General features: G+C 73.2%; 54 protein-coding genes and 3 pseudogenes (2 of these 57 running past the window's edge). 30 read left to right on the forward strand and 27 right to left on the reverse strand.

Translation table 11 applies throughout. The features are described from left to right. The 4 genes from V1633_RS22795 to V1633_RS22810 form a co-directional block, all read right to left on the reverse strand. Window positions 1-528: the 5' portion of an acyl-CoA dehydrogenase family protein gene (locus V1633_RS22795; RefSeq protein ID WP_331216427.1), read on the reverse strand. It extends 441 nt beyond the left edge of the window; the window shows 528 of its 969 coding nt (coding positions 1-528); it begins with the start codon at window positions 526-528; its stop codon lies off the left edge, out of view. Between the two features lie 48 nt (window positions 529-576). Next, window positions 577-795, reverse strand: a complete 219-nt coding sequence (locus V1633_RS22800; protein WP_331216428.1) for a hypothetical protein — start codon at window positions 793-795, stop codon at window positions 577-579. Between the two features lie 406 nt (window positions 796-1,201). After that, complete coding sequence (locus V1633_RS22805; protein ID WP_331216429.1) at window positions 1,202-1,738, reverse strand: alpha/beta fold hydrolase; 537 nt, start codon at window positions 1,736-1,738, stop codon at window positions 1,202-1,204. 40 nt (window positions 1,739-1,778) lie between these two features. Beyond that, the gene (locus V1633_RS22810; RefSeq protein ID WP_331216430.1) at window positions 1,779-4,598 is read right to left on the reverse strand and encodes an AfsR/SARP family transcriptional regulator; all 2,820 of its coding nucleotides are present in this window, start codon (window positions 4,596-4,598) and stop codon (window positions 1,779-1,781) included. Between the two features lie 360 nt (window positions 4,599-4,958). On the opposite strand from V1633_RS22810, the gene V1633_RS22815 reads away from it, so the two are divergent. The 8 genes from V1633_RS22815 (at window position 4,959) to V1633_RS22850 (ending at window position 11,941) form a co-directional block, all read left to right on the forward strand. Next, window positions 4,959-5,132, forward strand: coding sequence for a hypothetical protein (locus V1633_RS22815; protein ID WP_331216431.1), 174 nt, complete (start codon window positions 4,959-4,961; stop codon window positions 5,130-5,132). 138 nt (window positions 5,133-5,270) lie between these two features. Further along, a complete protein-coding gene (locus V1633_RS22820; protein WP_331216432.1) occupies window positions 5,271-5,828 on the forward strand; it encodes a MauE/DoxX family redox-associated membrane protein in 558 nt (185 codons plus the stop codon). A 52-nt stretch (window positions 5,829-5,880) separates the two neighbouring features. Then, a complete protein-coding gene (locus V1633_RS22825; RefSeq protein WP_331216433.1) occupies window positions 5,881-6,423 on the forward strand; it encodes a TlpA family protein disulfide reductase in 543 nt (180 codons plus the stop codon). Continuing rightward, a complete protein-coding gene (locus V1633_RS22830; protein WP_331216434.1) occupies window positions 6,420-8,330 on the forward strand; it encodes an ABC transporter ATP-binding protein in 1,911 nt (636 codons plus the stop codon). The genes V1633_RS22825 and V1633_RS22830 overlap by 4 nt, the downstream gene beginning before the upstream one ends. Next, window positions 8,327-8,968 (forward strand): S26 family signal peptidase, encoded by a 642-nt coding sequence (locus V1633_RS22835; protein ID WP_331216435.1) that lies wholly within the window; start codon window positions 8,327-8,329, stop codon window positions 8,966-8,968. The genes V1633_RS22830 and V1633_RS22835 overlap by 4 nt, the downstream gene beginning before the upstream one ends. Before the next feature lie 197 nt (window positions 8,969-9,165). Beyond that, window positions 9,166-10,233, forward strand: coding sequence for a suppressor of fused domain protein (locus V1633_RS22840; protein WP_331216436.1), 1,068 nt, complete (start codon window positions 9,166-9,168; stop codon window positions 10,231-10,233). 71 nt (window positions 10,234-10,304) lie between these two features. Next, a complete protein-coding gene (locus V1633_RS22845) occupies window positions 10,305-10,808 on the forward strand; it encodes an RNA polymerase sigma factor (RefSeq protein WP_331216437.1) in 504 nt (167 codons plus the stop codon). After that, window positions 10,808-11,941, forward strand: a complete 1,134-nt coding sequence (locus tag V1633_RS22850; RefSeq protein WP_331216438.1) for a sialidase family protein — start codon at window positions 10,808-10,810, stop codon at window positions 11,939-11,941. The genes V1633_RS22845 and V1633_RS22850 overlap by 1 nt, the downstream gene beginning before the upstream one ends. 46 nt (window positions 11,942-11,987) lie before the next feature. Here V1633_RS22850 and V1633_RS22855 read toward each other — a convergent pair whose 3' ends face one another. After that, window positions 11,988-12,320, reverse strand: a complete 333-nt coding sequence (locus tag V1633_RS22855; protein WP_331216439.1) for a hypothetical protein — start codon at window positions 12,318-12,320, stop codon at window positions 11,988-11,990. Between the two features lie 378 nt (window positions 12,321-12,698). Between V1633_RS22855 and V1633_RS22860 the strand changes: the two genes are divergently transcribed. The 3 genes from V1633_RS22860 to V1633_RS22870 are packed head-to-tail and all read left to right on the forward strand — an operon-like array spanning window position 12,699 to window position 14,993. Next, complete coding sequence (locus V1633_RS22860) at window positions 12,699-13,205, forward strand: DUF2231 domain-containing protein (RefSeq protein WP_331216532.1); 507 nt, start codon at window positions 12,699-12,701, stop codon at window positions 13,203-13,205. A 47-nt stretch (window positions 13,206-13,252) separates the two neighbouring features. After that, complete coding sequence (locus tag V1633_RS22865) at window positions 13,253-13,837, forward strand: Hsp20/alpha crystallin family protein (RefSeq protein ID WP_331216440.1); 585 nt, start codon at window positions 13,253-13,255, stop codon at window positions 13,835-13,837. 22 nt (window positions 13,838-13,859) lie between these two features. Then, the gene (locus V1633_RS22870) at window positions 13,860-14,993 is read left to right on the forward strand and encodes a glycosyltransferase family 9 protein (protein ID WP_331216441.1); all 1,134 of its coding nucleotides are present in this window, start codon (window positions 13,860-13,862) and stop codon (window positions 14,991-14,993) included. Here the strand turns inward: V1633_RS22870 and eccD are convergent. The 3 genes from eccD to V1633_RS22885 are packed head-to-tail and all read right to left on the reverse strand — an operon-like array spanning window position 14,963 to window position 17,315. After that, window positions 14,963-16,354, reverse strand: coding sequence for a type VII secretion integral membrane protein EccD (eccD, locus tag V1633_RS22875; protein WP_331216442.1), 1,392 nt, complete (start codon window positions 16,352-16,354; stop codon window positions 14,963-14,965). The genes V1633_RS22870 and eccD overlap by 31 nt on opposite strands. Further along, window positions 16,351-16,695 (reverse strand): YbaB/EbfC family nucleoid-associated protein, encoded by a 345-nt coding sequence (locus tag V1633_RS22880; protein WP_331216443.1) that lies wholly within the window; start codon window positions 16,693-16,695, stop codon window positions 16,351-16,353. The genes eccD and V1633_RS22880 overlap by 4 nt, the downstream gene beginning before the upstream one ends. A gap of 17 nt (window positions 16,696-16,712) precedes the next feature. After that, window positions 16,713-17,315 carry a hypothetical protein gene (locus tag V1633_RS22885; RefSeq protein WP_331216444.1) on the reverse strand — a complete coding sequence of 201 codons (603 nt, stop codon included), beginning with the start codon at window positions 17,313-17,315 and terminating at the stop codon, window positions 16,713-16,715. A gap of 102 nt (window positions 17,316-17,417) precedes the next feature. Here V1633_RS22885 and eccCa point away from each other — a divergent pair, with 102 nt between their 5' ends. From eccCa to V1633_RS22920, 7 genes are all read left to right on the forward strand, one after another. After that, the gene (gene eccCa / locus V1633_RS22890) at window positions 17,418-21,407 is read left to right on the forward strand and encodes a type VII secretion protein EccCa (protein ID WP_331216445.1); all 3,990 of its coding nucleotides are present in this window, start codon (window positions 17,418-17,420) and stop codon (window positions 21,405-21,407) included. Between the two features lie 89 nt (window positions 21,408-21,496). Next, window positions 21,497-21,850, forward strand: coding sequence for a WXG100 family type VII secretion target (locus V1633_RS22895; protein ID WP_331216446.1), 354 nt, complete (start codon window positions 21,497-21,499; stop codon window positions 21,848-21,850). 27 nt (window positions 21,851-21,877) lie between these two features. After that, window positions 21,878-22,228 (forward strand): hypothetical protein, encoded by a 351-nt coding sequence (locus V1633_RS22900; protein WP_331216447.1) that lies wholly within the window; start codon window positions 21,878-21,880, stop codon window positions 22,226-22,228. 54 nt (window positions 22,229-22,282) lie between these two features. Further along, window positions 22,283-22,666: a hypothetical protein gene (locus V1633_RS22905; RefSeq protein ID WP_331216448.1), complete on the forward strand. Its 384-nt coding sequence runs from the start codon at window positions 22,283-22,285 to the stop codon at window positions 22,664-22,666. Window positions 22,667-22,671: 5 nt separating this feature from the next. After that, window positions 22,672-23,859 carry a WXG100 family type VII secretion target gene (locus tag V1633_RS22910; RefSeq protein ID WP_331216449.1) on the forward strand — a complete coding sequence of 396 codons (1,188 nt, stop codon included), beginning with the start codon at window positions 22,672-22,674 and terminating at the stop codon, window positions 23,857-23,859. Window positions 23,860-24,018: 159 nt separating this feature from the next. Beyond that, a complete protein-coding gene (locus V1633_RS22915; protein WP_331216450.1) occupies window positions 24,019-24,144 on the forward strand; it encodes a hypothetical protein in 126 nt (41 codons plus the stop codon). A 77-nt stretch (window positions 24,145-24,221) separates the two neighbouring features. Then, window positions 24,222-24,965 (forward strand): hypothetical protein, encoded by a 744-nt coding sequence (locus V1633_RS22920; protein ID WP_331216451.1) that lies wholly within the window; start codon window positions 24,222-24,224, stop codon window positions 24,963-24,965. 64 nt (window positions 24,966-25,029) lie between these two features. On the opposite strand, the gene V1633_RS22925 is transcribed toward V1633_RS22920, so the two are convergent. The 6 genes from V1633_RS22925 to eccB all read right to left on the reverse strand — a co-directional run bounded on the left by V1633_RS22925 (window position 25,030) and on the right by eccB (window position 32,111). Then, window positions 25,030-26,184: a S8 family serine peptidase gene (locus V1633_RS22925; RefSeq protein ID WP_331216452.1), complete on the reverse strand. Its 1,155-nt coding sequence runs from the start codon at window positions 26,182-26,184 to the stop codon at window positions 25,030-25,032. Further along, entirely contained in the window at window positions 26,181-26,843 is a 663-nt protein-coding gene (locus V1633_RS22930) for a sensor histidine kinase (protein ID WP_331216453.1), read from the reverse strand. Before V1633_RS22930 ends, V1633_RS22925 begins: the two co-directional genes overlap by 4 nt. A gap of 13 nt (window positions 26,844-26,856) precedes the next feature. Further along, window positions 26,857-27,513 carry a response regulator transcription factor gene (locus V1633_RS22935; RefSeq protein WP_331216454.1) on the reverse strand — a complete coding sequence of 219 codons (657 nt, stop codon included), beginning with the start codon at window positions 27,511-27,513 and terminating at the stop codon, window positions 26,857-26,859. Window positions 27,514-27,674: 161 nt separating this feature from the next. Further along, window positions 27,675-28,316: a DNA-binding response regulator gene (locus V1633_RS22940; RefSeq protein WP_331216455.1), complete on the reverse strand. Its 642-nt coding sequence runs from the start codon at window positions 28,314-28,316 to the stop codon at window positions 27,675-27,677. Between the two features lie 73 nt (window positions 28,317-28,389). Continuing rightward, window positions 28,390-30,729, reverse strand: a complete 2,340-nt coding sequence (locus V1633_RS22945; RefSeq protein ID WP_331216456.1) for an ATP-binding protein — start codon at window positions 30,727-30,729, stop codon at window positions 28,390-28,392. Continuing rightward, window positions 30,729-32,111 carry a type VII secretion protein EccB gene (gene eccB, locus V1633_RS22950; RefSeq protein ID WP_331216457.1) on the reverse strand — a complete coding sequence of 461 codons (1,383 nt, stop codon included), beginning with the start codon at window positions 32,109-32,111 and terminating at the stop codon, window positions 30,729-30,731. The genes V1633_RS22945 and eccB overlap by 1 nt, the downstream gene beginning before the upstream one ends. Before the next feature lie 112 nt (window positions 32,112-32,223). Between eccB and V1633_RS22955 the strand changes: the two genes are divergently transcribed. Then, a complete protein-coding gene (locus V1633_RS22955) occupies window positions 32,224-33,354 on the forward strand; it encodes a type VII secretion protein EccE (protein WP_331216458.1) in 1,131 nt (376 codons plus the stop codon). 59 nt (window positions 33,355-33,413) lie between these two features. Here the strand turns inward: V1633_RS22955 and V1633_RS22960 are convergent, their stop codons facing one another. From V1633_RS22960 to V1633_RS22965, 3 genes and pseudogenes are all read right to left on the reverse strand, one after another. Beyond that, window positions 33,414-34,391 carry a glycosyltransferase family 2 protein gene (locus V1633_RS22960; protein ID WP_331216533.1) on the reverse strand — a complete coding sequence of 326 codons (978 nt, stop codon included), beginning with the start codon at window positions 34,389-34,391 and terminating at the stop codon, window positions 33,414-33,416. A gap of 14 nt (window positions 34,392-34,405) precedes the next feature. Next, window positions 34,406-34,897 (reverse strand): annotated as a pseudogene (gene rfaE2 / locus V1633_RS37050) (D-glycero-beta-D-manno-heptose 1-phosphate adenylyltransferase); the annotation flags it as partial. Between the two features lie 65 nt (window positions 34,898-34,962). Further along, window positions 34,963-36,304 (reverse strand): annotated as a pseudogene (locus V1633_RS22965) (bifunctional heptose 7-phosphate kinase/heptose 1-phosphate adenyltransferase); the annotation flags it as partial. A 246-nt stretch (window positions 36,305-36,550) separates the two neighbouring features. Between V1633_RS22965 and V1633_RS22970 the strand changes: the two are divergent. Continuing rightward, entirely contained in the window at window positions 36,551-37,099 is a 549-nt protein-coding gene (locus tag V1633_RS22970) for a type 1 glutamine amidotransferase domain-containing protein (RefSeq protein ID WP_331216460.1), read from the forward strand. A 242-nt stretch (window positions 37,100-37,341) separates the two neighbouring features. Here the strand turns inward: V1633_RS22970 and V1633_RS22975 are convergent, their stop codons facing one another. Next, complete coding sequence (locus tag V1633_RS22975; protein WP_331216461.1) at window positions 37,342-37,743, reverse strand: hypothetical protein; 402 nt, start codon at window positions 37,741-37,743, stop codon at window positions 37,342-37,344. A gap of 289 nt (window positions 37,744-38,032) precedes the next feature. Here V1633_RS22975 and V1633_RS22980 point away from each other — a divergent pair, with 289 nt between their 5' ends. Continuing rightward, the gene (locus V1633_RS22980) at window positions 38,033-39,661 is read left to right on the forward strand and encodes an MDR family MFS transporter (protein ID WP_331216462.1); all 1,629 of its coding nucleotides are present in this window, start codon (window positions 38,033-38,035) and stop codon (window positions 39,659-39,661) included. A 65-nt stretch (window positions 39,662-39,726) separates the two neighbouring features. On the opposite strand, the gene V1633_RS22985 is transcribed toward V1633_RS22980, so the two are convergent. Beyond that, window positions 39,727-40,224 (reverse strand): NUDIX domain-containing protein, encoded by a 498-nt coding sequence (locus V1633_RS22985; protein WP_331216463.1) that lies wholly within the window; start codon window positions 40,222-40,224, stop codon window positions 39,727-39,729. Between the two features lie 61 nt (window positions 40,225-40,285). Beyond that, window positions 40,286-41,218 (reverse strand): phosphotransferase family protein, encoded by a 933-nt coding sequence (locus V1633_RS22990; RefSeq protein ID WP_331216464.1) that lies wholly within the window; start codon window positions 41,216-41,218, stop codon window positions 40,286-40,288. A gap of 115 nt (window positions 41,219-41,333) precedes the next feature. Here V1633_RS22990 and V1633_RS22995 point away from each other — a divergent pair, with 115 nt between their 5' ends. From V1633_RS22995 to V1633_RS23010, 4 genes are all read left to right on the forward strand, one after another. Next, the gene (locus V1633_RS22995) at window positions 41,334-42,083 is read left to right on the forward strand and encodes a methyltransferase domain-containing protein (RefSeq protein ID WP_331216465.1); all 750 of its coding nucleotides are present in this window, start codon (window positions 41,334-41,336) and stop codon (window positions 42,081-42,083) included. 115 nt (window positions 42,084-42,198) lie between these two features. Continuing rightward, window positions 42,199-43,113 (forward strand): NADP-dependent oxidoreductase, encoded by a 915-nt coding sequence (locus tag V1633_RS23000; protein ID WP_331216466.1) that lies wholly within the window; start codon window positions 42,199-42,201, stop codon window positions 43,111-43,113. Window positions 43,114-43,206: 93 nt separating this feature from the next. Next, entirely contained in the window at window positions 43,207-43,797 is a 591-nt protein-coding gene (locus tag V1633_RS23005) for an RNA polymerase sigma factor (protein ID WP_331216467.1), read from the forward strand. Window positions 43,798-43,847: 50 nt separating this feature from the next. Continuing rightward, window positions 43,848-45,161: a sialidase family protein gene (locus V1633_RS23010; RefSeq protein WP_331216468.1), complete on the forward strand. Its 1,314-nt coding sequence runs from the start codon at window positions 43,848-43,850 to the stop codon at window positions 45,159-45,161. 47 nt (window positions 45,162-45,208) lie between these two features. On the opposite strand, the gene V1633_RS23015 is transcribed toward V1633_RS23010, so the two are convergent. Then, window positions 45,209-46,234 (reverse strand): NADPH:quinone reductase, encoded by a 1,026-nt coding sequence (locus V1633_RS23015; protein ID WP_331216469.1) that lies wholly within the window; start codon window positions 46,232-46,234, stop codon window positions 45,209-45,211. A 240-nt stretch (window positions 46,235-46,474) separates the two neighbouring features. Between V1633_RS23015 and V1633_RS23020 the strand changes: the two genes are divergently transcribed. Continuing rightward, window positions 46,475-48,391 (forward strand): acyltransferase family protein, encoded by a 1,917-nt coding sequence (locus V1633_RS23020; RefSeq protein WP_331216470.1) that lies wholly within the window; start codon window positions 46,475-46,477, stop codon window positions 48,389-48,391. A gap of 58 nt (window positions 48,392-48,449) precedes the next feature. On the opposite strand, the gene V1633_RS23025 is transcribed toward V1633_RS23020, so the two are convergent. Together V1633_RS23025 and V1633_RS23030 are read right to left on the reverse strand one after the other, a co-directional pair. Next, entirely contained in the window at window positions 48,450-49,277 is an 828-nt protein-coding gene (locus V1633_RS23025; protein WP_331216471.1) for an FkbM family methyltransferase, read from the reverse strand. A gap of 413 nt (window positions 49,278-49,690) precedes the next feature. Then, complete coding sequence (locus V1633_RS23030) at window positions 49,691-50,533, reverse strand: SDR family NAD(P)-dependent oxidoreductase (RefSeq protein WP_331216472.1); 843 nt, start codon at window positions 50,531-50,533, stop codon at window positions 49,691-49,693. 75 nt (window positions 50,534-50,608) lie between these two features. On the opposite strand from V1633_RS23030, the gene V1633_RS23035 reads away from it, so the two are divergent. Both V1633_RS23035 and V1633_RS23040 read left to right on the forward strand, forming a co-directional pair. Further along, a complete protein-coding gene (locus tag V1633_RS23035; protein WP_331216473.1) occupies window positions 50,609-51,037 on the forward strand; it encodes a winged helix-turn-helix transcriptional regulator in 429 nt (142 codons plus the stop codon). 58 nt (window positions 51,038-51,095) lie between these two features. Next, window positions 51,096-52,067, forward strand: coding sequence for a quinone oxidoreductase family protein (locus tag V1633_RS23040; RefSeq protein WP_331216474.1), 972 nt, complete (start codon window positions 51,096-51,098; stop codon window positions 52,065-52,067). A gap of 12 nt (window positions 52,068-52,079) precedes the next feature. Here V1633_RS23040 and V1633_RS23045 read toward each other — a convergent pair whose 3' ends face one another. From V1633_RS23045 to V1633_RS23055, 3 genes and pseudogenes are all read right to left on the reverse strand, one after another. Further along, window positions 52,080-52,454: an Mth938-like domain-containing protein gene (locus V1633_RS23045; protein WP_331216534.1), complete on the reverse strand. Its 375-nt coding sequence runs from the start codon at window positions 52,452-52,454 to the stop codon at window positions 52,080-52,082. Next, window positions 52,452-53,108, reverse strand: a pseudogene (locus tag V1633_RS23050) (HAD family hydrolase); the annotation flags it as partial. The gene V1633_RS23045 and the pseudogene V1633_RS23050, both read right to left, overlap by 3 nt. Window positions 53,109-53,164: 56 nt before the next feature. Continuing rightward, the gene (locus V1633_RS23055) at window positions 53,165-53,740 is read right to left on the reverse strand and encodes a TetR/AcrR family transcriptional regulator (RefSeq protein WP_331216475.1); all 576 of its coding nucleotides are present in this window, start codon (window positions 53,738-53,740) and stop codon (window positions 53,165-53,167) included. Window positions 53,741-53,849: 109 nt separating this feature from the next. On the opposite strand from V1633_RS23055, the gene V1633_RS23060 reads away from it, so the two are divergent. Together V1633_RS23060 and V1633_RS23065 are read left to right on the forward strand one after the other, a co-directional pair. After that, complete coding sequence (locus V1633_RS23060; protein WP_331216476.1) at window positions 53,850-54,419, forward strand: dihydrofolate reductase family protein; 570 nt, start codon at window positions 53,850-53,852, stop codon at window positions 54,417-54,419. A 124-nt stretch (window positions 54,420-54,543) separates the two neighbouring features. Continuing rightward, on the forward strand, window positions 54,544-55,476 hold the full coding sequence (locus V1633_RS23065) for a DUF5995 family protein (RefSeq protein ID WP_331216477.1): 933 nt from the start codon (window positions 54,544-54,546) through the stop codon (window positions 55,474-55,476). A 122-nt stretch (window positions 55,477-55,598) separates the two neighbouring features. Here V1633_RS23065 and ku read toward each other — a convergent pair whose 3' ends face one another. Further along, on the reverse strand, window positions 55,599-56,217 hold the 3' portion of the coding sequence (ku, locus tag V1633_RS23070) for a non-homologous end joining protein Ku (RefSeq protein WP_331216478.1). Its footprint extends 440 nt past the window's final position; 619 of the gene's 1,059 nt are visible here — the last part of the coding sequence; its start codon lies beyond the right edge, outside the window; its stop codon occupies window positions 55,599-55,601.

Consider the following 56,217-nt stretch of genomic DNA (forward strand, 5'->3'; position numbering starts at 1 on the left):
ATCAGCGTAGATACCGACCGGTCTACCGGCCGGGACGTCGGTCATGTCGACGATGTCCGGGGGCGACACGCGTACGCCGCTGGCCCGCAGAGTGTGGCTGGCGGTCGCGAGCAGCCCCGGCCCCTCCCACGGATGCACCACCTCCAGCCGGTCCCGGTCGACGAGGACGGTGGTGCGGCGCCCCGCCACGGGCTCGCACCCCATCGCCATGACCGCAGCCCGGTGAGACCCGGAGCCGAACCGCCAGGACCCGTCAAGCACCAGTCCGCCATCCGTGCCGGTGCGCAGCCGGCCGACCGGGGCGACCACGCCGTACAGCTCGTTGTCGCCGACGTACCACCTCGACAGCAGCTCTGACGACGCATAGGTGGACAGGTAGTGCGCGGTGCCGTTGGCAATCATGCACAGCCACGCGTGGCTGGCGTCCTTGTGGGCGGCGGTCCGAACGAGGTCCAGGCCCGCTGCCAGGCTCTGGACCTCCTCCGGACCGTCTCGCAGCCACAGCAACGGAGAGCTGAGCTGTTTCACCGGTTGTAAACCAACCTCACGGAACGTCGTGTACCAGGCTCACGGAATTCAGTAGCTGCCACCGGGCGGCGGCCCGCTGCAGTCGATCGAGCCGCAAACAGCCCTGGTGGCGATGGTGATCGTGCGGGTGACGCACGCGATGGTGGTGCCGCCCGCGGTCTTGTCCCAGGTGTCGACGTCAACCCCGGCCAGGTCGAGGTCGTCGAGGTCGACGAAGTACTCGGCCTGGTCAGCCACGGTGAAACCCGTGGCGATGTTCTCGGCCATACCAGTCCCTTCTCGGATCCGTTAGGGCTCGATGCCACGCGGAGGTTCCGCGCACGCCCTGATTGGCGGCCAGTGTGATCAAGGGATTTATGCGTCGGCTACGCGTTCGCTCTTCGGTTCAGCCGCCTCGCTGCTCATCCACGGCGCGGTGGCTGGTCAGGGCGACCCCGGCAGGTCCCGTCGGCCGGGCCGCCCGGCCACGCTTCCGGTTGGCAGGAGCCGAAGACGTCGGCGGCCGTCCAGGATCACGATCCGCCCGTTCGATCAGGTGGTGATCACCGGGTTGCCCGACTGCGCGGTCTCTACGGTTGCCCCGTCCCCGCCCGGGCGGGCCGGACGGTCCACGACCGCCCGCCGGGGGAGATCCGCCGCCAGGCACCAGCGGCGGCGGCGCGGAACGCGGTGACTAGCCCGGCCAGCCGATCGCGTCGAGGAACTCCTCCACGGCGACCACGACCCGGCTGAGCACCGCGATCGACTCGGTGAGCGGGCCGGGTACGTACATGCCGTGGTCCGCGCCTTCCACCTCCAGCACGTGGGGAGACAGCCGGCGGGCGACGTCGCCGTCCCACAGCCTGTCGGCGGTGCCACCCACGAGCAGGAACGGCGCGGTTGCGCGGCCCAGCGCGTCAGCCACCCACGGCAGGGTGAGCAGGGGCGTGAGCCACACGGCGGGCAAGGATCTCTCGGCGGCGATCGCTGCCGCGTTCGTACCGAGCGACTTGCCGATCAGCAGTGGGCGACCCTCGATGGTGTCGAGCAGTGGAACGATCTCACCGCCGACCCAGCTCTCGATCTCCGGCTGATCCGGCTTCGGAAACTCCGTGGACCACGAGTGTCGATGTACCGTCGCGCCCCGCTGCTCTGCCACGTCGCCGGCATACATCAGCAGGGGAGCGCCCGGCCCGAACCAGGCGCCGGGAATCACGACAGCGTCAGCCACGCGGACGACCCTACTCAGGACAGGTCCAGGTTCCGTACCGCTACGGCCCGGTACGTCGCTGCGGCTGGCCGAGCTTGGCGCGCATGTCGTCGGCGTCCGGATGACCCAGCTCCTGCAGGATGACCAGCGATTGCCGCCAGCTGACGCGGGCGGCGGCGTGGTCGCCGGCCGCCTGCTGGGTGTCACCGAGTTTGCCGAGGGTGGTGGCTTCGACGTACCGGGCGCCGAGGTCCCGGCGCAGCGTGAGGGCCCGCCGGTAACAGCCGGCGGCCTCGGCGTAGTCGCCGAGGTGGTGGTGGGCGTAGCCGAGGCTGTCCCAGGTGGCGGCCTCGCCCGACCGGTCACCGAGCCGCTGCAGGAGCGCGAGCGCCCGTTCGCAGTACACCCGGGCCTGGGTGTGGTCGCCGAGCAGGGCGTGGTGCCAGCCGAGCCCGTTGAGGGCGTACGCCTGGCCCCGGTCGTCACCGGCCGCCTGGTGCAGGGCGAGGGCCCGCTGGGCGTGGTCGAGGGCATCTTCGAGGTGGCCCTGTCGGTCCCGCAGGTAGGCGAGGTCGGCGTGGGTGTCGGCTCGACCGGCCACGTCGTCCACCTGGCCGTACAGGTGCAGGGCCCGGCGGAGGTGGATGTGCGCGTCGCCGTGGCGGCCGAGCCGGGCGTCACAACGACCGAGGATGCGGTGCGCGTCGCCCTGCGCGGCCGGGTCACCCAGCCGGCGGGCGGCGGACAACGCGACCCGCCAGGCGGCGTGCTGGTCGTGCCAGTGCCCCTGGCGGTACAGGAACGTGGTGAGCGCCCAGGCCAGCTGCCAGGCGTGGGTGTCGAGCCCGACCTCGGAGGCCTGCCGGAGGACGGCGATCAGTACGCGGTGTTCGCTGGTCAACCACGCCATCGCCGCGTGGTGGTCCGCCAGGGGTTCGGGGCGGCTGCCGGGCGGGAGCGGGGCGAGGGGCAGGCGGATCGGGTCCCGGTACGGGCTCAGCAGCCGGTCGGCGGCGTTGGCGGTGTGCACGTAGTGGTCGAACATCCGGTTCCCGGCAGCCGGGTGGTCGTCGCCGGCCCGGTGGCTGTGCGCGAGTTCGGTGGCGTAGGTCCGCAGCAGGTCGTGGAAGGTGTAACGGCCGGGTACGTGTTCGGCGAGCAGGTTGGCGCGGACCAGTTCGGTCAGCAGTTGACGGCACCGGGCCAGGGAGCGGCCGCTGAGGCTGGCCACCGCCGGTACCGAGATGTCCGGGCCGGGGTGCAGGCTCAGCAGCCGGAACAGCCAGGCGGCGGACGGGGTGAGGGACGTGTACGACCACGAGAAGACCGCCCGCACCTGACTGGCCGCGTCACCGCCGTCGAGCGCGTTCAGCCGCTGTCCGGCCTCGTCGAGTTCGGCCGCGTGGGCGGCGAGCGGGAAACTCGTCTGCTGGGCGTGGGCAGCCGCGACGGCAAGTGCGAGCGGTAGTCGTACGCAGGCGCCGATGATCTGCTCGACCGCCTCGGGTTCGGCCGCGATGCGGTCGGTGCCGAGCCGGTGGCCCAGCAGTTTCCGGGATTCCCCGACGGACAGGACGTCGAGCACGAGGGGATGGGCGCCGTCGACCGCGACCAGCGGTGTGAGCAGGTCGCGGCTGGTCACCACGACCACCGCGGTGGGCGTGCCGGGCAGCAACGGACGGACCTGTTCGGCGTCGCGGGCGTTGTCCAGCACGACCAACATCCGCCGGCCCGCCAGCAGGCTGCGGTACAGGGCGCCCTGGGCGTCGAGGGTCGGTGGGATCCGCCCGGGTGGCACGCCGAGGGTGTCGAGAAAGCCACGTACCGCCTCGGCCGGGGAGATCACCCGCTCACTGGGGCTGAACCCGCGCAGATCAACGTACAACTGTCCGTCGGGGAACCGTCCGGCGACGCGGTGGGCCCAGTGCACGGCCAGGGCGGTCTTGCCCACGCCCGCCGTCCCGGACAGCGCGCAGACCAGCGCCGCCGGCGTCCCGCCGGCGGTGACCGTGGCCGTGAGCAGGCTGTCGAGGCGGGCGAGCTGTTCGGTGCGGCCGACGAACCCGGGCACCTCGCGCGGTAGTTGCGCCGGGATCGCCACCACGTCCGACACACGCGGGCCGGGACTGGTCCCGGTCGGCCTCGGCGGAACCGACCCGGCGGGTTCCTCACGCAGGATCCGCTCGTGCAACAGACGTAGGTCCGCGCCGGGATCGATGCCGAGCTCATCAGCCAACTGCTGGCGGATCCTGGCGTAACATTCCAGCGCCTCGGCGGTCCGCCCGGTGGCGTGCAGGGCGCGGATCAGGGCCAGCGCGAGCGGCTCCGACAGCGGGTACTCGGCGAGCGCCTCGTACGTGTGGGTGATGACTTCCTCGTGGTTGCCCAGCCGCAACTCGGCCTGCGCCCAGGCCACGCTGGCGTCCAGCCGCTGCTGGTGGCAGCCGTCGCGGATCCGTGCCGCCCACGAGCCCGACAGGCCCGCCAACGGTAGGCCCTGCCACCGGTCGAGCGCCCGCCGCAGGAATGCGGCCCGCTCGCGGTCGCCGATGCCCGGAGCGCGGGCCTGTTCGATGAAACCACGGAAGCGGTGCAGGTCGATCAGATTCCGGTCGACGTCGAGCAGGTATCCGCCGGCGCGGCGGACCAGCCCGAACGGGCGGTTGTCCAACCGCGCGGCCTCGGCCAGCGTGCGCCGGATCCGCATGATGTGCGCGTAGAGCGCGTTGCGCGCCTCCGCCGGAGGCGCCTCGTCCCACACCCTGTCCACCAGGGTGCCGACCGGGACCGGCCGACCGGCGTCGACCGCCAGTGCCGCCAACACCGCTCGCTGCTTGGGCGGTCCGAGGGCGAGCACTCGCCCGCCCGCGAGCAGCTCCACTGGTCCGAGCAGCCGAAAGTCCGTGGTGCCTCCCCGTGAACGACCCAACCTACGGCTCGAACCGCTCCATTGTTACATGCAGAAGATTCGATCGCCCTGAGTGGCGATGATCATCTGGCGGGCTCCGGCCGGCCGTCACCGGACGGAACACCGTGTCGGCGTCTTACGCCCCGGCGCCCCGCCGCTAGGGAATTCGTAAGGCTGCCGACCAGGCCGCACCCAGATGCTGACAGGACGTCCGGCAATGGCCTGACCCCGGGATCACCTGCGGAACCCGGCCTGGTCGCGCCGTCGCACCCACGGGCGAGGTGAGCGCTGACGCCCGGCCGGGCGTCAGCCGGATCGAGAGAGAGGTGAACCATGCAGGCAAAGCTCGAAGGGCTCGGCGTCAGGCTGCTCGGCCTGTTCGTGCCCAAGGTCGACGCGTCGGCGGTCTGTCGTAGCCACAGCTACTGCACCCAGTGCGGCTGCGGCTGCTACGCCTGCTGCTCCGGAGCGCCGGGTGAGTGCCAGCTCATCATCTGCGACTGCTGAGTAGCGGCCACGTGTAGTCGGTTGGGGGACGCCACGGCCCGTACGCCGCCACTGTCGGCCGGCTCGGGTCAGGCGTTCCTCAGCCGGCTCCCGACACCGTGCGGGATCCGGTCGTCCCGCGGCATGGAGGGAATGTCAGTGGAGTATCTCGAGATCGCGATCCGCTGCCTGCTGGGGGTGGTGTTCCTCGCGTCGTCGCTGACCAAGGTGGCGGGCAGGGACGCGTTCGACGCCTTCGTCGGGTCGGTGCGCGAGCTACGGCTGCTGCCGCCCGGGCTGGGCCGGCCGGTCGCCCGGCTCGTCGTGGTCGCCGAGTTCGGTGTGTGGGTACTGCTCGCGTTGCCGACCTTCTGGACCTACCTGGTGGGCCTGGTGGTCGCCGAGGCCCTGCTCGTGGCGTTCGCCGTCGGCGTCGGCGTCTCGGTGCGCCGGGGAGTGCGCGCGCCCTGCCGGTGCTTCGGCGCCTCCGCGACCCCGCTCGGCCGCCGGCAGGTCATCCGCAACGTCGTACTCGCGGTCGTCCCGGCCGTCGGCGTGGTGGCCGGTCTCGGTGCCGGTCCGACGCGGGCCGGCGGGGTGGTCGCGGCACTGCTCGGCGGCCTGCTGTCGGGCGGTCTGGTGGTGGTGCTCGACGACATCCTCGATCTCTTCCAATCGGTCACGCCGGGCCCGGACCCGGTCCGTGGCCCCCGATGACCACAGGACGCGAGCCGCCGACACGGTGGCAGGACGAGAAGAGGTGGACCAAATGGCTGTACTGGCCGCGATCGTGGTGTTCGTGGGCGTGCTCTGCGTACTGGACCTGATCCTCACGGTCGGTGTGATCAAGCGGCTGCGGGAACACACCGAGATCCTCTCCAGGCAGAACACGATGGACAGTGCCGGCATCGCCGTCGGTGAGCAGGTCGGTGAGTTCGCCGTGCCCACCGTCGAAGGTGATCTCGTCGGTCGTGACTCGCTGACCGGCGAAACGCTTGTCGGGTTCTTCTCGCCCGGCTGCAAACCGTGTCAGGAGCGGCTGCCGAAGTTCGTGGAGTACGCCAGGGCGATGCCCGGCGGACGGGACCGGGTGCTGGCCACCGCTGTCGGTAGTGCCGAGTCGACCGCCGAGTTCGTCGCCGCCCTGACCCCGGTGGCCCGGGTCGTGGTCGAGACCGCGGACGGCCCGGTGGGTGCCGCCTTCCGGATCCAGGCCCTGCCGTCGGTGCTGATGGTCGCGCCGGACGGCGACGGGCGGCCGGTCGTGACCGACAACCGGGTGGATCTGAACCGGCCGGCCGTCGCCGTATGAGCCCGCCCGTCGCGACGCCGGACGACGCCGCGGCAGCGCCCGGGACGCGTACCGGTGGCCTCCCGGCGGCGGTACGGCGGATCATGCTCGCGGGCTCCCTCGTCGTCAGGGGAGCACCGTGGACGGCGCTGCCGTACGCGGTACTGACGCTGGCGGCGGGGGCGCTGCCTGTGGTGATCGCCTGGCTGACCAAGCTGGTCGTCGACGGCCTGGTGGCCGGGGTCGCACTGGGCACACTGCTCACCCACGCCGCGGGGCTGGCCCTGGCCGGTCTGCTCGTCGCGGTGACCGCACACGTCACGCAGTACCTGTCCACGGAGGTGGACCGGGCGGTGGGGCTGGCCGCCCAGGAGCGTCTGTTCACCGCCGTGGACCGGTTCATCGGGTTGGTGCGATTCGAGAATCCGCACTTCCTGGACCGGCTACGGCTGGCGCAGCAACCGGGCGGGATGTCCCCGTACCCGTGCCGGGCGGTGGACGGCGTGCTGGGTATCGGACGGACCGGGTTCACCATCATCGGATTCCTGGGCTCCCTGTTCCTGCTCAGCCCGGTGATGACCGGGCTGGTGGTGCTGGCCGGGCTGCCCACGCTGGCCGCGCAGCTGGCGCTCTCCCGCAGGCGGGCACGGATGATCTGGGAGATCGGCCCGGCCGAGCGACGGGAGTTCTTCTACAGCGGGCTGCTGTCGACGGTCGAGGCGGCCAAGGAGGTCCGGCTGTTCGGCATCGGGGCGTTCCTCCGAGACCGGATGCTGGCCAACCGCCGGGTCGCCGACGTCGCCAAGCGGGCGATGGACCGGCAACAGGTCAGGGTGCAGGCCGGCCTGGGTCTGCTGGCCGCCACGGTCTCCGGCGGCGGGCTGCTCTGGGCGGTCAGCTCCGCACACCAGGGCCGGCTCGCGGTCGGCGACATCATGATGTTCGCCGCCGCCGTCGCCGGGGTGCAGGGAGCCCTGACCACGCTCGCCGGCGACATCGCCCGTACCCACCAGGCGCTGTCGATGTTCGACCACTATGTCGCCGTCACCGCGGCCGGGCCGGACCTGCCGCTGGCGGCCGCGCCGCGGAAGGTTCCGCCGCTGCGGACCGGGATCGAGGTACGGGACGTCTGGTTCCGCTACTCCACCAGGCACGAGTGGGCGCTGCGGGGAGTCGACCTGCACATCCCACACGGTCAGGCGCTCGCCCTCGTCGGCCGCAACGGCGCGGGCAAGTCGACCCTGGTGAAGCTGTTGTGCCGGCTCTACGACCCGACCCGGGGCGCGATCCTGTGGGACGGGGTGGACATCCGGGAGTTCGACGTCGCCGAACTGCGCGTACGGATCGGCGCGGTGTTCCAGGACTACATGGAGTACGACATGACGGCGGCGGAGAACATCGCGTTGGGTGACCTGGAGTCGCTCGACGACCGGCGGCGGATCCGGGCGGCCGCTGAACAGGCCGGGATCGACGACACGTTGTCCGGGCTGCCCCACGGGTACGACACGCTGCTGTCCCGGCTGTTCTTCTCCGAAGACGACAGGCAGAACCCGGAAACCGGTGTGGTGCTCTCCGGCGGGCAGTGGCAGCGGCTGGCGCTGGCCCGGGCGTTCCTGCGGGACCGGCGCGACCTGATGATCCTCGACGAGCCCTCCTCGGGCATGGACGCCGAGGCCGAACACCGGATCCACGCCTCGCTCACCGCACACCGGGGTGGGCAGACCAGCCTGCTGATCTCGCACCGGCTCGGCGCGGTCCGCGACGCCGACCAGATCGTCGTACTCGCCGGCGGGCGGGTGGTCGAGCAGGGCGACCACCGTACGCTGGTCGCCGCCGGCGGCGACTACGCACACCTGTTCGCCCTGCAGGCCGCCGGCTACCAGCCCGAGACGGACCGGTCGCCGGCATTGACCGAGGGTGTGCGGTGACCGGCCGGTCCACGCCCGCCGGGTCAGCCCGCACCGTGGTCGTGTCGGCGCCGGCCGCGGCCCGGAGTCGGCGCCACCGGGCGCTGCTCGGTCGGGCCGCCGTGCTGGCCGTCGGCGCGGCGCTCGGCGTCGGAACGTTCGCCTTCCTGGGTGCCGGAGCGGCCGGCTGGGCGGCGATCTGCGGCGGGTTGGCGCTGCTGTGCGGAGTCGGCCTGTCCGGCTCCGCCCTCCTCGGTCGCCGGGTGGTCGCGGTGACCGTGCGCGGGGCCAGCATGCAACCCACCTACCAGCACGGCGACCGGGTGCTGGTCCGCCGCCGGGTCCGGCTCGCCCGGGGGCAGGTGGTGGTGGCGGAGCAGATTCCGGTGTCGGGGCAGTGGACCACCGCACCGCTGGACCCCACCGCCGGCGCGCTCGCGGTCTCCGGCCGGAGGTGGCTGATCAAGCGCGTCGTCGCCGTACCCGGGGACCCGGTCCCACGCGACCGGGCCGCGGCCCTGGCGGACGTTCCCGAGGATCGCGTGCCTCCCGGCAAGGTGGTCCTGCTCGGGGACAACGCCGAGGTGAGCTACGACTCCCGGCAGCTCGGGTACTTCCCGGCCGAACGCGTGCTGGGCGCGGTGCTGAACGGACGGTGACGCCCCGGGCGGGACGACGTCGACGCCCCGATCGTGGTCGACGGGGCCGGAGTGGGCCGGTGTCGAGGCGTCGCGACAACCGGCGACCTCCGAGATCGCCCACCCGACCGACCGGGATCCTGGCCGGGTGGAGGCCCGGTCGGTGGCCGGTTGTCGAGGGCGGACGACGTCGTAACCGTGGCCTACAGTCACCGGTCATGACCGATGATGACGACGACAACGCTGCCGGCTGGGACGCCATCGACGCCGCGCTGGAGCGGCTCTACCCCGGCGTCGAACCGCAGCACTACGGGACGGTCCACAAGTGGATGCTGGGTGGTCCCGACCCGCTCGACGGCATCAGCTTCTACCCGCGTCCCGACCACTGGCATCTCGTCAGCTACGGGATGTCGGAGCTGTACTCCAAGGAAACCGACAACCCGGAAGAGTCGGGCTGGGGCTTCGAGTTCACCTTCCGGATCGCCCGGACGGCCGACGAGAACGAGCCGCCGCTCTGGGCGGCGAACTTCCTGCAGAACCTCGGCCGGTACGTCTTCAACTCCGGCAACCCGTTCGGGCCCGGGCACCACCTCAACCTGAACGGGCCCATCTCGACCGAGCGGCTGGACACCCTGATCCGCGCGGCGGCCTTCGACACCGACCCCGAGCTCGGCGTCATCGACACCCCGCACGGGCAGTTGCGGTTCCTCCAGGTGGTCGGGCTCACCCTCGACGAGTACGCGGCGATCGAACGCTGGGACGCCCAGAAGCTGCTCGCCGCGATGACCCCGGACCTGCCGCTGCTCGTCACCGACCTCGCCCGGGGCGACCTCACTGACCGGCCCGGTGTCGCCGCCGCGATCGCCGAAGGCGTACGTCGGGACGGCTCCTCCACCGGCTCGCTCTTTGTCGAGGAGGCCGGCTGGCGTACGGAGCCGGGCGACCGGCCAGGGGAACCGGCGACCACCACGGTGAAGGTCGGGGCGAACGCGGCGGACCGGATCAGTCGGGTGCTGGCCGCCCGGTTGCCGTTCGACCGTGGGGTGATCCTCCAGTCGCGGGACAGTGCCGTCAGCTTCCGCCCCGGGGACCGGTTCGCCGTCACCGACACCGGGGACGGGCTCGTCGCGCTCGACGTTCCGCCGGCGGTGCTCGCCGAGCTGACCGACGTGCTGCGGCCGGTGGCCGGGACGTACCGGTTGGCGAGCGCCCCGGAACTGGTCGTCGAGATCGTCATGTCCCGGATCCGTGACCAGGAGGGCAACGTCGTCGCCGAGATCGGCTGAATTCGTCGCGGCGGCCCGGGGAACCTTCGACGGCCCTCGATAGTGGAAGAGGGCGAGGAGAGGGGCAGTGGGTGGGGGAGCCGAACACGATTGCCGAGGTGTACGCCGCGAGCTTCCGGCGGCTGATCGTCCATCTGTACGCCGTCACCGGGGATCTGAACGAGGCGCAGGAGGTGGTGCAGGAGGCGTTCGTCCGGGCGTTGAGCGCGCCCGGGCGCTTCGACCAGCTGGAGAACCCGGAGTCGTGGCTGCGCCGGGTCGCCCTCAACCTCGCCCACACCCGCTACCGACGGCGACGGACCTTGGACCGGTTGTTACGTCGGGTCGGTCCGCCTCCGGTGGTACCGGAATTCTCCTCCGAACACGTCGCGCTGATGGCCGCGCTCCGGCAACTGCCCGCCGGGCAACGCCACGCGATCGCCCTGCACTACCTGGTGGACCTGCCTGTCGAGGAGGTCGCCCGGACCCTGGAGGTCTCGGTGGGCACCGTCAAGTCGCGGCTGTCCCGTGGGCGTACCGCGCTCGCCGCTCTCCTCGCCGAACCAGCCGAACTCGTGGGCGCCGGGAGGAAGTGATGCCGAGGTACCCGTTCGACGCGGCCACGGTCGCCGAGACTGTCGTCCAGCCACCGCTGGCCGACCTGGCCGAACGGGCGGGCCGTCGGGTACGCCGCCGTCGGGCCGCCGTCTCCGTCACCGCGCTCGGCGTCGCGATGTTCATGACCCTGACCGCCGTGCCGCTGGTCCGGACCTGGTGGAACCTCCCGTCCCACTCGCCGGCCGCCGGTGCGGGGCCACTCGTCGCCAGCGCCGTACTGGCCCGGAAGACCGTGGTCACCGTGCGGTACAACCAGTGCGCGGTCCAGTTCAGCATCACCCGGAACTCGGGTGACACCTGGTCGTCGTACCGGGGGCCGGTCCGGTGGCGGACCTGCGGCACCCCGACGACCACCTCCTACGAACTGCTCGGCCCCGACCTGTACGTCGCGGTGGTCCAGGGGGTGCGGTACCTGACCCGGGACGCCGGCGAGAACTGGGAGAAGCAGGCCGAGAAGATCGCCGACGTGGCGGTGCTGCCGCTGGGCGCCATCCCCCGCGGCGACCAGGCCGGCCAGTTCGTCGATCCGGTCACCGGGGCGATCTACCGGATCGGCCCGCCGCTCCCGCTGCTCGGGTTCTGGTCGATCCGGCGGGCACCGGACGGCGTGCTGTGGGGGTGGGCGCCGCACGGCGCCCCGGAGGCGGTCCATCCGACCGCCCAGGCGGCGGTGGTCCGCAGCGACGACGGCGGTCGCAGTTGGCTGCCGACCGCCAGACTGCCGGTGCTCGACAACAATCCGATCCTGGTTCCGGCCAGCGGGCGGGAGGCGTACCTGCTGGGCAGCCGCGCCGGGCGGTCGCTGCTCTACCGGACGGACGACGGCGGCCAAAGCTGGACCAGCAACGACGCGCCATGGGCGGACGTGGTCGTCGGCACCGTGACCTACGGCGGTTATCTGCTGCTCTGCGAGTGGCGAACCGAAGACCGCGACTTCGTGCTGTGGCGCAGCAACGACGGCGGCCGGACGTTCCAGCAGGGGGAGGCGATCTCCGTCTCCGGGACGCCGGACTTCGGCGAACTCGACGGTCTGCTCTGGGTGGCGGGCGAGGGCCGTACGGCGACGAGTGTCGACGGCAACTGGACCGTGGCGAGGCCCCGCCAGGGCTGACCGGCGATCCGCGTCGACGACCGCCGGTCCGACCCCCGGCGCGGCGTCACCTCCGGCGGCGGACGGAGCGGACCACCCGCCGGGTGGTGCCGCGTCGGCTCCGGGCGCCACGTCGGCCCCGGAGGTTGAGCCAGACGCCGATGCCGAGGACCAGCAGTCCGAGCGGTACGCCGAGCAGTGTGATCAGTGCCGCCTCGTACAACTCCGCATCCCACTCGGCGGACATCTGCTCGGTGGCGGCGGGTACCGGCATCGCCGCACCGGCGAGCCGACCGTACGTCAGCACCAGCAGGGCGGCACCGGAGAGGATCAGTAACCAACCCAGCTCGCGGCGCCAGCCTGTCCAGCCGAGCCGCGCCCGCCACCGTCGAGCCGCCACCGAGCAATGATCAGCAACCCGGCGATCGCCGTCAAGGACGTGCGGGACGCCCGCTTGTCGGGCAACGTCGCGGTGACCTGGACCTCCGGCTGGGAGGCTGGACACCGGGGGCGGTCGAGGCGGTCCACCCGAGGGGCAGCGAACTCTGCTCCGCTCGCCGGCTGAGCGACACGCCGACCGGTGACCGACACGCCGACCGGGCTGGGGCCCGACACGCCCACCTGGCGGGCAACCTGTGGGCGCGTCGGCCCGTCGACCGGTGGTGGAGGTTTGCCGGCGGACAAATCGGGTACCGCCTCCCACAGTGTCAGAGCGCGGACGCCGACCGGACGAGAAGTCGGGCGGTGGGGCATCCGCCGAACCTGGGAGACGACCATGATGGAGAGCCGAGCCAAGGTGCTGGGGCACCCGGTGCATCCGATGTTGGTGATGTTCCCGATCGCGCTCTTCGTGGCTGCGGTGATCTTCGACGTGATCGACGTGGCCGGTGGACCGGGTTTCCTCGGTGAGCTGGCGTACTGGAACATCCTGGTCGGGCTGATCGGCGGCGTCCTCGCCGCGGTTGCCGGCGCGGTGGACCTGCTGGCGGTGCCCACCGGTACCCGGGCCAAGCGGGTCGGCGTCGCGCACGCCTCCATCAACCTGGCCGTGCTGCTGCTGTTCGCGGCGATCTGGGCGGTACGGATGGCCGCCGACAACCGGGCCGCCGGCGGAGCCCTGGTCGCCATCGAGGTGGTGGCGATCGCCGGTGCCGCGCTCGGCGCCTGGTTCGGCGGGGAACTCGTCGACCGGCTCGGCGTCGGGGTGGACCCGGACGCCGACCTGAACGCCTCCAGCTCGCTGCGACCCCACCCGGCCGACGGACACCTCGGCGACATCCGCTGAACGACCCGGCCGACCGACGACGACCGGACGAGGAGGTAACACGGCGCATGGCTGAGCCAGGACGTGAATCGGTGCGGGGTGGAACGGACCGGGGCTGGGATCCGATGGACCGGCTGCAGACGCTCCGGACGGAGCTGAGCCGTCTGATCGACTCCGCGCTGGCCGGCCGGGGCGGCGGTTCCGACATCGAACTGCGCTCCGCCGACGACGGCTGGACGGTGATCGCCCGACTGCCCGGGGTGGCCCCGGAGGAGGTGGCGCTGGAACTCGACGACCGGGAACTCTGCGTCCGGGCCCGCTCCGAGGCCGAGGTCAACGCCGACCTCGGGATCGACGCCGAGGGCTCGCGTACCCGCTCCTTCGAGCACCGGGTGCGGCTGCCGGAGCCGGTCGACGCCGACCAGATCGACGCGGTCATGGACCACGGGCTGCTCACCGTCACCCTGCCCCGGGCGCCCCGGCCGGGACGCCGGACGATCACCATCGGCAGTCGGAGCTACGACCCGGGCCGGCGCGGCCGGGGTACGACCGGTCCCGGCACCCCGTCCACCGTGGTCGACCCGGCCGCCGACCGGGAACTGCACCACCCGAACACCGCCGCCGGCACCCCCGCGCCCCGGTTCACCGGTTGACCGGCCGACGGGTGCCCGCCCGATGATCGGCAAGGTACGTGACCTCGTCGGCGACGTCGAGCGGATCGCCGTACTCCGGGCCAACGCGCTCGGCGACTTCATCTTCGCGTTGCCGGCCCTGGACGCGCTGCGGGCCTGCTACCCGGCCGCCGAACTGGTGCTGCTCGGCGCGCCCTGGCACGAACGGCTGCTCCGGGACCGGCCCGGACCGGTCGACCGGGTGCTGGTGGTGCCGCCGGCACCCGGCATCCGGACCGCCGGCCCGGACGAGGAACCGGACTCGATGGACCGGTTCCTCGCCGACGCCCGGCGGGAACGGTTCGACCTGGCCATCCAGATGCACGGCGGCGGGGCCAACTCGAACCCGCTGGTCACCGGGCTCGGCGCCCGGGTCACCGCAGGTCTGCGGGCCGAGGACGCCCCACCGCTGGACCGCTGGCTGCGGTACGTCTACTACCAGCCGGAGATCACCCGCTACCTGGAGGTGGTCAGCCTCGTCGGCGCCAGCCCGACCGGGCTGGTCCCCCGGCTCGCGGTCACCGACACGGACCTGGCCGAGGCCCGGGCGGTGCTCGGCGAACCGGACCGGCCCCGGGCCGCCCTGCACCCGGGCGCCAGCGACCCGCGACGGCGCTGGCCGCCGGAACGTTTCGCCGAGGTCGCCGACCACCTGACCGACCAGGGATACGAGGTGCTGGTCACCGGCACCCCCGAGGAGCGGGACGTGGTCGAGCGGGTGGTGGCGGCGGCCCGGCTGCCGCTGCGGCCGGTGGTCGGCGAGCTGTCGCTGGGCGGACTGATCGGCTGCTACCGCGACTGCCAGGTCGTGGTCGCCAACGACACCGGGCCGGTGCACGTGGCCGCCGCGATCGACACCCCGACCGTCGGCGTCTTCTGGGTCGGCAACCTGATCAACTGCGCGGTGCCGCTGCGTGCCCGGCACCGCCCGATCGCCTCGTGGACCATCCACTGCCCGGAGTGCGGGATCGACTGCTCCCGGGACATCTACCCGGCCCGCTCCGGCGGCGGGACCTGCCCGCACCGCAGCTCGTTCGTCACCGACGTACCGGTGGTGGAGGTGGTGGAGGCGGTGACGGACCTGATCCGGGACACCGGGCGGACCCGTCAGCCGACCGCGTCCCGTACCGCGTCGTAGACCCCGGTCGCCGCGCCCGCCACCGGGAGCAGCGAGACCAGTACGACGTACTCGAGGACGTCCAGCCAGCGGGCGTGGAACGGGGAGTTCAGGCGCCGAACCACCCGGTCGGCGTAGACCAGGCAGAGCGCCCCGGCCGAGGCGACCACCGCCGCGCCGGCGAACAGCCAGGCGCCGTCCAGCAGTGACGGCAGCCGCCAGCCGAGCCCGGCCAGCACGACCAGCCCGACGACCACCATGCAGACCCGCTGCGCGGCGCCCGCGTACGCCCGGGAGCGGAGCAGCCAGGCGACGCCGACCAGCCCGACCAGCAGCGCCGACCAGCCCGGTCCGGCACCCAGCAGCACCACGGCGCAGCCGGCCACCGCCACCCCCAGGCCGCCGACCAGGGCGGTCAGCAGGCCGGCCGCCGCCGAGGTGGCGTCGAGCACCTCCGAGCCGAGCGCCGGGCGCTCGTCGGCGCGGAACGAGTCCATGTCCTCCGGCACGTTCGGCAGCGGCAGCCGGGCCAGCCGCAGCGCGACCATCGGCGCGGCGGCGGTGAGCGCGGTCAGCAGGGTGACCGCGACCGCCGCGACGTCCGGCGGAGGTACGTCGAGCAGCAGCACCGTGGTGCAGACCAGGGCACCCGCCCCGGTGGCGACGAGCATGCCGACGAACCACGGCTGCCGGTGCACCACCGCCACCGTCAGCGCCGCGTAGCAGGTCACCGCCGCCAGCCCGAGCGCGAGCGTACCGGGGCCGGGCGGCCACCCCGCGTGTGGCGGCAACGCGGTCGCCCCGACGGCGAACGCGGTGACGGTGCCGGCGGCGGCACACGCGCCCGCCGCCCCGACGTCCCCGTACGCCCGGGCGAGCGCGCCGCCGGCGAGCAACAGCGCCACCGCCACCACCCCGGCGGCGATCGGGGTCTGCGGCGTTCCGGCGAGCCCGGCGAGGAGCAGCGCCGTCGCGCCGGTGAAGAGCACCGCGGCGGTGGCCAGGCCGAGCCGGCGGCCGACCCGGGGCCGCCAGGCGCCGCGCCGGGTCCGGGCGGCGCTGGCGATCGCGTCCACCACGTCGTCAAAGAGCAGCGGCGTCTGGTACGCCGGCCGGGTGCTCAGCTGCAGGACCTCGCCGTCGCTGAGGGAGGCGGCGGCGACGGTCAGCCCGGGGGAGAGCGGCGGCCCGCCGATCCGGGACAACGCCCAACCGGTGCCGTCCGGCCCCGGCTGCGCGCCGGCCCCGGCCAGCCGGACGAGCTGCGGGATCAGTTCGGCGAGTGTGCAGTGCACCGGCAGCCCGACGTCCATCCGGGCCCGGGGGGCGACCACGGTGACCCGGCGCAACCCGGAGACCGGCGCGGTCGGTGAGCCGGTCACACCGACGAGACCAGCCGGTCGGCGGCGGCGATCAGCGGCGCGAACCGTTCCTCGGTCGCCTTGGCCAGCCGGTCCTGGGCGTTGTTGACCGCCTCGGCGACCAGCGCCCCGACCTCGTGCGCGCCGTACCGACGCAGCGTCGCCGGGTCGATCGAGACCTCGGTGACCCGGCCGGTGCCGCGTACCGTCACCACCACCTCGTTGCCCCGGGAACTGCCCCGGACCGACAGTTGGTCCACCGCCTGCCGGATCCGCTCGGCCTCCTGCCGCTGCCGCTCCAACTGCGCCAGGCTCGCCGCGATCTCGGCCGGCAGGCCGTCGTCGGCCGGTGTTCCGTTCATCCGTGCACCTCCGGAACTCAGCGGCCGGCCGTGGTCAACTGGCCGGACGACGTCGCACTGGTCGCGAAGAGCGTGGCCAGGGTGTTGCTGAGCTGGTTGCGGGTCGCGTCCGACGCGGACTGGGCGGACTGCTTCGCGGAGAGGGCCGCCTGGACCGCCTTCAGGATCGCCAGCACCATCATGATCTTGTTCCACGGTGACGGCATGGCCCGGGCCCGGGCCAGCTCCTGGGCCATCGTCTGGATGACGCTGTTGGCCTGCTGGGCGAAACTCTGCCGTTGCTGTTCGACCGTGTTGGTGGCCTGGGTCAACGCGGTCGCCGCGCTGTCCAACCGTCGGCTCTCCTGTTCCAGCGCCACCCTCAGGACGTTGACCAGCAGGTTGTTCAGGTTCGTGGTGTCCTGGTCGGTCCGCTCGTACGCCTGCCCGAGCCAGGTCTGTCCCAACTGCCGCACGGTCCGGCGGGTGTCGCCGGCCGCGGTGTCCAGCTGGCCGGCGCACCGGGCGCACTCGGCCGCCCGGGCCCGCAGCGCGCCGGGGTCGCCCGTCACGTCCCTGGTCGCCTCGGCCAGCAACAGGAACCCGGCCTGGATAATCGCCGTCACCTGACCTGTGTCCATCGCCCCGCCTCCGTTTCCGGCGAGCGTAGCGACGATCCGGGGGTACGGCCGACGGCAAAATTACCCACCACGAGCCGCCCGGCTCGCCAGCAGACTGCGAGGGTGAGTTACCCGTCCCCACCGGCCGTCCGCCGGGTGGCCGCCCCGGAACCGCCGGGCGGCGAGATCGTCCTGGAGTCCCCGCCCGGCCTGGTCAGGGGCAGTCCGCAGGCGATGATGCAGCTGCTGTTCATGGTGCCGATGATGCTGGGCATGGGCGCCATGTCGTTCGTCTACATAGGACGGGCCGGCGGTCCGATGACGTTCCTGTTCGGCGGGCTGTTCGCGGTGGTGATGGTCGGCATGATCGTGATGGCGCTGGCCGGCGGCCGGCAGGCCACCAAGGCGAAGATCAACGAGGAACGCCGGGACTACCAGCGCTATCTCACCGGGCTCCGCCGCAAGGTGCACGACGTGGCCGAGCGGCAGCGCGCCGCGCTCGGCTTCGGCCACCTGGACCCCACCGACCTCTGGACCCTCGTCGACACGCCCCGGCTGTGGGAACGGCGCCGCTCCGACCCGGACTTCGGTCAGGTACGGCTCGGTGTCGGGCCGCAACGGCTGGCCACCCCGCTGCGCTCCCCGCAGACCGTACCGCTGGAGGACCTCGACCCGGTCTCCTCCACCGCGCTGCGGCACTTCATCCGCGCCTACTCGACCGTGCCCGAACTGCCGGTGGCGATCTCGCTGCGCGGCTTCGCCCGGCTCGGCGTCAGCGGCCCCCGGGCCCGGACCCTCGACCTGGTCCGGGCGCTGCTCGCCCAGGCGACGACGCTGCACTCCCCGGCCGACCTCCGGATCGGGCTCTGCCTCGCGGCGGACCGGCTCGTCGACTGGGACTGGGTCAAGTGGCTGCCGCACGCGCAGCACGGCACCGACAGCGACGCGGTCGGGCCCATCCGGCTGATCGCCGCCGACCTCGACGAACTCGCCGAACGGTTCGGCGCCGACCTCGGCACCCGGGCACCCTTCACCCGGCAGCCGGGAATGGGCTCCGACCTGCCGCACCTGCTGGTCGTCATCGACGCCGGGCGGACCGCCGGCACCATCCGGCTCGCCCCGGACACCGGCCTGCACGGCGTCACCCTCGTCGAGATCGTCGACGCGCCACCGGCCGAGCCGACCCCGGACGCGCTCCTGCTGCACCTGGCCGGCGAGAAGCTCGGCAGGCTGGTCGAGTCCGCCGCCGGGCCGCGACTGAGCTTCCTCGGTCGGCCGGACCGACTCGACCAGGCCGGCGCCGAGGCCCTGGCCAGGGCGCAGGCACCCCGCTACCACAGCGCCGCCCCGGCCCCGGAAACCCCGCTGAGCAGCACCTTCGGGCTGGCCGTACTGCTCGGGCTCGGCGACCCGCGCGACACCGACCCGGCGTTCACCTGGCGCCCCCGGCCACCCCGGGACCGACTGCGGGTGCCGCTCGGCCTCGACCCGTACGGCCGGCCCGTCGAACTCGACCTGAAGGAGTCGGCCGAGGGCGGGATGGGGCCGCACGGGCTGGTCATCGGGGCCACCGGCTCGGGCAAGAGCGAACTGCTGCGCACCCTGGTCACCGGGCTGGCGGTGACCCACTCCTCGGAGACCCTGAACCTCGCGCTGATCGACTTCAAGGGCGGCGCGACCTTCGCCGGGATGACCGAACTGCCACACACCTGCGCGGTGATCACCAACCTCTCCGACGACCTGGCCCTGGTCGACCGGATGGCCGACGCGATCAACGGGGAACTGGTCCGCCGGCAGGAACTGCTCCGCTCCGCCGGCAACTTCGCCTCGGTCCGGGACTACCAGCGGGCCCGGGAGACCGGTACCGACCTGCCGCCACTGCCGGTGCTGTTGGTGATCATCGACGAATTCAGCGAACTGCTCACCAGCCGGCCCGAGTTCATCGACCTGTTCGTGCAGATCGGCCGGCTCGGCCGCAGCCTCGCCGTACACCTGCTGCTCGCCTCGCAACGCCTGGAGGAGGGCCGGCTGCGCGGGCTGGAGGCACACCTGTCGTACCGGATCGGGCTGCGTACCTTCTCCGCCTCGGAGAGCCGGGCGGTGCTCGGCGCACCCGACGCGTACCACCTGCCGGCGGTGCCCGGCTCGGCGTACCTGAAGACCGACACCGACACGTTGCAGCGGTTCAAGAGCGCGTACGTCTCCGGCGAACTGCCGCCCCGGGTCAGCGGCCCGGTGCCGACCGCCGTACCCGGTCGCCAGGTGCTGCCGTTCACCCTGGTCCGGGTCGCGTCGGTGGCACCGCCCGTACCGCCGGTACCGGTCGGGGCGCCGGTCTCACCGACCCCGGTCGGCACCGGCGAGACCGCGATGGCGGCGATGCTGTCCCGGCTCGGCGGGGCCGGCCCGGCCGCACACCAGATCTGGCTGCCGCCGCTGGACGAACCGCCGACCCTCGACCGGTTGCTGCCGCCGCTGGGCGTCGACCCGCGGCGGGGGTTCTGCCCGGTCGGCTGGGCCGGCAACGGCGGGCTGGTGGTGCCGGTCGGGATCGTCGACAAGCCGTTCGAGCAGCGCCGCGATCCACTCTGGATCGACCTGGCCGGGGCGGGCGGCAACGTCCTGCTGATCGGTGCCCCGCAGAGCGGCAAGAGCACCCTGCTGCGCGGCCTGGTCGGCGCGCTGGCGCTCACCCACACCCCGGCTGAGGTGCAGTTCTTCCTACTGGATCTGGGTGGCGGCGCGCTCGGCCCGGTGGCCGGCCTGCCGCACGTCAGCGGCCACGCGGTACGCCGGGACGCCGAACGGTGCCGCCGGATGGTCGCCGAGGTCGGCACCCTGCTCAGCCAGCGGGAGCAGTTCTTCGCCGAACACAACGTCGACTCGGCCGCCACCTTCCGGCAGCGGCGTGCCGAGTTCACCGAGAGCACCGACGGCCGCGAGTTCGGCGACGTCTTCCTGGTCATCGACGACTGGGCCACGGTGCGTCAGGAGTACGAACACCTCGAAAGCCAGATCGTCCGGCTGGCCACCCGGGGACTCGGGTTCGGCATCCACGTGGTGGTGGCCACCACCTGGTGGCTGAACCTGCCCGCACCGCTGCGCGACAGCCTCGGTACCCGGGTGGAGCTGCGGCTCGGCGAGCCGGGCGACTCGATGCTGCACCGGCGTGCCGCGCAGAACGTGCCGGCCGACCGGCCGGGGCGTGGCATCACCCCGGAGGGGCTGCACCTGCTCTCCGCGCTGCCTCGGATCGACGGCGACCCGAGGGCCGGCACGCTCGGCGCCGGCACCCGGGAACTGGTCGGCCGGGTCATCGAGGCCTGGCCCCACCCGCCGGCCCCACCGGTACGACTGCTGCCCCGCCTGGTGCCGGTCGGACACCTCGAACCGGCGTACGCGGCACCGGGGCGGGCGGTCCCGCTCGGTCTCGCCGAGGCGGACCTGGCCCCGGTCAGCCTCGACTTCGACACCGAACCGCACTTCCTGGCCTTCGCCGACGTCGAGAGCGGCAAGACGGCCCTGCTCCGGGCGATCGCGTACGGCGTCACCCGGCGCTACACCCCGGCCGAGGCCCGGATCATCCTGGTCGACTACCGGCGCGGGCTGCTCGACGTCGTCGGCCCGGACCACCTGCTCGGCTACGCCGGCTCGGAACCGGTCCTGGAGGAGATGGTCCGGGACGTCGCCACCGCGATGGGGCAGCGAATGCCGGGCCCGGACGTCACGCCGGAGCGGCTGCGCCGCCGGGACTGGTGGACGGGGCGGGAACTGTTCCTGATCGTCGACGACTACGAACTGGTCGCGGTGCCGGGACGGCTCAACCACCCGCTGGGCCCGCTGCTGGAGTACCTGCCGCACGCCCGCGACATCGGCCTGCACCTGGTCGTCGCCCGGGGCAGCGGCGGCGCGTCCCGGGCGATGTTCGACCCGGTCGTGCAACGGATGCGGGAACTCGGCTCGCCGGGACTGGTGATGTCCGGCAGCCGCGACGAGGGCCCGCTGCTCGGTGACGTACGGCCCGGACCGCAGCCGCCCGGCCGGGGAGTGCTGGTCCGGCGCCGGTCCGGGCCGATGACCGTCCAGGTCGGCTGGGCGCCACCGGCCGAGTAGCCCGGCCGGGTCACCCAGGTGTGGGTAAAAGTGCCGTGGGGCGGCGCTCCGGTTGTCCCTAGCCTGGCGTACGACGAGGAGGAGCATCGATGGCTAACCAGGGTTTCCATCTCGACCAGGCGGTGATCACGACCACCGCCGCCAGGTTCGACGAGACGGCGACGAACATCCGGGGCCTGATGGGCCGGCTCAGCGCCGACCTGACCGGCCTGGTCGGGTCCGCGCAGAATTTCAACGGTGCCGCCCGGCTCGCCTTCGACACGAGCTACCAGGCGCTGAACGAGCGGATCATGCGGGCCCAGACGCAGCTCACCGCGATCGGCGAGGCGTTCAACAAGGTCATGAACGAGCACGACGCGCTCTCCAACACCCAGCAGGGCGACATCATGCGGGTGGCGCAGCTCTCGGTGCAGAGCCCGATCATCAGCGGGCTCAACAACTGACCCGCCGGTTCGAAAGGACGGAACGAGATGACGACGCAGGGCGGGGTGCCGTCGGCCGGCACCGTGGCGATGCGCTTCGAGGCGGTCAACGCCGCAGGCGGCAGCATGTTCACCTACTCGAAGGCGATCGACGAGGCACTTCAGGCGCTGCACACCGCGTTGCAGCCGGTCCGGGAGACCTGGTACCTCTCGGGCAGCGCGTCGGGACTGGAGGCGCAGATGGCCGAGGAGGCCCTGCGCGGCACGCTCGCCGAGATGAGCGAGATCATCGCGAGCCTCGGCGGCGTACTGCAGAACGCGGCCGCCCAGGCGGCGGTGCTGGACCGCGCCCTCGGCCAGCGGATACCCGGGGTGGCCGCCGGTGGGACGGGTCGCTGAGCCACGCCACGTGACCCGGTTCGGGTGTGGGCGCCTACGACACGAGGGGAAGAGATGGCCGCCGACTCCTTCGCGGTGGACCTGCGCTCGCTGACGGAATTCGCCGAGGAACTGGCCACCCAGCTCGCCGGCATGGTGCAGCCGCTCGGTCAGCTCGACGCGCTGACCGAGCGGGAACTGCGGCTCGGCGCCTTCGGCGAGGCACAGTCCCTCGGCCAGCACCACGGCGTCGCGGTCGCCGACCTGCACCACCTGGTCAGCCAGGCGCGGGACGCGATCGACTTCGCCAAAGAGGTGACCGTGATGGTCAACGACGCCTACCAGCGGTACGACGCCGGGGTGTCCGGCGCCGTGCACGCCGTCGGCGGCGTGATCCCGGGGGTGGGCGGGATCATCGCCGGCCTCACCGGACCGCCCGCCGGGCACGGACAGGTCTGACCGGCATGCGCCCCCGGACCGACTTCACGCCGTACAGCCACGGGCAGCTCTACCAGATGCTGCACCACGGTGACGAGGCGACCGCGCGTGCCGTGGCGGACTCCTGGGACGGGGTCGGCGCCCGGCTGCACGAGCAGGCGAACAACCTCGAACACAGACTCGCCCGGTTCCGCCGGCAGTGGCAGGGCGGTGCCGCCGAGCAGTACCAGACGATGATTGCCGACCTGAGCGCCGGACTGCGGCGGATCGGCGACGCCGCGTTCGCCATGCGCGACGTCGCGTACGACGTCGGCGACGCGCTGAAGCGGGCCAAGGCCCAGATGCCGCCGCCGGTCGAGGTGCCGGCGGTCTCCGCCGTGACGGTGGTACTGGCCACCACCCCGTTGCGCCCGGACTCGTTCGCCTCCGTGCGGGAGGTCGCCGAACTGCGCCAGCGCCAGACCGACGCGGCCACCGAACTGCACCGGTACGAGCAGGCGGCCCGGGCCGCCGACACCGCGCACGCCAAGGCGGTGGCGGTGATGAACGCCCTCGCCGTCGAGTACGTGGCCGCCGGCGACCGGATCCCGGTGCCGCCGGAGGGCGGCGCGGAGTCCTCCGAGGACGAGCCGGTGCCGGGCGGCCCGGCAGAGGCGGCCGGCGAACCGGGCGGCGGCAGGCCCGTCTTCGGGGCGATGTTCACCGCCGGGGTCGCGGCCGCGGCGGCGGCCGCCGCCGGACGGCTCGGTGCCCGGGCCACGCCGACCGTACCGGGCTGGGCGAAGAAGAAGGAGGGCGGCGGCCAGACGGACACCGCCGCGCCGCCGTCCGGGGCCGGTTCGGCCGGACCGGTTCGGGGCCTCGGCGGCGTCGGAGGCGGGGGCGGGGTTCCGGGCGGCGGGGGTGGCGGCGCGTCGGCACCGGTGCCGGCCGCACACGGCGGGTTCGCCGGTGCCGGTACGGCGGCAGCGGCGGCCGGGCTGCGTACGGCCGCGACCGGCGCCGCCGGGGTGGCCGGGCTGGGCGCCGGAATGATGCCGATGATGCCGATGATGCCGTTCGCCCCGACCGGCGGGGACGCGGGCGCCCGACGGGTGCCACCGTGGCTGACCGAGACCGAGGACGTCTGGGGCGAGTCGGCGGTGATCACCCCACCGGTGCTCGGCGAGGACCCGCCGGAGGAGACGTACCGGCCGGTGGACTTCCCGTACTAGCCGGACACCGGCAGCAGATCGAGGAACCGGTTCGAACCGGAGGTGGGCGATGAGTATCGAGGGTGCGGGCGGGCAGGTCTTCCAGGTGCGGTCCGCCGAACTGGGGCTGGCGGCGAGGGAGTCATCCAGATACCGAGTGGCCGGAACGCCGCCGGCGAGGTGCTGACCGGGCAGCTCGCGCACACCGGCCTGCTCGAGGCGTACTCGGACTCGTGGCTGAGCATCTACAACATCAACACCGGGGACGGGCCGGTGCCGGCGACCCCGATCCGCCCGGGCCGCTGATCGTGGTTAACAAGGGGCCCCACTACGACAGAAAACGATAGGACGGGGCCCTTCCTTACACACACGGAGGTAGCGCAATGGCTGTCGACGCGTCCGGTGGGCAGGTTGTCCAGGTGGAGTTCGCCGTCCTGCGGGCGGCGGCCGCGCAGGCACTGCCGCCGCAGGCCGCGGCGCTGCGCGAGGTGCACAGGGTGCTGCTCGCCACCCAGGTGCCCGCGGAGTGGCTCGGGCGGCTGGCGGGTTCCGGCCAGGCGGCCACGGCGCACGCCGGCACCATCGCCGAGAGTGCCCGCCAGCTCCAGTTGGCCGCGACCGAACTGGACCGGATCACCGGGCACGTCACCGCGACCGCGGACCGCAACCAGCAGCTCGACGACAACCACGCCCGGCAGCAGCAGGAACAGGGTCAGCAGGTCGTTGAGGCGGGGCAGCGGTGGCCGGAGGGCCAGCGGGACAAGGCGATGGCGGTGCTGAACGAGATCGAGGCGAAGAATCCGATCAGCAGCGCGGCGGTCGCCCGCAACATGCTCGACAAGGTGATGTGGGCGGTGGGCAACGTGGCGGCCGGCCAGATCGGCGACCACTACGACCAGGAGGTCCGGGAGCTGCTGAGCCAGCCGCCGACCAACGAGAACCTCCGGGCGCTGGCCGAGCGGGAGACGGAGTTCTGGAACTCGCCCCGGGGCAGCGACGCCGGCGCGATGATGGGCGCCGACACGCGGTACCAGCTACTGCTGCTGTCCCGGGCCGAGTGGGTCCGGGAACTTCCCTACGAGCTGCGTCAGCAGGGCATCGAGACGATCTTCCCGCGCCGGCCCTGACGGGGGCGGCGCCGACCTCGATTTCGTCGGACCTGCGGGACGCCGCCGGAGGCGGTGTCCCGGGTCAGCGCCGCCAGCCCCGGGCCCGGCCCCGCCCGACCACGGTCGCGGTCAGTCCGGCCAGGACCGCGCCGGCCAGGCCGAGCAGGGCGAGCACCCCGGGCAGCCGGGGGCGGGCCGGCGGCCGTTCCGGTCCGGCGGCGGGCGTCACCGAGCCCGGGACAGCGGCGGCCTGACCGACCGCCGCCGGCGGCAGTTCGGCGGTCACCGCCGCCGCCACGTCCAGCACACCCCAGCCCAGCCGGGGATCCCGGCCGTTCGGTGGCCGGTTCGCGGTGGCGGTGAGCCGGTCCCGCACCTGAGCCGGGGAGAGGCCCGGCCGGTACGCCCGGACCAGCGCCACCGTCCCGGCGACGTACGCGGCGGCGTACGCCGGATCGCTGACCCCCCAACGTTGGCCGACCCGGCCCTTCCCGCCGGCCGCGGTGCTGACCAGGTCCCCGCCCGGCGCCGCGAGGGTGACGTGCTCGCCGGCCTCGTCCTGCACCGCCGCGCCGGCCTGGTCGTGCGCGCCGACCCCGAGCACCCCGGGCAGGGCGGTCGGGTACGACCGCAGCCCCGGCCGGTCGGCGACCGCCGGGGCGACGACCACGATGTCGTCGGCGAGCGCGTCCCGGACCGCGTCCGCCAGCGCCCGACTGCTCCGGGCCGCCGGTACGACCACCAGGATCACCCCGGCGCCGGCCTCCGTCGCCCGACGGACCGCGTCGGCGAGTACGTCCGGGTCCGGCCCGTCGGCGGCACCGGCGCCCCCGTCGGTCGTCCCGGTGTAGCGCAGCGCCAGGAGCCGGGCCCCCGGAGCCACCCCGGCGAAGGTGGTGGCCGGATCGGGTCGGGCACCGACGATGCCGGCGGCGAAGGTGCCCCGCCCGTCGCAGTCGGTACGGTCCGAGCCGGCGACCACCTGTTCCGACCCGAACTGCGGATTGTCCACGTCGATTCCGGTGCCGAGCACCGCGACGAGTTGCCCGGCGCCGTCGGTCAACGGCCAGACCCGGCTCGGGTCGGTGAGCCGTTGTGCCCAACCGACGGCGTCCTGGTAGACCCCGGCCGGAGTGGCACACCGCGCCGCCGCGTCGACCGGTACGGCGGGTGCGGCCAGCGGCGCCAGCAGCCCGAGTACGGTCGCCGAGGCGAGCGGGAACCGGTCCGTCCTCATCGGGGCACCCAGACCGCGACCCGGGTACCCCAGCCGGCCCGGGACTCGATGTCGGCCCGCCCGCCGACCTCCGCCATCCGGGCCACGATCGACTCGCTGATCCCGAAGCCGCGCCGGGCCAGCGGGTCGAAGCCGACACCCTCGTCCCGGGTCACCACCGCGATCCCGCCGTCCCGTCGCTCCACCCGGACCGTCGCCCGCCGACTGCCACTGTGTCGCACCGTGTTCCGCAGCGCCTCCCGGGTGGCGTCCCGGAGCGCGGCGCGCCGCCGGGCCGGAAGTGACGCGGGACGGTCCACGATCACCAACTCGGTACGCAGTCCGGTCCGGGCCAGTTCGTCGACGAGCGCCCGGAGTTCCCGGTCCAGCGGGCCGGCGGCTCTCCAGCCGCCCGGGTCGGCGAGGCCACGACGCAGCGCGGCGGCCTCGGCCCGGGCCGCCCGGCGCAGCGCGGCGAGCCGGTCCGTGGCGGTGGCCGGGTCGGCCGCACCGGCCAACGCGAACGAGTCCAGGGCCGGCAGCACGGTGTCGTGCAGGTGCCGGCGGAGCGCCGCGCGTTCGCGGCGTACCCCGGCGCGGTGGCCGAGGCCGGCGGCGACCAGGGCCAGGCCGACGACGGCAGCGGCAGCCAACCCGATGCCGCCCGCCCCGAGGGTCATCGCCGGCCGCCGGTCAGGCGGAGAGCCGGTCGTCGGGCCGGCCGCAGGCGGTCACCCCGTGCTCGATGGCGTACCGGGTCAGGGCGGACCGGCGGCGCAGCCCGGTCTTGTCCCGGATCCGGTCCAGGTAGGACCGCACGGTCCGGACACTGATCCGCAAAGTCCGGGCGATGTCCTCGTCCCGCTCGCCGGCGGCCAGCCAGGACAGCACGTCCATCTCCCGGTCGGACAGGTCGGGGTGCCCGCCGGCACCGCCCCGGCTGTCGAGCCCGAGCGGCGCCACGGCCGGCGAGGCGTACCGGTGTCCGGCGGCGACCTGCCGGACGGCCCGGAGGATCTCCTCGGCGTCGGCGCTCTTGCACAGGTAGCCCGCCGCTCCGGCGGCCATCGTCGCCCGTACCTCGGTCCGGTCCACCTCGGCGGAGAGCACCAGGACCCGGTGGCCGAGGCCGGCCACCGTCCGGACCGCCGCCGCGCCCCGCACCCCGGGCAGGCCCGGATCCAGCAGGACGACGCAGTCCGGGCACCGCCGGGTGGTGACGAACTCCGCGACCGAGCCGGCCACCACACAGAGCCGGAGATCCGCCGCCTCGGTGATCAGCCCGGCGACCGCCGCCCGGTAGAGCGGATGGTCCTCGACGATCCCGACCGTGATGTCTGCTGCCGCCACCCCCGTGCTCCTCCCCGATCAGGACCGGCACAGTGTCGGGCGGCCACGCCCGGTCGCCCGGAAGATGCGTGGCGTCGGCCCGACAGACCGACGGTAGCGACCGTTCGATCCCGGTGGTGATGGTCGTTCGTCCACCACACGTCCGGTGCACGGGACCGGGGTCAGAGTTCGTCGGCCCGGACCAGGCCGTCCTGGATGGCCCGGGCGACCAACGCCGCCTTGGTCGGCGCCGACCGGCCGACGTTCGCGTACTTCACCCGGGCCCGTTCCAGGCAGGCGTTGACCCGGCGTACGGTCAGGCCGAGCCGTTTGGCGACCATCTCCTTGGACTCGCAGCGGAACCACTCCAACAGCACCTCGGTCTCCCGGGGCGACAGTCGCGGCCGGTCGGGCCGGGTGTCGGTGCCGAACGCGCCGGAGAGCATCGGCGGCAGGTACGGCGTGTGGGTCGCCGCCGCCTGTACCGCGGTGACCAGGTGGTCCTCGCCCTCGGCCTTGGTCAGGTAGGTGAACGCGCCGATGTCGAGGCAGTTCAACACGGTGTCCCGGTCGGCCCGCATGCTGTAGACGACCACCTGGCGCCCGGCGTCGACCAGCCGCTTGAGGTCGCCGTACGCCGGACCGGTGAGATCGAGTTGCAGGTCGAAGACCACCACGTCGGCGTCGCTGCCCGGCGGCAGCCAGGCGGCGGCCACCGTCGGCCCGGCGTCGAGCACCTCGATCGGCGGCTCGGCCAGGGCGCACCAGGCCCGGACCCCGGCGATCACCACGGGATGGTCGTCGACGACCACAACAGAGGTCACGTCTCCTCCTCGCTGCGCTCGTCGTCGTCGTGACCCGGGCTGCTGAGTTGGCTGGTGACCTCGCTGCGCTCGGTCACGTCTCCTCCTCGCTGCGCTCGTCGTCGTCGTGACCCGGGCTGCTGAGTTGGCTGGTGACCTCGCTGCGCTCGGTCACGTCTGCCCCCTGCCAGCTCGACTGGATCCACAGCCGGCCACCGTCCATGGTGGTCGACGTGTGCACCCCGTCCCCGTCGGCGAACGGTACGACCTCCGACCCGGCGGCGGCGACCACGCTGACCGTCACCGTGCCGTCCGCGCCCACCACGGTGAGGCGTACCTTGCCCTGGGCGGTGGCCAGCGCCCAGACCGACGCCTCGGTCAGCCGGCGCCGGACCTGGGTGGGCAGCGGCGGACGCTCGCCGAACTCGGCGAAGGCCACCGGGATCCCGTTGCGTTCGGCCAGTTCGATGCAGGCCCGCAGTTCGTGCAGGAGCGGGTCGGGCACCGTCTCGTCCTCGGCGAAGAGGCGGCGCATCCTGGCCGCCTCGACCGCGCAGGACCGGCGTACCGCCTGGTCGCCGGGGTCGAGCGTGCCGTCGGCCAGCCCGGACAGCAGCGGCACGATGGTCTCGGCGAGTGCCGCGTACCGGTCGACGCGGTCCTGGGCGAGTTGGACGGCGACCGCCTCGGCGGTCCGTACCTCCTCCTCGGCCCGGGCCACCCCGGCGGTGGAGACGGCGAGCTGGCGCAACAGGATCGCGATCATGCCGACCGCGAGCTGGAAGGCGAGCACGATCACGGTGGCGTTCACCGCAGCCGGGAAGGAGAGCGCCGCGTCGCCGCCGAGCGCGGTCTGGGCGAACGTCAGCAGGTAACTGGTGCCGAGCACCCCGACGAAGACCAGCGGCCGGGCGTCGAGTAGCAGCAGCACGACGGTCCAGCCGACGTTCCCCTCCGACCAGTGCGGGTACCCGAGCCGGTTCTGCGGCGGTACGCCGGCGGTGGCGAGCGCGGACAACCCGAGCACCAGTGTCACCAGCGGCCACCGCCACCGGCCGACGGCGCGGCCGCGCAGCGTGGTCACCGCGACGAAAGCGGTGACCAGGACGAAGCCGCCCATCGCCGCGTACTGTGCGGCGGGTGGGCGGTAGATCTCGTGGCTCGCCAGCAACTTCGGCAGGTCGAGCAGGCCGAGGATGACCAGGTTCATCACCACGGCCGCCCAGGCCAGACCCTGGTGGAACCGGGTCGCGATGATCGCCACGTTGTCGTCGGTCGGCGGCGGGACGTCCCGGGGGCACTCCATCCGGACCGTGGTGCCGTGCCCGGGGCTGCTCCGCACGGTGGCCCGCCCGCCGATCCGGGCCATCCGGCCGACCAGCGAGCCCGCCACGCCGTACCGGTGGGCGGAGACCTCCGCCGGGTCGAAGCCGCGACCCCGGTCGGTCACCTCCACCACCACGGTCCGGTCGTCGTCGCCGGCGAGCGAGACGGTCACCTCGGCGCGGTCGGTGCCCGCGTGCCGGACCACGTTGGTCAGCGCCTCCCGGGTCCCGTGACCCAGCATCACCGCGTCCACGGCCCGCATCCGCAGCGCCGGCGACCCGGACAGGTGTACCCGCAGCGGAGTGTGCCCGACGACCTCGCGCAGCAGCGCGACCAGGTCGGCCTCGCGGTCGGTGACCGCCGTCGGGCCGCCGAGCACCGTCAGGTCGCGTGCCGCCTGGTCGGCCAGCCACGACTCGGGCCGGCTCACCACCCCGGCGCCGACCATCATCAGGGTGGCCGAGGCGGTGTCGTGCAGGGCGGCGAGGTACTCCCGCTCGTCGGCCCGGCGGGCGGCGGCGATCGCGGCGTCGCGGCGGACCTGCGCGCCCCGCGCCACCAGTTGGTCGGCCCGTCGGGCGCTGCGCCGCACCAGCCGGTAGAGGCCCCAGGAGAGGGCGACCTCCGCCATCATCCACAGCCGGATCGGAATCGCCGCCGGCAGGTCGACCGCGGCCAGCCAGCCCTCCGGGCTGGCCACCGCCGTGCCGGCAATGTCGGCGAGGATCACCGCCAGGGTCAGCGCCACCAGACCGCAGGGGCCGACCAGCCAGGGGTACGTCACCACGATGATCGCCGCGGCGAGTGGTACCCAGCCGGTGTTCTCGATGCTCTGGTCGGCCGGAGCCGTCCAGACCTGGAGCAGGCTGAGCGCGCAGACCAGGGCCACGTCCACCGGCACCAGCCAGCGGGGTGCGCCGCGCAGGGTACGGAGGGCGAAGTAGCCGTTCCAGGCGAGGAAGAGCAGCACCAGTACGGTGGCCGGGCCCGGCTCCCGGGCGGTGCCGAGCAGCAGCGAGACGAGGCTGACCGTGGCGACCACCACGAGCCGCAGTACGAGGGAGTAGCGCAGGCCCTGCCGCAGCAGCCCCCGCTCGACCGGTCCCATCAGCCGGGTACGGTCTGTCGCGCCCCGGCCGGGTCCAGGGTCGCGCCGGTCGGGAACAGGGCGAGCACCGACGCCGGTACGCCGTACGGGCGGACCCGGCCGAACCCCAGCGAGCCGACCGTACCCTCGCCGGCGAGCGGGTACTTCCGACCGGTGTCCGTGATCAGGTACACCGTTCCGGACGGCGCGCCGGGCGCGGGTTCCTCGGCGACCAGGGCGCCCGCCCCGCCCGGCACGTACACCTCGGTGGCGGTGCCGACGGCGGCGGTCGCCCCGGTCATGATCGGTTGTCCGCCGGTCGGCGGCGGGGCGTCGCCGACGGTGACCCGGTCCGCCTCGACGCAGACGGTGGCGGCCGGCCCGATCGGCACCGGCACGGGCCGCAGCCGTGGATACCCGTCGGACCGGGTCGGGGAGCGGGGCGCGGCGGCGACGTCGGCGGCGGCGACCGGCAGCGGGCGGGGCAGCGCACCCGGGTACGCGGCGGCGCTGCCCGGTGAGCCGAGCGCGAGCCGGGCCTCGGTGTCGGTGACCACGGCGAGACCGTCGGCGCGGACCAGGTAGAACTCCTCCCCGCCGGTGGTCAGCACCTGACCGATCCGGGTGTCGGAGCCGCCGACCCGCGGGCCGGAACCACCGGCGCCGTCGACGTCGAAGGTGGCCAGGTCACGCCCGGCCGGAACGCTGTTCAACCAGGCCGGGGCGACCCGGACGGCGTCGGCCGAGGCGAGGCCGAGGGCGACCACCGCCGGCCCGTCCGGCACCCGGTGCCGGCGTCCGTCGACGATCAGGAACCGCTCCCCGGTCGGCAGCAGCGCCGACACGGCCTGGCCGGGACGCAGCAGTGCCCCGACCGGTTCCTGACCGAGCAGGACGGAGGAGATCGGCGCCTCGCCCGTCGGCCGGTCCGGGGAGTGCCGGGTGCAGCGGGTCCACGGACCGGTGAGGATCCGGGCGGCCGTCGGTAGCGAGTCGGGTGCGCCGACGATGCCGACGCCGGCACCCCGGGCGACGCCGCTGAGCGTCTTCGCCGGCACGGTCACCGTCCGGGTGCCGTCGCCACCGGCGAGCAGCCGGGCCGACGCGTAGTTGAGCACCGGATGCAGCGCGCCGTCGGCGCCGAGGACGAACCTCGCCCCGGTCTCCTTCTCGACGATCACCTGTCCGCCCTGCCGCCATGCCTGCTGGCGGGCCGGCGTGAGCAGGCCGACGACCCCGAACACCGCGGCGACCAGTACGGTGACCGCCAGCCCGATCGCGGTGCCGAGCAGGAGCCGTTTCGACGGCGGGACCGGATCGTCCGCGTCGGCGGAGACCAGTGCGGAGACCAGTCGACGGCGGAGGAACTGGTACGCCTGGATCCGGTCCTTCTGCGTCCACACTCGACGGCCCCCGCGCGGTGTTGGCTAAACGTCAGGCAGCGGCGATAATACCGAGAGTGTTGATCGTGTTGTCCATCGATCGACCACATCGTGCGTCTGGTGGTATTCGTCGATGAGTGTCGCGGCCGGTCCGACCCCTGGTGGGGTGTCGCGTCGGTTGGCCGGGTTCCGGTCACCCGCCGCCGGTTCCGGGCGGCCGTCACCGTTCCACCAGGAACCGGGGGCCGGCGGCCTGCCGGGTGTCGGCCGGATCCTGACGTGGCAGCTCGCCCTGCTTGTCGTGGTCACCGTCGGGGTGCCGGCCGGTGCGCCGACCGTCGCGTTGCTGCTGACCGCCGGGCTGCTGGTGGCCGTGAGCACGGTCCGGGTCGGCGGACGGTACCCGCACCGGTGGGCGGCGACCCTGCTACGGCACCGACGGCGGCGAGGGACCCCGGCCGAGCCGGCCCCGACCGCCGTACACGGACTGCTGCCCCGACTGCTGGTGCAGACCCAGGTGGACCGCGCCGGAAACCGGGTCGGGGTCGCGGCGGTGGGCGCGGACGCCGGCCACGTCGCCGTGGTCCAGCTCGCGCCGGCCGGTGAGGCCGATCCGGCCACCCTGGTGGCGGCGCTGCACCGGGCGTTCGATGATCCCGACCATCCGATCAGCGAGGCCCGGCTGGTGGTCTGGGTCGCGCCCGGCGGCCCGGTACCGATCCGCGTGCACTGGCTGGCCCTGCGCTACCGGTACGCCGACGCGCCCTGGGCGGCGCTCGCCAGGGGCGGTGGCGCGACGGGTGCCCGGCGGGCGGCGGCGAGCGCGGCGCAACGGCTGGCCGGTGACCTGACCGGGGCCGGCCATCCGGGTACGGTGCTGGACACGCCGGACCTGTACCACGCCCTGTCCCTCGCCATCGGTGCCGACGCCACTCCGGGACACGGCGGCGGCTACCACGCGGTGGAGCACTGGCGGGACTGGACGATCGGCGGCTCGCGTCAGGTCTGCTTCGTCCCGCGATCGGCCGCCGACCGGATCCCGCTGCTCGGCCGGTACGTCCCAGAGGCGTCGTTCACCTGCACGTCGTACGCGCTGCGGCGGGGCTGGGACGGCCGGACCACCGCGACGGCGACGGCGCGGGCCGTGCTGTCGCCCGGCGGCTCCCTCAGTGCCCGGCAGGCGTCGGCCGCGCTCGGGGTACGGCTGTCGGCCGCCGACGGCCGGCACGGTGACGGGGTGCTGGCCACCCTCCCGCTCGCCTGACCGTTCCCCCTGGCGGTCGGTCACATCGTCGGCCGGTGGGCTGCCGCCACGCCGGTCGGTCAACTGTGCGGCTGGTCGGTCAGCTGTCCGGTTCGTCGGTCGGTTGCTTCGGCCGGCGCCGGGTCGGGATGGTCGGCGAGCACCACCTCCCAGGCCTCCACGGTGCGCTCGGTGACCGTGGTCGGCGCCTCCAGGTGGTAGGCCCCGCTGGGCAGCACGCCGGCACCGGCGTACCGGCTCATCACCGCGAGTTGCGCGGCCACGTCCTCGCCCTGGTGTCCGGGATCCAACTGGCGCCAGAAGTCGAAGCCGCCGACCGCGCGCAGCCGTTCCCGGTGGTAGAGCACGCAACCGCCGATCCAGGAGATCTTGTACGCCCGCCACTGCCCCGGCGACAGCCGGCGGGCCGCCGTGACGTGCAGCAGGTTGGCGGCGGAATGGATCTGTGCCCGGTCCCATTCCGGGGTGCCCGGCCGGGGCCGCTCCGGCACCGGTCGCCCGCCCCACTCCTGGTAGTGCCGATGGGTCTCCGGCCGCACGTCCTCCAGATAGGACAGTCCGTGCACGGCATTGCCGACGAAGCCGCAGTCGAGTTCCTGGACGGCGGTGAGCAGCCGGTCGACGGTGCCCGGTTCGAGCCAGACGTCGTCGTCGAGGAAGAGGACATAGCGTGCGGCCGAGGCGTCGAGCAGGTAGGCGCGGTGTTCGGCCAACCCGCGTCGGGGCAGGCGCCGGGTGAGCAGCACCGGATGGTCCCGGTGCCGGAGCACCCGCACCATGGCCGCGGCGGCCGGCTCCGCCCAGGCCGGTTCCGGACCGTCCGACTGGTCACTGACCACCACCCCGAAGCCGCCCTGGCCCTCGTCCGCGCCGGGGCGGCTCCGGTCCGCCCCGCCGGCCGGTCCGGGCCGCTGGGCGGCCAGGCCGGCCAGGGTCACCGCGAGTTCGGCCGGGCGGTTGCGGGTCGGGACCAGTACGTCCAACAGCCGGGCCCGGCGGAACACCGACGGGTCGCCCGGCTCGATCGGCCGGGTGATCCGGGCCGGCCGGTTCACGCCCGGTGGCTCCGGGCGGCAACGGTCTCGGTGGCCGTCTCGGCCGCTGCCGGCTGCCGGTTGTCGCCGTACGACCGGATCCGTTCGATCACCGCCGAGGTGGACCGGTCCGGTACGTAGCCGAGGGTGCGCACCTGCCCGCCGAGTCGACGTACCAGGGGTGCCTCGGGGACCATCTCCGGCGGGTAGTCGCCGCCCTTGACGTACACGTCGGGGCGGATCGCCTCGATCAACGCGGTCGGCGAGTCCTCCGCGAAGACCACCACGTGGTCCACACAGGAGAGCGCGGCGAGCACGGCGACCCGGTCGTCCACCGGGTTCACCGGCCGGTCCTCGCCCTTGAGCCGTCGTACGCTGTCGTCGGAGTTGACCGCCACCACCAGCAGGTCGCCGAGGCCGCGCGCCTGGTCCAGGTAGCGGACGTGCCCGTGGTGCAGGACGTCGAAGCAGCCGTTGGTGAAGACCACGCTGCGACCCTCCGCCCGGTGCCGCTCGACGACCGCCACCAGGGCGTCGTGGTCGAGCACGGTCCGGGCCGGCGCCTGCTCCGCCGCGCCGAGCGCGGTGAGCAGGTCGTCCCGGTGGCAGACGCAGGTGCCGGTGTCCGCGACGGTGGTCGTCGCGGCGAGTTGGGCGAGCTGCGCCGCGGTCGGCAACGGGGCGTCGGCGGCCAGCGCCAACGTCATCGCCGCCAGGTACGCGTCACCGGCCCCGACCGCGTAGCTGGCCGGCACCGGCGTGGCGTGGCTGCGCCGGGACCGCCCGTCGGCGCCACCGACCACCGCGCCCTCGGCGTCCAGGGTGATCGCGACGACGTCGGCGCCGGTACGTTCCCGCAGCTCGGCGAGGCGGGCCTGGGCGACCACCGCCCGACTCGCCCCACCGGCGGCGACCGGACGGCCACCGGCGGCGCTCGCCGTCTCGTCGCCGGCCACCACGATGTCGTCCCCGGCGACCCCGATCTCGTCACTGGTCACGGTGATGCCGTCCCCGCCGGCCGGGCCGCCCCGGTCGTCGGCCGGCGCGCCGCCGTCCCCCTCGGCCGGCGGCGTACCCTCCCCGCCGCTGTTCCCGCTGCCGTTGGCGGTGATCGTCGTGGTCGGCGCGCTGTCGCCACGCCGGGTGCCGGTGGCCGTGGTGGTGCCGTCCGCAGCGACACTCACCCGGGTACCGGCGACCGCCGTCGACCTCGGATCCGTACCGGCCGACGACGGGGCACTGAGCAGCCGGGTCGCCTCGGCGAAGCTCGGGGTCACCACGGTCGGCGCCAGACCGCGCCAGTACGCCAGATCGTGGGCGTCCAGGGCCACCGTCGCGTACCGGTCGCGGTTCTCCACCAGCCAGCGGCGTACCGGCTCGGGCAGCGCGCCGAGACCGTAGTCGCAGACCACCAGGGTCGGCGCCTGACCGTCGCGGTCGGCGCGCAACTCCTCGGTCGCGTGCGAGAGCGCCTGCAGCATCCGTTGTACGCCGTCGTCCGGCAGCGTCTCGTCCGCGTCGCCCTCGTCCTCCCGGAGCAGGATCTGGTCGGCGGCGAGCAGCCGGCGCTTGACCGGGGTCGGCCGGCCCGGCTGGCTGATCGTCCGGTCCCACACCCCGGCCCGGTCCAGGCAGTCGTGCAGTTCGTCACCGGCGACGTCGGCACCGACCGGGGCGACCAGCGCGGCCACACCGCCGAGCGCGGTCAGGTTGACGGCGGTGTTGGCGGCGCCACCGGCCGCACAGAGTCGACGACGCAAGGTGAGCACGGGTGCCGGTGCCTCCCGGCAGAGCCGGTCGGATTCAGCGAACCGCCACTCGTCGAGCATCGCGTCACCGACCACCAGCACGCCACGTCCGAGCCAGCTCTCCACCACCGAGGCCAGGCGGCGCCGTTCCGCTGCGTCTCTCACCATGCAGCGCGGGTCCCCGGTGCCGACCAGGCCAAACCTGACGCGACCGCCGGCCGGACCCGGGCGTACGGCGGTGGTGTCGAACCTCACCTGGTCGGTCCGGCGCCGGCGTCTTCCGGGGGCGGACCGACCCTTCGGGCGGGCCGGGGTGTTTCGGCGGGACCGTACCGGGAACGACTTTTCTCGGGAGGCGGTGAATCGGAACGCCGCCACACAGCCCACATCCACCCCTCGGAAAGGAGACACGAGATGGCATCCGAGTTGCAGGGCAAGCGGATCGCGTTCCTGGCCACCGATGGCGTGGAGGAGGTCGAGTATGTCCGACCCCGGGAGGCCGTCGAGGCGGCCGGCGGCCGGGCCGAACTGGTCTCGCTGAAGCCTGGTGCGATCCAGGCCTTCAACCACCTGGACAAGTCCGACCGGTACGACGTCGACGTCACCGTCGCCGAGGCCGACCCGTCGGCGTACGACGGTCTGGTGCTGCCCGGCGGGGTGGCCAACCCGGACGCGCTGCGGGCCGATCCGGACGCGGTCCGGTTCGTCCGGGCGTTCTTCGACGCGGGTAAGCCGGTCGCGGCGATCTGCCACGCGCCGTGGACGATGATCGACGCGGACGTGGTGAAGGGACGGACGCTGACCTCCTGGCCGAGCCTCCGTACCGACCTGGCGAATGCCGGGGCGCACTGGGTCGACGAGGAGTGTCACGTCGACAACGGACTGGTGACGAGCCGTAAGCCGGACGACCTGCCGGCGTTCTGCGCCAAGCTGGTGGAGGAGTTCGCCGGGGGACGGCACTGACGATCGGGCTGCTCCGGGCCGGGCGCGGTGACGCTGGTTCGTGGGTGGCGCCGGGTTGTGTGGCGGCGCTGGTCCGCGGGTGGCGCCGGGTTGTCTGTTGGCGCCGGGTTTGGGGTGGGGCCGGGTGCCCGCTCTGGGCGGTCAGGCTTGATCCCGTCGCGGGTCACCCGGCCCCACCCCCACCGTGTGGCCCGGTTGGCACGGGTGAGGCCGTCGTGGGGGCCGGCTGACCGGGGTACGGGTCAGCAGTCGTAGTTGTGTTCGCGGAGCAGTCGCCGCACGGTGTCCGGGTTCGGGCTGTCGGCTCCCCAGCCGCTGACGTTCTGGCCGTTGACCTCGTCGATGTGCCAGTGGTTGCCGCGCAGGTCACCGGAGTCGCCCGGATGCTCCAACTCGACCGTGCAGGTGTTCGGATCGTCGTCGGTGCTCACGACCCAGTCGAAGTCGTACGCGACGACCTGCTTCTTCCGCTTCTTCCGGGTGCCCTTGGTCTCCTCGTCGGCCTGCACGGTGACCGAGGTGAAGCCGGCCTTGGTGAGCTTGTCCCGGTACGCCTGCGCGGGGTCGCGCCCGCCACATCCGCCGACCGCCAGGGCGGCGGTCACCGCCGCGACCGTGAGCAGTGCGACTCTCCCCGTGTTCACGTGGCCTCCTCGGCACAGGTCCAGCTGTTCCCGCTTGCCGGAGACGTCGGTGCACCGTCTGGTGACGGGCTGTCCCGCCGGCTCCGGGAGCGTCGACGGTAGAGGATCCGGGCAACCGGTCGCTCCGGACATTCGGCATGAGAAGCGGCAGAGCGACCGGTGCAGGTCAACGACGTCCGGTCGGCTGATGACCGGTGTCACACCGGGGCCGCGCCCGGCGGCCGGCGCACGGGGGCGGGTCAAGACTTCTCCCGACGCATCATTCGTGCCGACGGGGGGAGAAGGCACTATGACCACCGCTGAGGACGCTCGACCACGGTTGAGCCACCGGCAGATCAGGCTGCTGATGACCGGTCTGATGACCGGCATGCTGCTGGCCGCACTGGACCAGACCATCGTGGGAACCGCGCTGCCGACCATCGTCGGTGAGCTGGGCGGCATCAACCACTACTCGTGGGTGGTCACCGCGTACCTGCTGGCCTCGACCGCCTCGACGCCGCTGTACGGCAAGATGGCCGACCTGCTCGGACGCCGTCCGGTTTTCCTCTTCTCGATCGGGACCTTCCTGGTCGGCTCGTTGCTGGCCGGGCTGTCCCAGAACATGACCCAGCTGATCATCACCAGGGGCATCCAGGGCATCGGCGCCGGTGGTCTGATGACGCTGGCGTTCACCATCATCTCGGACGTGGTCACTCCCCGGGAGCGCGGTCGCTACCAGGGACTCTTCGGTGCGGTCTTCGGGGTCTCCTCGGTGGCCGGACCACTGGTCGGCGGCTACTTCGCCGAGCACAACTGGCGGTGGATCTTCTACATCAACGTGCCGCTGGCGATCGTCGCGATCATCGTCTGCTACCACGTGATGCGGCTGATCCCGTTCAAGCGCCGGAAGCACGCGATCGACTGGATCGGGGCCGCGCTGCTGGTGGCCGCGGTGAGTTCGTTGCTGCTCGCGCTGAGCTGGGGCGGCAACGAGTACGCCTGGGGCTCCGGCGTCATCATCGGACTCTTCGTCGCCGGTGCCGTCCTCGGCGTCGTCTTCCTGCTCCAGGAGGCCCGGGTCGCCGAGCCCATCCTGCCGCTGAAGCTGTTCCGCCGGCCCACCTTCGCGCTGGCCAACACCGCTGGTTTTGTGCTCGGCCTGGTGATGTTCGGCTCGATCATCTTCATCCCGCTCTACCTGCAGATCGTCAAGGGTGCGTCGCCGACCGACAGCGGTCTGCTGATGCTGCCGATGATGGCGGGCGTGATCGTCACCTCGGTGCTCTCCGGACAGGCGATCAGTCGGATCGGTCGGTACAAGTGGTTCCCGGTCGCCGGGGCGGCCGTCCTGGTGCTGGGCATGCTGCTCTTCACCCGGCTGGAGGTCGACTCGCCGCTCTGGATGGCCTTCATCTACATGGTGATCATCGGCATCGGGCTCGGCCTCTGCATGCAGTCGCTGGTCCTCGCGGTACAGAACGCGGTGGAGGTCCGGGACCTCGGCGCCGGTACGTCCGCCGCCACCTTCTTCCGCTCCCTCGGCGGCTCGTTCGGGGTGGCGATCCTCGGCGCGGTGCTCTCCGCCCAGCTCGCCGCCGGTCTCGGTGACCGGCTGCCGGCGGCGATCGCCCAACTACCGCCGGAGCAGCAGGGTCAGTTCGCCGGCGCCAGTCACGAGATCTCGATCAACGAGCCGGCGAAGATCCTGGCGCTGCCCACGCCGGTCCGCGACGCCATCCAGGAGTCGTTCGTCGGCGCGCTGCACATCGTCTTCCTGGTCGCGGGTTTGATCGCGATCCTGGCGGTGGTGGTGACCCTGGCCATGCCGAACCGGGAACTGCGTGGTGGCCCGCCGTCGGCCACGAGCGACCGCTACCGCCGGGAGGGGCACGACGACGCCGCCGCCGACATGGAGGCCAACGCCCAGACGCTGCTCTGATCAGCTGAGGTGCAAGGAAGGGGCCCTTTTACCACCGAAAGCGGTAACAGGGGCCCTTCCTTGCACTACTTCAGGATGAACTGGTTGGTGCGTTCGAAGGCGGTCAGGTCGGCCAGGAGTTCCGGCACGTTGGCGGAGAGTGGTTCGGGCAGGGCCCGGTCCGGGGGGAAGAAGCCGGCGTTGGTGGTCTCGTCGGTGGCGGTCAGCAGTTCGCCCGACCAGGCGTCGACCCGGAAGGCCACCACGAAGAGCTGGTACGTGTCGCCGAACATGTTGGTGAAGGTGCGGTCCGGGCCGGTGTACATGGCGAACGGGGTGACCGCCGTCGCGGTCAGCCCGGTCTCCTCCCACACCTCGCGGACCGCGCACCCGGCGATCGACTCGCCCAGTTCCATCGCGCCGGCCGGCAGCGCCCAGTGACCGTTGTCGGAGCGCTCGATCAGCAGCACCCGGCCGTCGGCGTCCCGGACCACGGCCCGGGCGCCGACGAACATCAACGTGCGGTCTCCGGCGAGCGCGCGGAGCTGACCGAGGTACGACTCGGCCCACGGGACACTGCTCATCTTGTTCCGCTCCAGGGGTCGGCGGTTGATCGGGTCACGACCACGATCGCGCGATCTGATCTCAACCGTCGAGCCTTTCCCGCAACCACGGCAGCAGCGCGTCGGCGTGCGCACGCTGGAAGGCCCGTACCGTCGGCAGCCCCGGTGGTGCCGGCAGCCGCGCCGCGTCGACGAAGAACCCGGTGATCCCGGCGAGTACGGCGGTCAGCTGCGCCGGCTCGGCACCGGTGTCGAGGGCGTACCGGTCGAGCAGCGGATACCGACCGTTGTGCAGGCGTACGTTGGCCAGCAGGCACAACGTGTCGAGCCAGGCCGGGCCCCGGCAGGCGTGCGGCCAGTCGACCACCGTCACCCGTCCGTCGGCGTCGAGCAGCAGGTTGTCGGCCCGGATGTCCACGTGCGCCAGGGTGTCGCCGGCCAGCGCGGCCAGCCCCCGTTCGGCGAGGGTCACCAGCCCGTCGAGCCGTCCGGTGGCCCACGGGTCCAGGTCGGCGGGCGGGTCCGCCGCGATCCGACGCCAGCCGCTGAAGTCGTCTCCGAGCAGGTCGGCGGCGCTTGGCGCGTCGGGGACCGGCGCCGGGGTCAACAGGTCGGCCATCCGGCCGAGGGTGCCGAGCACCGTGGCGAGTTCGTCCTCCCGCCAGGGGGTCGTCGGGTGGCGACCCTCGACGTCCGTCAGGACCAGGGCGACCCAGTCCCCGTCGTCGTGCCAGCCGATCAGCCGCGGCGCCGGTGCGTCGGCCGGCAGCGCGGCGGTGTTCCGGGCCTCCCGGCGGTGCAGTTCGGGCGTGACGGGGTTCAGCGCGGCGCCGGCGGCCTTGACGAAGGCACGGCGCCCGCCGGCGGTGCGTACCCGGTCGGCGGTGCCGGGCGAGAAGCCGCCGGCCTGGGAGACCGCCGCGACCACCCGGTCGCCGAGGATCTCCTCGACCGCCGCCCGGACCGATGCCGGCAGGTCGGCCCAGCCGATCCGTACTCCGACCGCACTCGTCATGTGTTGATGATGTCAGTACGACGCGCGGCATTTTCTCGAATCCTGAGACATCTGTACCACTATGCAGGAAGGAGAGTAGCTTCGGGCGAGATCGCCGGAGCCGGAAGAGGACGACGTGGAGCTGCTGGACTGGGACGCGCGGACGTACGACACGCTGCCGCTGCCGCACCGGCACTGGGGGGAGAACCTGCTGGCCCGGCTGCCGCTGGTCGGCACCGAGGCGGTGCTCGACCTGGGGTGCGGAACCGGGCGGGACACCGAACGGCTGCTCGACCGACTGCCCGCCGGCCGGGTCGTCGCGGTCGACGGCTCCGCCCGGATGCTCGCCGAACTGCGGGCCCGACTGCCCCGGGCCGGCGACCGGCTGACCGTACGCCAGGCCGACCTTCGGGAGCCGTTGCGGCTGGCCGAGCCGGTCGACGCGGCGTTCAGCGTGGCGACCCTGCACTGGCTGCCCGACCACGACACCCTGTTCCACAGCGTGGCGGCCGCACTGCGTCCCGGCGGGCGGTTCGTCGCGGAGGGTGGCGGACGGGGCAACGTGGCCGGCGTACTGCGCGCCCTCGCCGAGGTGACCGGCCGGGACGACGAGGACCGGTTCTGGAACTTCCCGGACGTCGACGAGACGGTACGCCTGCTGCGTCGGGCCGGCTTCCCGGACCCCGAGGTGGAGTTGGTGCCGGACCCGGCCCGGCTGACCGCCGGCGAACCGCTGGAGGCGTTCCTCGGCACGGTGGTCCTCGGGGCACACCTGCGGGAGCTGCCGGCCGATCAGCGGCGTCCCTTCGTGCGGGCGGTCGCCGAACGGTTGCCCGAGCCGGTCGTCGACTACGTACGCCTGCGGATCCACGCCGTCCGTCGCTGAATCCCTTGCGTCGGAGCCGATCCAGACCGTCCCGCTGACGAATCCGTTGCGCCGGCCCCTTTTCCGGGACGGCTCGGACGGCGAGGATGTGGGGCGACGCGGGAGGAGTGATCACGTGCGGGTGGTGGCGGCGACGGCGGTGGGCGGTCCCGAGGTGCTGCGGGTGGTCGAGTGGCCGGATCCGGTGGCGGGGCCCGGACAGGTGCTGGTCCGGGTGGGCGCGGCCGGCGTCAACCCCGCCGACCTGGGTGCCCGGAGCGGGTTCATCCCCGGCGGGCCGGTCGAGCCGCCGATCGCGCTCGGCTGGGACTTCGCCGGGGAGATCGCCGAGGTCGGCGACGACGTCACCGACCTGCGGCCCGGCGACCGGGTCGCCGGGATGATCCCGTGGTACCAGGCCCGGGGCGGCGTCGGTGCGTACGCCGAACTCGTCGCGGCCGACCGGGACTGGGTGGTCCCGATCCCCGACACGCTCGACCTGGCCGCCGCCGCGACGATCGGACTGAACGCGCTCACCGCGCGGCAGGCACTGGACCTGATGTCCCTCGACCCGGGCACGTCGGTGCTGGTCACCGGGGCGAGCGGCGGGGTGGGCGGGTTCGCGGCCGAGTTGGCGGTCCGGGCCGGACACCGGGTGGTCGCGGTCGCCAGCCACGAGGACGAGGAGTGGGTACGCGGGCTCGGTGTCGCCGAGGTGCTGCCCCGGTCGGTCGACCTGGCCGAGGTCGGCCCGTTCCCCGCCGTACTGGACGCGGTCCCGCTCGGCCCGCCGGCCGCTGTCGCGGTCGCCGACGGCGGCACGCTGGTGACCACCCGCCCGACCCCGCCGGTGGATCCGTCCCGTGGGGTACACCAGCACGTGATCATGATCCGGCTCGACCCACCGACGCTGGCCGAGCTGGTGGCCGAGGTGGCCGCCGGCCGACTGCGTACCCGGGTGGCGACGACGTTGCCGCTGGCCGAGGCGGCTCAGGCGCACCGGCTGGCCGAGGCCGGCGGGTTGCGCGGCAAGGTCGTCCTCGTCCCGTAGCGGAGCCGGGTCGGTCCCGCTCCGATCCGGATGTCACCGGACATCCCTGTCGCTGGTCGTACTGGTGAAAACGATCAGCGGGCAGGGGACGGTGTGGACGGGCAGCAGGCAGTTCGAGAGGTGTACGCCGCCTCGGCGGCGCGCCTGGTGGCGCAGCTCTACGGGGTCACCGGCGACTATGCCGAGGCCCAGGACGCGGTGCACGAGGCGTTCGTCCGGGCGTTGGCCCGACCCGGCCGGTTCCGGCAGGTCGCGAACCCGGAGGCGTGGCTGCGTACGGTCGCGTTGAACGTGGCCCGCTCCCGGTACCGCCGGCGGATGGTCTTCGACCGCCTGCTCCGGTCCGGGCGGCTGACCAACCCGGACTCCGGTCGGGCGGAGCTGTCGCCGGACCATGTCGCGCTGGTCGCCGCCCTGCAACGGCTGCCCCGGGCGACCCGGGAATCCGTGGTCCTGCACCACATCGGCGACCTGTCGGTGGCCGAGGTCGCCGCGACGCAGAACTGCTCGGTGGAGGCCGTCAAGACCCGGCTGTTACGCGGTCGACGGGCGCTCGCCGCGCACCTCGGCGAGCCGGACAGCGGCCTTCCCGGACCCACGACCGCCGCCAGGGCCAAAGCCGCCGCGGGATCCGCGGCCGCCGGAGACCCGGCTGCCGCCCAGCCACCGCTGCGCCGCCGGTGACCGCGCCGGATCCGTCATCGACCAGTCCGCACCACCATCGGAGAACCCACATGCCGACACTCGACTTCACCGACCTCGAACGTGCTGCCCGGGACGCCTACAAGCCGCAGTTCGCGGAGCTGGAACGCCGGGCCCGGCACCGCCGCCGGCGTACCAGGGTCGCGGGGGCGACACTGCTGGCCGCGGCCGTCACGGTCGGGTCCGGTACGGCGCTGAACGGACTCTCCCGGGACGACGGCACGTCGTACGGCACGGCGCTGTCCGGCGTCCGGCTCGACGCCACACCCGAGTTCATCCCGACGCCGGACCCGAGCGGCAGCCCGGACGCCGGTACGCCGAGCCGGCAGATCGGCGGGGTGATGGTGGCCGGCGACCTGGACCACCTGTACGTCCGCTACCGCGACTGCCAGGGACAGACCTGCCAGATCCGGGTCGCGGCAACGGCCGACCAGGGCGGGACCTGGCGGACCTGGCCACTGCCGGTCCCGCCGGACAGCATGGTCGACCTGCGGACGGCCGGCCCACAGACCCTGGTGGCCTGGGTCCAGGATCCCTTCGGTGACGGCGACCTGCCCCGGCAGTACTGGTTGTCCAGCCTCGACGGCGGGCAGACCTGGCGGGAGGTGCCGGTCCGGGAGGTGCCGGCCCTGCCCCCGGACGCCCGCCCGCTGATGGCGGACCCCGCGCTGAACCTGTTCACGGTCCTGGCCGTCGACCCAACCACCGGGGAGGTGTTGAGACTGGCCGAGCCGGTCCGAATGGGCGCGCCCGAACTGTTCGACGGCGGGCCGGTCGGCGGCGGACTCTGGGTGACCGGATACGCCGACCGGACCGTGGGCCAGGTCCACGAACCCGACGGCAGCATCTCGTTCAGCAAGGTGACGTACCTGGACCCCACGGTCGAGGTCAGCCGCGACGGCGGGCGTACCTGGCGGCGGACCGTACTGCCGGAGGAGGTCCGGGCCGAGGGGTCAAACGAGTTCGCGCTGGCGGTGCACGGCGACACGGCGTACGTCGTCCTCCGGGACGACGGTGAGCTGCGGATCTTCCGCAGCACCGACCAGGGGCGGAGCTGGCGGCGCGCGGCGGGTACCGCCCGGGTCGGCGAGCGGATCATCGAGGCCGGCGTACGCCCCGACGGGGTGCTGCTGATCCAGGCCGGTGTGCTGGCCGGCGAGGACCCGGTGATGTACGCCAGCGCCGACGGGGGTGAGACGCTGCGCCCGGTGCGGCTCGGTCCGGGCGCCTCGGCGGTCGCCGTACCCGGCGGTTACGTCCAGGCCGAATACCAGGACCGTACCGGTGCGTGGCTCTCCACCGACGGCACCACCTGGTCCTACGTACCCGCTCCGACGACCTCCTGACGGACCCGGGACGAGCGGGGTGACCCGCCGCCCGGTACGGCGGCCGGTCACTGCTCGCTGGTGACCACCAGAACCTTGCCGACCGCGGAGTTCTGCACCGCCGCGTGCGCCTCGGCGATGTCGGCCAGCGGGTAGTAGTGCAGTGGCAGGCCGGCGTCGGTACCGACCCGGAGCACCCCGGCGGCCGCCCCCGCCGCGACGTCCTCGACAGCCTGTGCCTTGGCCACTGCGGGCAGCGTGTAGACCAGGACACCCTGCCACCGTACGTTCGAGATCATCATCGGTCGGACGGGCAGGGTGAGCGGTGCCCCGTCGTCGTCGGCGTAGCAGGCGACCGCCCCGGTGGAGCCGATCACCTGGCGGTCGATCTCGGCGTTGCGGGCGGCGGCGACCTCGACGATCGCGTCCACCCCGTCCGGCGCGATCTTCCGGATCTCGGCCACCACGTCCTCGTCCCGGTAGTTGATCACGTACGACGCGCCGGCCGCGACCGCGAGCTGGGCCTTCTCCGCGCTGCTGACCGTGGCGACGACGGTGGCGTCGGCCCAGCGGGCCAACTGGATCGCCGCGTTGCCGACCGCGCCCGCACCGCCCTGCACCAGGACCGTCCGCCCGGTGAGGGCGCCGACGTCGAGCCGGTTCGGCATGGTCTCGCCGACGGTGAGGCAGCGGTGCGCGGTCAGGAACGGGATGCCGAGGCTCGCCCCCAGGTCGAACGAGGCCGCGCCGAGGCGTACCACCTGGCGGACCGGGACCAGGGTGTACTCGGCCGCCGTCCCCCAGGGCCGCTGCCAGGCCGCCTCCCAGATCCAGACCCGCTCGCCGAGCAGTTTCGCGTCGACACCGGTGCCGACCGCCTCGATCACGCCCGCGCCGTCCTGGTTCGGGATCTGCCAGCCGCCCTTCGGCGGCGCCCCGGACCCGTCACCCTGGCGGGCCTTCCAGTCGGTCGGATTGATGCCGGAGACCGCCACCCGGACCAGCACCTCGCCCGGGCCGGGTTCGGGCACCGGCTGGTCGACCACCTCGAGCACCGACGGGTCTCCGGTACGGCGGTAGACGGCTGCCTTCATCCTCGACTCCTCACCCGGCGCTGCCAATCTGGATCACCTTCTCATCCCCGCCCGGCGGGCGCTCGGTCTCCGGGTGGCCGATCTCCCATTCCGCCCCTGTTCCCGTTCCATCCTGCTCCCGGGCGGGCGACAAAAGACACGGATCTGAAACCCAGTCAGGGATTGTTCAGGTTTGTCGGGTAGGACTGGTGGGCAAGGGTCGTTCGGGGCAAACCGCCCGTGGAGCGTGGAGAGAGGCCGATGACACCGTCACCTGACACCGCGGTCGCGGCTCCGGCCCGGTCCACGGCTGAGGGCGACGCGCCCGCCACGCCCCCGACCGACGAGACGCCCGCCGAGCGGTCCCCGGCCGGGGGACGGGAGCGCTACCTCGACATGTGGCGGGCCGCCGCGCTCGTCCGGGTGGTGACGTACCACGTCCTCGGCTGGCTCTGGCTGACCGTGCTGTTCCCCGCGATGGGACTGATGTTCGCCCTCGCCGGGTCACTGATGGCCAACTCGCTGGACCGGACCGGGAACAGCGCGGTACGCCGCCGACTGCGCCGACTGCTGCCGCCGTTGTGGGGATTCGGCGCGGTGGCGGTGACCCTGCTGATGGTGGCCGGTTGGCGTACGGCTCCGGGCGCCCAGCTCGGCTGGGGCGAACTCGTCTGGTGGATCTTCCCCGCCCGTACGCCGCCGGTCAGTGACCAGTCCTGGGCGTGGGCGTACAACACCGTGCTCTGGTACATCGTCACGTACCTGTGGCTGGTGCTGCTCTCGCCGGTGCTGTGGCCGGCGTTCCGGCGCTGGCCCTGGCAGACCCTGGCGGTCGCGGCCGCGCTGCCGATCGCCTTCAGGTTCAACGTGGTGAACGTGGGTGGCTACTTCAACGAGCAGGCCACCAACGTCAGCTCGTACCTGGCCTGCTGGCTGCTCGGTTTCGCGCACCACGACGGGCTGCTGCGCCGGATCCCGGCCCGGCGGTACGCACTCGCGGTCGCCGCGCTCGCCCTGACCGGTGCCACCTGGGTGCTCTACCTCGGCTGGTCGACCGGCAACTACGACCTGAACCGGATGCAGGGCGCCAACACCCTCTGGTCGCTCGCCTTCATCGCGGCGGTGTTCCGGTTCCGCCCCCGGCTCGACTGGCTGGGGCGGATCCGCCCGCTGGACCGCCTGGTCGAGTTGTTGAACGCCCGCGCGGTGACGATCTACCTGTGGCACCTGCCGGCCGGTGTGCTCGCCGGATCGCTGATCGCGCCGGTCGCGCTCTCCGGCGGGTGGCTGACGAACATCGTCTTCCGACTGGCCGTGGTCTGGGCGCTGGTCGCCGTCGCGGTGGTGTTGTTCGGCTGGATCGAGGACCTCGCGGCCCGGCGCCGGCCCGCGCTGGTTCCGGCCCGGGTCAGCCCGGCCCGGCCCCGTCCGGTCCGGGCCGGCGCCGGGGTGCCGGTCAGCCCCGCCCCGGCCGCGGCGGTTGTGGCCGGTGCCGTTCCGGTCGGCGCGTCACCGGTCGCTCCCGTTCCGGCAGACCCGGATCCGGTCGGCCGGTCGGCGACGGTACGGGCGGCGACCGGGGGAGCTGCCGTGCCGACCGCCCGCCGCCCGGTCCGGTCCGGCACCTCCGGGACCCGTTGGCACGGGGCGATGGTCTCCACGGTGGGCCTGCTCGCCGCCGGCCTGGCGGTGATGGCCTTCAACCTGTGGCCGGGGGTGACGACCCGCGCCCCGCAGGCGGTCCGGCAGGAGGTCACCTACCACCTGTCGGATCTCCCGATGCTGGTCGACGGGGCGTCCCCGCAGGCGGCGAAGGCGGTGCTGCCCGCGACGGCGGACACCCCGACCGCGACCCCGGGCAGCGTGACCCTGCACGGCGAGGTCTTTCCGCGAGCGGTCCTCACCGCCGCGCCCAGCCGGGTCCGGGTCCAGCCGCCGGCCGGTTGCGAACGTCTCCAGGCGGTGATCGACGTCAGCGCCGACAACGCCCAGGTCACCTTCGCGGTCCGGGCCGACGACGTGACCGTCTTCGAGTCCGGGGCACGCGGCCCGACGGACGGTTCGGAGCGGATCGACGTCGACGTCGCCCGGGCCAGCTATGTCGATCTGGTCACCAGCAGCCCGTCCGGTGGTGCCGTCGGGGTCTGGGCGGACCCCCGCTTCGTCTGCGCCACCTGACCCTCACCGGTGCGCCGCCGGCCAGCCGGTACCGGCCGTCGGCGCACCGGTGCCCGGGTCAGCGGGACCGGAGCACCACGTCCTTGCCGAGGTCGCCCCAGCCGGTCTCGCGGGCCCGGGCCACGGCGTCCCGGAGCTGTGCCTCGTCCACCGGCTGTTCGACGCCGCCGCGTTGCAGCGCCACGCGGAAGTGCGTGGCGAGGTAACCGAGCAGGTCGTCGTCGGCGTGCAGTACCTCGCAGATCCCGGCGACCCGGCGGCCGTGGAACAGGCGGGTCATCCCCTCCAGCGCGGCCTGCTCGTGACCCTCCACATCGATCTTGAACAGTACGGTGTCGTCGGACTGCGGCCGGATCCGCTCGTCCAACCGGAAGCACTCCACCTCCACGCCCCGGCTGTTCGGCACCCGCAGGGACGCCACTCCGGTGTGTTGGTGCAGGTAGAGCTGGGCGGTCGCGGAACGGTCGCTGGCCGCCCCGGCGTGCAGCACGGTGCCGGGGTAGTCGGCCGCGGCCATCGCGACGGTTTTCCGCAACCACGGCAGCACGGCCGGATTCGGTTCGACAAGATGCAGTTCCCGGAGCCCGTAGTACGAGGTGCTGAACGCCACCTCGCCGTAGTTGGCGCCCACGTCGATGGCGACGGTCGGGCGTAGCTCGGTCACCAGGCGGCGCCAGGCGGCGACCGCGTTGCGGTCCAGGTTTCCCTTGTAGACGGCGAGTTCGGTGCCGCGACTGTCGGTGTGGTCGGCGTGCAGGACGACGCCGATCTCGTTGCGGAAGGCTCCGTCCCGGGTCCGGAGGGCGATTCGATGGGCGGCTCGACGGACGTGGTGCGCGCCGGACTGGTGGAAGGCGCGGCGGAGCGTCGATCGAAAAGTTGGCATACCGTTGACCGTTCTCGCTGCTCATGAAGGTACTGACGGGCCGATGACCGGCAGGCCGAGTTGGCCAGCTACCTCCTCCGGTAGGTCTGCTCCGACGGGCATCGTAAGCAGATAACTACCTAGAGCAACAGATTTGACGCCGAGGTAAGTGATATGTGGAAATATCTCGGATTATTCGTACGTCGAACCCGCGGGACGGGCGCCGACCGGCCCGCAGCCGTACCGGGCGCCGGTGCCGGACCGCGATCCGCCTGCCCGGCACGCCTGTCCGACCCCGGATCCGCAGGGTCGGACGGGCCGAGCTGACCCCCCGGGAAGTCGTACCCAGGGTGGGCCGGGACGACCCTGACGGATAGCCGACAGCCGCCCGCCCGGGACGCGGCGGGTCGACCGGCCGGCCGGAGGCGGACCGGTCAGCCCGGCAGGTGGGCGGCGGTGAGCTCGCCGAGGACGCCGTACAACCGCTGCGCGCTGTGCGGGTCGAAACCGGGCCGGGCCAGATCGACCGGACTGCCCCGGCGCAGGGCGGTCAGGGGCCGGGTGGGCGGCTCGGCCAACAGGTCGAGCAGCGGCGGAACCGCCTGCTCGACCCGGGCGGCGAAAAGCCTCGCCATGACCCTGACCAGGGTCCGGACCGGTTGCCGGAACGGCTCGGCCAGTCCGGTGTCGACAAAGAGCGGGTTGTAGAGCACGTACCGGATGGTGGTGTGCGCGTACCGGGCGGCGAAGGCGACGCCGAGCAGGTCGTTCGCCCGGGCGCCCTGCATGGTGGCCCGGAGGCCGCCGTACCGCCGTCGCAGTTGAAGATCGTCCCAGTGGATCCGGCCGGCCGGCGGACCACCCGTCCCGCAGAGGTTCAGGATCACCGGCCGGGTCGCCCGGGCCAGCGGCTCCCGCAGCAACTCGGGCAGGAGAAACCGGTTCAGGACGTAGAGCGCGAAGGTCCGTTCGAAACCCTCGCCGGTCTCGGTCCGGCCGGGGTGGTAACGAAAGGCGCCGAGGACCAGGGCGTCGACGACGTCGTACCGGCGGCGCAGCTCCTCGGCGAACCCCCTCGTCGCGGCCACCGAACCCAGGTCGACCTGGTGGAGGTCGAGCCGATCCTCGGCCGCCAGTCGGGCCGCGTCGGCCCGCAGGGCGGCACCCCGGGCGGCGCCGCTGCCCACCGCGACCACCCGGTCGCCGGAGGCGAGCAGCCGCCGGGCCAGCTCCCGACCGATGCCACCGGTACCACCCGTGATCACCACGGTTCTCATCCGTCGTCCCCTCCGCCGCACTGTGGATACGCTGATCCTTCGGCGAGACGGCGGACGGCGAAAGAAGGCACATCAATGTCCCCTGAGCACGGCGACTCCCCGGGTACGGCGACAGCGGCGGGTGTCGCGATCCGGGTTCCGGTCACCCCTGCCGACCGGGCGGCCTGCTCGGCGAAGGACGTCCTGCAGCGGGTCGGCGACAAGTGGAGCCTGCTGGTGCTCGCCCTGCTCAGCCAGCGCCCGTACGGCTTCAACGAGCTGGACCGCGCGGTGCCCGGGCTGAGCCGGCGGATGTTGACCCGTACGCTGCGGAACCTGGTCCGGGACGGGCTGGCCAGCCGGACCGCCCGCCCCGGCGTCGCCGCCCGGGTGGAGTACGCCCCGACCGACCTGGCGCGTTCGCTGTTGCCGCTGGTGCTCGCGCTCGGCGAGTGGGCGGTGGCCCACCAGCCCGTCATCGAGGCGGCCCGGGCCCAGCACGACGCGGGGTCGCCCGCCCCCTGATCCGGTGCTGATCGCCGGAAAGCCGGTGCGGAGGTGACCCGGCGGCGAGGATGGGCCCATGCGGGCAGTGCTGATGCGACGGAACGGCGGACCGGAGGTCCTGGAGGTCGTGGAGGTCCCCGATCCGGAGCCCGGTCCCGGCCAGCTCCTGGTCGACGTCAGCGCCGCCGGGGTCAACTTCGCCGACGTCTACCAACGCCAGGGAACCCCGCCGTACGGCGGCGAGTTGCCGGCGGTGCCCGGCCAGGAGGGCGTTGGCACGGTACTGGCGGTCGGGCCGGACGTGGAGGGCTTCGCCGAGGGGGACCGGGTCGCCTGGGCCGACGTACCGGGCAGTTACGCCACCCGGATCGCCGTGCCGGCCGACCGGGCGGTGCCGGTGCCGCCGCAGGTCGATCCCAGGAACGCGGCGGCGGTGATGCTGCAGGGGATGACCGCGCACTACCTGTCGCACACCAGCTACCCGGTGGCGAGCGGCGATCCGGTGGTCGTGCACGCGGCGGCCGGTGGGGTCGGGCTGCTCCTGACCCAGTTGGTCAAGCTGCGCGGCGGCACCGTGATCGGCACGACCTCGACCGACAGGAAGGGCGATCTGGCCCGCCAGGCCGGCGCCGACCACGTCGCCCGGTACGACACCTTCCTCGACGTGGTCCGCGAGGTCACCGGGGGAGCCGGCGCGGCGGTGGTGTACGACGGCGTCGGCCGGACCACCTTCGACCACAGCCTGGCCGCGTTGCGTCGCCGGGGCCTGCTGGTCTTCTACGGCGCGTCCAGTGGGGACGTGCCACCGTTCGACACCGCGCGGCTCGCCGCCGGCGGGTCGCTCTATCTGACCCGGCCGAGTCTGCCGGCGCACATCGCCACCCGGGACGAGCTGCTCAAGCGGGCCGCCGACGTGTTCGGCTGGGTCGCCGAGGGGCGGCTGACCGTACGGGTCGGCGGGACGTACCCGCTCAGCGACGTGTCCCGGGCACACGCCGACCTGGAGGGGCGGCGTACCACCGGCAAGGTGCTGCTGCTGCCGGAGTGAGGCCGGGCCGGTTCAACAGGTGGAGTGGATGAGCGCGCCGACGGGTTCCGCCGCGACGGCCAGGGTGTGGTAGATCTCGACCGCCTGGTCGGTCCGGGCGACCTGCACCTCGACGCCGCGTTCCGCCAGGAAGCGCAGGGTGGCCGGGTCGACCCGCAGCTGTCCCTCGAAGCCCTCGGCGAGCACCACCCGGGTGGCCCCGTTGGCGAGCAGTTCCTCGACGTCGGCGGGCTGGATGCCCGGCTCGTGCCGGGTGCCGGTCTCGGTCCAGTCCCACGGCCGGCCGCCGCCCGGCCAGAGCTTGAAGTCCTTGCCCTCGCCGACCTCGTCGACCACCATCCGGCCCCAGGAGATCTCGACGATCCGGGGCGACCGGGCCGGCGGCACGTTCTCCTCGGTCAGTTCGGTGATGTCGCCGATGATCAGCGCGGCGAGCTGTTCGGCATCCGGGTCCAGCGGGTACGACCCGTGCGGCACCGCCACCACCCGCATCCCGGCGGCGGCGGCCGACCGTACCCCGTTGCTGGAGTCCTCGACCGCGACGCACCGGCCGGCCGGTACGCCGAGCCGCCCGGCGACCGTGAGGTAGACGTCCGGGGCCGGTTTGCCCCGGGGCACCTCCTCGGTGGAGAGGGTCACCCGGAACGCGTCGGTCAGTCCGGTGGCGGCCAGCGCGACCTCGATCAGCCGGGTCGGTGAGGAACTGGCCAGGCCGAGCGGCCAGTGGCCGGCGAGTCGACGGACCACCTCGACGGCACCGTCGATGACCGGCAGGTGCTGCCGGTACTCGTCGGCCATCTCCTCGACCACGTCGGTGGCGATCTGCTCCGGCGGGCCGGCCACGCCCAGCTCGTCGTGCAGGTAGGCGGCCCATTCGCCGGTGCTCATCCCCATCAGCCGGCGCTGGGTGTCGGGCTGCCACCGGCCGCCCCGGGTGTCGACGTACCGTCGGCGGACGCGTTCCCAGACCGGCTCGGAGTCCACCAGCACGCCGTCCAGGTCAAAGATCACCGCGTCCACCACGGTTCCATCCTGCCTCATCGGCCGGTGCGGTTCAGGGCGCCGGCCCGACCCGCGTCGCGACACCTCCCGGCCGGTCAGGCGTCCGGCAGGAGGCGGTCCACCATGGTCCCGATCAGTTCGTCGAGCGGGTACGGCGCCAGCAGGTCGGGCACGGTGAGGTCGTCGATGATCAGCCCGAGCATGGCGAGGTAGAGCAGCACCACCCCGGTACGCCCACCGGGCAGCCCGGCGTCGAGGTGGAACCGTACGTTGCTCTCCAACTCCTCGGCGGAGAAGCGGGCCAGCTCGGTGTGCAGTTCGGGGCGTCGGGTCGCCTCCAGGCGCAGTTCCAACATGGCCAGGTGGACACTGCGCTCCCGGCGCATCCGCTCGACGAGCTGCCGCATCAGCGTACGGACCAGGGCGTGGTCGGGCGGGGCGGCCATGGTTTCGGCCATGTCGGCCGGGTCCGGGGTGAGTCGTTCGCGGGTCCGCCCCAGCACCTGCCCCAGCAGCTGTGCCCGGTTGGCGAAGTAGTTGGACGCGGTGCCGGTGGGTACGCCCGCCTCGGTGTCGACGGCCCGCAGGGTCAGCCCGCGTGACCCCTCCCGGGCGAGGACCTCGATGGCGGCGTCGAGCAGCGCGGTGCGGCGGGCAGGGTTCTGGCGCATGGCGGTCTCCAGGTAGGTCACTTGACACCACTGCAAGTACAGTACTAACTTCAAATCACTGCAAGTACAGTACTTCATCCGGAGTGCTAAGCCTGATGATCGGAACCGCATGCGAAAACTGACCTACTACGTCGCGGTCACCCTGGACGGCTTCATCGCCGGCCCAAACGGGGAGTTCGACTTCTTCCCGTTCGAGGGGGAGTTCGCGGCGGAGATCCTCACCGAATTCCCCGAGACGATTCCCGGGCACGCCCGGGAGCCGCTGGGCCTGACCGGGGTGCCCAACAAGCGGTTCGACACCCTGGTGATGGGGCGCGGGACGTACGAGCCCGCACTGGAGATCGGTGTCACCAGCCCGTACCCGCAACTGCGCCAGTACGTCTTCTCGACCACCCTGACCTCGACCGATCCTGAGGTGGAGATCGTCGCCAGCGATCCCGCCGGCTTCGTCCGGGACCTGAAGCGGCGTGACGGCGGCGGCATCTGGCTGGTCGGCGGCGGAAAGCTCGCCGGCGCGCTGCTGGACCAGATCGACGAACTGATCGTCAAGCGGAGCCCGATCGTCGCCGGCGCCGGCATCCCGATGTTCGACGCCGCCTTCGGACCGGTCCGGTTCGCGCCGACCGACAGCCGCAGCTTCGCCGAGGGCGTCACCATCAGCACCTACACCCGGATGTGAACCGGAGTCGGGCCGGCCGCCGGTGCCGGACTCAGTCGGGTATCGGACCAAGATTACTGACTGTTCACTCAGGTCCGAGATGATGTTCGACATTGGTGTCGATCATTGTCAACAGGGGGCTGAGATGCGAAGACTGATCGGGATCCGAGCTCTGGTGGCGGCCGCGTCGGCAACGGTCGGCGTCGTCGCGGTCGCCCCACCCGGGTACGCCGACCCGTCTCCCACGCCGTCGTCGGCGTCGGTGGTCCGGGCCGTCGAGGTACCGGAGACCTGCCCGGAGGGCGGCGCCGAGTGTGTCGACGGCACCATCAGCGAGCTGGGCGAACGGTTCGCCGGCCTCGGCCGGGCCTGCGCCCACCACACCACCTTCACCCTGGCGTACCTGCGTACCACCCAGGGCTTCAAGTGGGGACGCGACCAGGGGATCTTCACCGACAACCGGTGGGTCAACCGGGAAGGCGCGCTCTTCGCCGAGTACTACTACCGGGCGTACGACGACTGGGCCGCCGGCCGGCGTTCGGCGGTACCGGCAGCCTGGCTCGCCGCCCTCGACGCGGCCCGGGACCGCCGGCTCACCGGCGCCGGCGACCTGATGCTGGGCATGAGCGCGCACATCAACCGCGACCTGCCGTACGTCCTGGCGCAGGTCGGCCTGACCAGGCCGGACGGCACCAGCCGCAAGCCCGACCACGACCGGGTCAACCAGATCCTCGCCGAACTGGTGGACCCGCTGCTCGCCGAACTGATCGCCCGGTACGACCCGGACGGCTTCGACGTCGGCATCCCACCGGAGGTGGTTCTCGGGTTGCTCGTCAGCTGGCGTGAGCAGGCCTGGCGGAACGCGGTACGACTGACCAACGCCCGCAACCCGTTCACCCGGGCGATCGTGGAGTTCGACATCGAGTCCAGCGCGGTGGCGACCGCCGCCGGACTGGCGACGCTGACCAGCTACCTGCCGCCACTCACCGGCCCGGGCCCCCGGGCCGCCCACTGCGCGGCGCACCACGCCGACCCGCCGCCGGTGGCGTACCCGTTCGGGGTGCCGCCGGCGTACTGAGCCCTCCCCGACCGAACGGTTGGCGCCGTGACCCGGCACCGGGCACGGCGACAACCCGGCCTCGTTGACCGGCGGCTACGCCGGACCGTGGGTGGCAGCCGGCGACGCCGGACCGCAGCGGGTCAGGCCGACTTGCGGGCGGTCTTCTTCGCGGCGGTGCTCTTCTTCGCCGGGGCGGCCTTCTTGGCACCGGACTTCGCCGCGCCCCCCGACTTCGCCGCAGCGCCGGTCTTCTTCGCGGCGGTCTTCTTCGCCGCGCCGCCTCCACCGCCGGACTCGCCGACCGCCTTCTTCGCCGGCGCCTTCTTCTCCCCGGCCTTCTTCGCAGCGGCGGCCTGCTTCGCCGACTTCGCCGCCGAGATCGGGGTCGGTTTGCCGGCCCCGCCGCCGGCCGGCGCCTCGCCCCTGGCCGCCCGGGCCCGGTCCACCGAGGCGCGCAGCGCGGCCATCAGGTCGATCGCGGCCGCCGGCGCCTCCTCGACCTCCTCCGGCTGCACCACCTGCCGCCCCTCCACCTTGGCGTCGATGACCTCCTGCAGCGCGGCCCGGTAGTCGTCGGTGAAGACGTCCGGCTCGAACTCGCCGGCCATCGAGTCGATCAGTGAACTCGCCATCGCCAGCTCCGGCGGCCGTACGGTGATCTTCTCGTCGAGGAAGCCGAAGCCCGGCTGGCGGATCTCGTCGGGCCAGAGCATCGTGTTGAGCAGCAGCACACCCTCGCGGACCCGCAACGTGGCGAGC

The sequence above is a fragment of the Plantactinospora sonchi genome, assembly GCF_036422035.1.
Classification (GTDB): Bacteria; Actinomycetota; Actinomycetes; order Mycobacteriales; family Micromonosporaceae; genus Plantactinospora; species Plantactinospora sonchi.

Coding starts and splice junctions, on each gene's coding strand:
- V1633_RS22800 (WP_331216428.1), bottom strand. CDS start 795: ATGGCCGAGAACATCGCCACGGGTTTCACCGTGGCTGACCAGGCCGAG.
- V1633_RS22815 (WP_331216431.1), top strand. CDS start 4,959: ATGCAGGCAAAGCTCGAAGGGCTCGGCGTCAGGCTGCTCGGCCTGTTC.
- V1633_RS22825 (WP_331216433.1), top strand. CDS start 5,881: ATGGCTGTACTGGCCGCGATCGTGGTGTTCGTGGGCGTGCTCTGCGTA.
- V1633_RS22830 (WP_331216434.1), top strand. CDS start 6,420: ATGAGCCCGCCCGTCGCGACGCCGGACGACGCCGCGGCAGCGCCCGGG.
- V1633_RS22840 (WP_331216436.1), top strand. CDS start 9,166: ATGACCGATGATGACGACGACAACGCTGCCGGCTGGGACGCCATCGAC.
- V1633_RS22850 (WP_331216438.1), top strand. CDS start 10,808: ATGCCGAGGTACCCGTTCGACGCGGCCACGGTCGCCGAGACTGTCGTC.
- V1633_RS22860 (WP_331216532.1), top strand. CDS start 12,699: ATGGAGAGCCGAGCCAAGGTGCTGGGGCACCCGGTGCATCCGATGTTG.
- V1633_RS22865 (WP_331216440.1), top strand. CDS start 13,253: ATGGCTGAGCCAGGACGTGAATCGGTGCGGGGTGGAACGGACCGGGGC.
- V1633_RS22870 (WP_331216441.1), top strand. CDS start 13,860: ATGATCGGCAAGGTACGTGACCTCGTCGGCGACGTCGAGCGGATCGCC.
- V1633_RS22880 (WP_331216443.1), bottom strand. CDS start 16,695: ATGAACGGAACACCGGCCGACGACGGCCTGCCGGCCGAGATCGCGGCG.
- V1633_RS22885 (WP_331216444.1), bottom strand. CDS start 17,315: ATGGACACAGGTCAGGTGACGGCGATTATCCAGGCCGGGTTCCTGTTG.
- V1633_RS22895 (WP_331216446.1), top strand. CDS start 21,497: ATGGCTAACCAGGGTTTCCATCTCGACCAGGCGGTGATCACGACCACC.
- V1633_RS22900 (WP_331216447.1), top strand. CDS start 21,878: ATGACGACGCAGGGCGGGGTGCCGTCGGCCGGCACCGTGGCGATGCGC.
- V1633_RS22905 (WP_331216448.1), top strand. CDS start 22,283: ATGGCCGCCGACTCCTTCGCGGTGGACCTGCGCTCGCTGACGGAATTC.
- V1633_RS22910 (WP_331216449.1), top strand. CDS start 22,672: ATGCGCCCCCGGACCGACTTCACGCCGTACAGCCACGGGCAGCTCTAC.
- V1633_RS22920 (WP_331216451.1), top strand. CDS start 24,222: ATGGCTGTCGACGCGTCCGGTGGGCAGGTTGTCCAGGTGGAGTTCGCC.
- V1633_RS22925 (WP_331216452.1), bottom strand. CDS start 26,184: ATGAGGACGGACCGGTTCCCGCTCGCCTCGGCGACCGTACTCGGGCTG.
- V1633_RS22930 (WP_331216453.1), bottom strand. CDS start 26,843: ATGACCCTCGGGGCGGGCGGCATCGGGTTGGCTGCCGCTGCCGTCGTC.
- V1633_RS22945 (WP_331216456.1), bottom strand. CDS start 30,729: ATGGGACCGGTCGAGCGGGGGCTGCTGCGGCAGGGCCTGCGCTACTCC.
- V1633_RS22955 (WP_331216458.1), top strand. CDS start 32,224: ATGAGTGTCGCGGCCGGTCCGACCCCTGGTGGGGTGTCGCGTCGGTTG.
- V1633_RS22970 (WP_331216460.1), top strand. CDS start 36,551: ATGGCATCCGAGTTGCAGGGCAAGCGGATCGCGTTCCTGGCCACCGAT.
- V1633_RS22980 (WP_331216462.1), top strand. CDS start 38,033: ATGACCACCGCTGAGGACGCTCGACCACGGTTGAGCCACCGGCAGATC.
- V1633_RS22985 (WP_331216463.1), bottom strand. CDS start 40,224: ATGAGCAGTGTCCCGTGGGCCGAGTCGTACCTCGGTCAGCTCCGCGCG.
- V1633_RS22990 (WP_331216464.1), bottom strand. CDS start 41,218: ATGACGAGTGCGGTCGGAGTACGGATCGGCTGGGCCGACCTGCCGGCA.
- V1633_RS23010 (WP_331216468.1), top strand. CDS start 43,848: ATGCCGACACTCGACTTCACCGACCTCGAACGTGCTGCCCGGGACGCC.
- V1633_RS23015 (WP_331216469.1), bottom strand. CDS start 46,234: ATGAAGGCAGCCGTCTACCGCCGTACCGGAGACCCGTCGGTGCTCGAG.
- V1633_RS23020 (WP_331216470.1), top strand. CDS start 46,475: ATGACACCGTCACCTGACACCGCGGTCGCGGCTCCGGCCCGGTCCACG.
- V1633_RS23025 (WP_331216471.1), bottom strand. CDS start 49,277: ATGCCAACTTTTCGATCGACGCTCCGCCGCGCCTTCCACCAGTCCGGC.
- V1633_RS23030 (WP_331216472.1), bottom strand. CDS start 50,533: ATGAGAACCGTGGTGATCACGGGTGGTACCGGTGGCATCGGTCGGGAG.
- V1633_RS23035 (WP_331216473.1), top strand. CDS start 50,609: ATGTCCCCTGAGCACGGCGACTCCCCGGGTACGGCGACAGCGGCGGGT.
- V1633_RS23040 (WP_331216474.1), top strand. CDS start 51,096: ATGCGGGCAGTGCTGATGCGACGGAACGGCGGACCGGAGGTCCTGGAG.
- V1633_RS23055 (WP_331216475.1), bottom strand. CDS start 53,740: ATGCGCCAGAACCCTGCCCGCCGCACCGCGCTGCTCGACGCCGCCATC.
- V1633_RS23060 (WP_331216476.1), top strand. CDS start 53,850: ATGCGAAAACTGACCTACTACGTCGCGGTCACCCTGGACGGCTTCATC.
- V1633_RS23065 (WP_331216477.1), top strand. CDS start 54,544: ATGCGAAGACTGATCGGGATCCGAGCTCTGGTGGCGGCCGCGTCGGCA.